Below are 54,372 nucleotides of genomic sequence, written 5' to 3' on the forward strand. Positions count from 1 at the left end.
TGGTTTTTAAGTCCAACTTTTGGGGGTCAGTTCAATTTCATGAGGTTATTTCTTTTATAAAATTTAATTTTATTTACATTTGTCTAAGTTTTTTAAGAATTATTTTTTGTTCAACACTTGCAACAAGTCTTCTAGTATATTCAACTGTATCAGGGTTAACTGACATTGAAGTTATTCCACATTCAACAAGGAATTCTGCAAGTTCTGGGTATTGACTTGGACCTTGGCCACAGATTGAGCAAGTGATTCCCTTCTTATTTGCTGCATCAATTATTGTCTTAAGAGCAATCTTAACTGCATCATTTCTTTCATCAAAGTATCCCATGTTGTTAAGGATTCCTGAGTCTCTATCAGCTCCCATTACTAATTGTGTTAGGTCGTTAGATCCAATTGAGAATCCATCAACTAGTTCTGCAAATTCTTCAGCTTGAAGAACTACTGCAGGTACTTCTGCCATTATCCAAATCTTAAAGTTCTTTGATTGAACTAGACCTTCTTCAGCCATAATTCCCTTAACAACCTTAAGTTCTTGTGGAGTTCTAACAAATGGTAGCATAACAATTACGTTAGTAAGACCGTACTCTTCTCTAACTTTCTTGATTGCTTGACATTCTAGTCTAAATCCTTTTTCGTATTCTGGAGAAATATATCTTGAAACGCCTCTCCAACCAATCATTGGGTTTGCTTCAATTGGTTCTACTTCGTCTCCACCCTTTAGACCTCTAAATTCATTTGTTCTAAAGTCGCTTGTTCTTACAACAAGATTCTTAGGATAAATTGCTTGAGCAACTTTAGAGATACCTTCAGCAAGTTTGTCTACCATTAGGTCTCCTTGACCAGTCTTTACAAGATACATTGGATGAGCACCTATCATGTTAGTGAAGATAAATTCAGTTCTCATTAGACCAATACCATCCATTGGTAGGTTTTTATATTTATCTATTAGTCCTGGTTCGCCAAGATTCATATAAATCTTAGTAGCAGTTGTTGGTGCAAACAAATTTCTAAGTTCGTCAATATTTCCAAGGCTTGGTCCTGAAGATTGACTTTCAGTTTTCTTTTCTTCTTTTTCTTTAAGAACTTCACCCTCATAAACAATACCTCTTACTGCATCAACTGTAACACTATCACCAGTCTTAAGAGATTTTGTAGCATTTTTAGCTCCAACTATACAAGGTATTTGTAATTCTCTTGAAACAATTGCTGCGTGACAAGTTCTTCCACCTTCATCAGTGACTACACCAGCGCACTTTCTCATAGCAGGTACCATATCAGGGTTTGTCATAGCAGTTACAAGAACATCACCTTCTTCAACAAGGTTGATTTCGGAAATATCTTTAATAAGTTTTACCTTACCTCTTCCAATTCCTGGAGAAGCTGGTAGACCTTTGCAAAGGGTAACTAATTTTTCTTCCTTTTCTTCTTCAAGAGTGGTTATAGGTCTTGATTGTAGGAAGTAAAATTCTTTTGTATCTGCATCAAATCCCCATTCAGTGTCTTGTACTGATCCGTAAAGTTTTTCTACCTTAAGTCCTCTTTCAATTAGAGTGTTAAGTTCTTCTGGTGCTAGAGCTTCTGCCTTTATAGCATCTTCTCCTAAAACATCTTTAACATTAACTGTCCTAGTTCCAACACCATTTTCATTTTTAATTACCATATATTCTTTTTCAGAAATATTTTTTTCAATAACTTTTTTTGTCTTTTTGTCAATAATATATTCGTCAGGAGTAACTATACCTGATACAACAGCTTCTCCAAGTCCATAAGATGCGTTAATCATCATTTCATCTTTAGAGTTATTAATTGGATTTGCTGTGAACATAACTCCAGATTTTTCTGAGTTAACCATTTTTTGAATTACAACAGAAAGAGCTACATCAAAGTGATCATAGTTTTGTTTTTCTCTGTAGTAAATTGCTCTTGATGTCCAAAGGGATGCAAAGCAATCTCTAATGTGGTTTAAAAGTTCTTCTTCGCCACTAATGTGTAAGTAAGTATCTTGTTGTCCTGCAAAGGATGCATCTGGAAGGTCTTCTGCAGTAGCAGATGATCTAACTGCAACTTCTGGGTCCTTAACTCCAATATTTTCAGAAAATTCTCTGTAAGCTCTTAGAATCTCTTCTTCAAGTTCAGGGTCAAAGTCTTTTTCTCTAATCTTAGTTTGAATTTCCTTTGAAGCATTAGTAAGGTCGTCAACATTTTCAACGTCTACAGCTTCCATTAATAATTTAACAACTTCATCAAGTTCTGCGTATTTAATAAATTTAGTGTATGCTTCTGCTGTTACACAAAATCCTGGAGGCACTGGTAGCCCAAAGCTAGTTAACTCACCAAGATTAGCTCCCTTTCCTCCAACAATTCCTACATCTTCTTTACCGATTTCATCAAACCATTTAATATAATTATACTTAGACATAATTCCTCCTTGTTTTCTAAAAATATTATAACACATATATTATATATGTCATACTATTTTTTTAAAGATTTTCTAAGTTCATCAATAGACATTGTTGAAACTTTCTCTCTAGGTATTTCTAATATATCTACTAAGTGATAAATATCTTCCATACTAGGTGCTTCTATCTCAACATATGGTTTTGGATAAGTATCCTTGTCCCAAGTATCTATGTCAATAATAAATTTTTTATAGGAATATTTTTTTCTATGCTTAAAGCCCTTGTGATATATGTCATATCCAAGGCACTTCAAAATATTAATAAGATCATCTACACTGGTAATCTCTGTTGTGTGTTCTATATTGTCCCTAACCTTAAAATCAGAAACATTTTCTTTAAAGGTAAAATATTTTTTCTCTCCATCAGAGGATTCAGAAATTCTAATTCTCAAATACCCCTTCTTTTTGTAAATCTTATGAGCTGTTGAATTTACAGTAATATTGGTTTGATTTTCTTCTTTAACAAATTTGCCACCAATCTTTTTTATTTTATCTTCAAATTCTCCTACATCAATATCAAGAAGTTTAACTTCTATTTCTCTTTCCATTAGTCCTCCTCAATTATCTTTAATTTAAAATCCAAAAAGTCACTTGCTACAAAGTGATAGTCAACTCCTGCCATGTCTCCTTCGTAAGAAAACTTGTGTCCCTTTCCGTGAAGATGTCCATAGACACATTTTTCCACTTCATAATCGCTTAAAGTTTGTGAAAATTCATTGACACTTAAGTCTTGGTTAAAGGGTGGATAATGAATCATAGCAATAATTTTTTTATTTACGCAAGAATCTAGAGAATTTTTTAATCTTTGAACTTCTCTCAAATAAATTTTTTCATCATTTTCAGAAAACTCAAAGGAATCTCTAGCAGCCCATCCCCTTGTACCACATATTGAATAACCCTTGTATTCAAAGGAGTTGTTGTGAATAAAATGTATGGTCTTGTAGCCAAGATTATTCATCTTATTAAGCGAAGACCACCAATAATCGTGGTTTCCCTTGGAAATTATTTTTATTCCTGGAAGGTCATCAATTCTTTTTAAGTCATAAGTAGCTGTCTCAAGTTTAAGAGCCCAAGAAATATCTCCTGGTAAAAGAACTAAGTCATCTTCTTTGACAACTTCTTTCCAATTCTTAATTATTTTTTCTTCATGATTTTCCCAGTTGTCTCCAAAAATATTCATAGGTTTTTCTTGTGTGTAGTCGAAGTGAAGATCCCCAATTGCGAATATCATATACACCTCAAATTGTAATTAATTTATATGTCATACTATATTTATCTAAAATTTCTTTTTCCCTATTTGTGCTTGTAAAGATTAAAACTTGTTCATTATTTTGTAAAATTTCAAGAGCTTCTTTAAGTCTGAAGTCATCATAAGAATCAAAGTGGCTGTCAAGCACTATAGGTATTTCCTTGTCACTAATAATTTTTGATATAGATAGTCTAAAAGCTAGATAAATCTGATCAATAGTACCCAGGCTTAGACTATCTAATCCAACGTAATTTTCTATGTCTCTATCATAAACCCTTATGCCTAAACTGTCATCAATTAAAATTTCATTATATTTACCAGAAGTCATTGCATCCAAATATATTGAAATTTCTTTCTTTAGAAGCGGAAGCTTATCTACTCTTCTTGCCTTTACAAAGTCTTCAAATCTTTCGATAGATATTTCTAACAATTCCTTCTTATATTCTAATTCCTTTAATTTTTCCTTTAGTTCAAAGGATCTCTCTTCTAAAACTCTTAATTTTTCTAAGGAGTCCTCAAGTGTTTTTAAGCTTCCTTCTAAGTTTAAAATATTATTTTTTTCAAAATCTATTTTTTCTTGTATTTCATCAATAGATTCTTCTCTGTAAATATTCCCTGTGAGATTTTCTTTTTCAAGTTCTTTAATCCTATACTTGTATTCACTTATCCTATTTGCATCTCTATTTTCATAAAACAGATTTTTCAAATCCTTAATATTCTCAACTTCATATTTATGGAATATATTTTGAAGTTCCCCTTCAAGATTAAAAATACTTCTCTTAGTATCATCTATTTCTAGAGAATTTTTTTCTATCCATTCTCTATTGTATTCATTTTTAGAAATATTTTTTAAGTTTTCTTCGATTCTTGAATCAAAAATTTCACTTAGTTCTTTTTTATCTCTAGCACCATATTTAATTAAAATTTCATCAATTTCTTTATCAAATTTTTTCTTTATTAAAGTTTTTTCCTGAGATTTCTTTTTATAATTTTGGTATTTATTTCTCAATCTATTTAGTAGATCCTTATTCTCTCTATATTTTGCAATCCTAAAATATGAATAAGCAAACAATATAAAAGATAGGGTAGAAATCAAATATTTTTTTAAATAAATAGAAATCAAAACTACAAGAAGTCCACCTATAAAAGATGAAAGAAATTTTAAAATATATTTAAAAACTTCTTTTTCGGTATTTTTTATATCCCATGAAATTATTTCTCTTTCTTTAGAATAATTATTTTCGTTTAACGCTTGTATCTCCCTATTTATTTCTTTAAATCTCTGATAGTCCTCTTCAAGATCAAGGTCAACATCAAAGCTTTCTCTTTCAACTGATAATAAATCATCAAGCTTACTAGAGTAGATTCCAAGACTCCTGTTTATTTCAATTGCCTTTTCAAGATCGGCAAAATTATATTTTTCATCATTTTCTGAATTACTTTCATGACATTCCCTTAGTTTTTCTTTTAAGTTCTCAAATTCAAAGAGCTTTCGTCCCCTAAGCTTCTCTTCTAAATCTCTTAAATTATCTTTAGAAGACTTGTATTTATCAATTGACTTCTCATAGGTTTCCTTAAGACTTATGAAGTTAACCTTGTCCTTTGATATCTTTTCTAATTCATCATTAATCCTTCCGATTTCTGATAATTTTCTCTTTTTTGTTCCTATATCATAGAGGTCTTCCTTCATCCTTTCTATGACCTTACTCAAATCAACATTTTCATCTTCAGAAACAGAAAAATTATTAATCCTATTTTGTAATTCTACACTGGCATCACTATCAAGCTGACTTAATCTTTGACCAATAAAAAAAGTCGATTTATAAATTTTTCTATTTAAATCAAAAAACAAAACCCCTGGTTGAGGAATCCTAGAATACATAAAAATTCTAGGGTCATCTGATAGGTCATCAGCAGTTTTGAGATTTAAAATTGAACATTCGTCCTTATCAAAGTCTCTGCTAATCCTAAAATCCTCTCCCTTGTCATTTAAAATAATGTAACCCCTATATAAATTTGAATTCCAAGGTCTCGATTTTTCAAATAAATCATCACGAACCTTCTTCACAAGGGAGTCACGACTAAAGCCATAAAAAATCCCATCTATAAAATTTACGATTGTAGATTTGCCCTTTTCATTTCTGCCGTAAATCAGGTTTATTCCTTCCTGGAGCTCAATCTTTTTATCTTCAAATTTTCCAAAATTTAAAAGTCCTAATTCTTTAATTATCATAGCCTTGCTCCAAAATAAATTTTTTTGAAAGTTCTCTTGCTTCTTGTTCCATCTTACTAGAAGCAAAACTATCTAAGAGATCAATTATATACTTGTCCCTTATCTCATATTCTTCATAAGAATCAACTAATTCATTTTGAATTTCAAAATAAAATGCTGACAAATTTTCTTTTAAGAAGTTTTCGATATCTCTTGGATGAAGGGTTTCTCCCTTGAGTATTATCCTATAAAGATTATTTTGTTCGATTTGATCTTGAATTAAATTTAGGACTTCACTATAAGTCATTTCTTTTTTTAAATTTATTTCAAGATTTACAAACTCTCTTCTTGAAAAATCTTTAAACTCAATTGTTTTTTTATCATCATCTAAAAAAATTATCCCTCTCTTGCCTCGGTCTTTAAAAGAAAGAGGAATTAAAGATCCCGAGTAATAAGTATTGTCAAAGACCTTCCCCCTCTTGTGAATATGACCTAGGGCAACATAGTTAAACTTCTCCAAGAAATCCTTACTTAATGGCAAATACCTTTCATCTTTTAAGTCAGAATGAAAGAGACCTATATTTATAAAATTTTGGTCCAATTTTATATCATTAAAATCTTTTTTAAATGCAAAAGAGTCGTAGGAAATTCCATAAATTCTCGTTTTTAATTCACTTAACTCAAAATAATCGAGTTCATTACTAAAGATATATAAATTCTCTGGCAAGTTTACCTTTAAAAATAAATTATCTTCAGAAAGATAGTCATGATTACCAAAGACAATAAAAACTTTAGCATTAAGTTTTTTCACCAAGTCTAAAAATCTATTTAAATCTCTTAAGTTAAAAAATTCTCTTTCAAATAAATCACCAGCAATTAAAATAATGTCAGCTTGGACTTCATTTGAAAATTCAAAAACTTCATAGAGAGCACGCCAAGAATCCTCTAAAAGTTTATTTGAAACCTCTAAAGGAAGTCGTCCCTTATAAAATTTTTTTAAATGTAAATCACCAGTGTGAATTATTTTCATCTTATCACCAAAATAATTATATCACAGAATTAGACTAAAAAAGAGCATCCATGTGGATGCTCTCATCTTAAGAATTTTATTAAATTATTAATTTTTGCAAAGTCTTAAATTCATCTGTTCCTGCTATACCTGCAAGGTCAAACAAAATTGTTTCTGTATTAGAAATAACTGCTCCCATTTCACGAAGGAGTTCCATTCCATTTTTGGAGTTTTCTTCACTTCTTGAACCCAAGGCATCTGCTGCAACGAAAACTTCAAACCCTGCTTCAAGTAAAGCTCTAACAGTTTGGAAGACACAAATATGAGTTTCCATTCCACAAAGAACTACTTGTTTTTTACCAAGTCTGTCAAATTCTTTTTTTATTTCTTCGTCTCCATAAGAGTTGAAAGTTAACTTAGGAAATTCCTTTTTATCTTTAAGGGGAGCCTTAACTTCTTCATTAGTAAAACCAAGTCCCTTTGGATATTGAACTGTATAAATTGCTTCGGCGCCAATTGTGCTTGCCACCTTTGCTAATACAGTTGAGTTCTTAACAATTTCATCCTTATTGTACATTGCCTTTAATAATTTGTCTTGAATATCAATAAAGGTAAAAACAACATCTTCCCTATTTAAGTGAAAATTTTTCATATTCCCTCCTATATTTATAAAATTTCTTCCACTTCAACGCTATTCATAATTCTTTTTATAGCGCTCATTTCAATTTTATCTTTTTCAACAAAATTTTCCCACACTCCACAAGAGATTGCAAGTTTTATTGAAGTTATAAAATCATAATCTCTATCAAGAGCTATAGCAAGACCTGAAAGGCAAAGACTTGTGTCAAACTTTTCTGTCAAAACTTTATTCTCTAATTTTTCCTTGTTTATATAGGCCCTATAATTTTTTTCTTCTGTTGAAATAATTGTTGCCCTTTTACTATTAACAAAAACAATTTTAGTTCCAGACTTTATAAATTTTTTGTTGAATTCAATTACTTCTCCAGTATAATTAATTTTTTTATCTTTCTCTATGTCATTTTTATCAAACATTAGTATATAGGGATTGGCCTTTTCAATTTTATCAAGCTTTATAGGATTAACAGCAACCTTAACATTTTTTTGATAGCAAATATTTACGAGTTTTTCGTAAATGTCATCATCTAAACCCTTTAAATCAATTTTGGGAATAACAACTATTTTTTTATTGTATAAGGATCTTTCAAAGGAGTTTAATATATCAGACCTGTCTTCCATAGTTATTCTTGGGTCTTCAGTCCTATAAACCTTTTTAGAATCATTGGATTTTATTAAAACTTCTTCTACATTTTCATCCTTAAGACCTGTAAAGTTCACATCAATTCCCAGTTGACTTAGGGACAATGCAATTTCTCTACCCCTTTTATTGCCCTTCAACATAAAAACTTCTGAATCTATGCCAAGTGTTTTTGTAAAAAGAGCCATATATATCCCATGACCACTTGGGTAAATCTTTGAGGACTCAATAATGTCATCTGATTCATCTTTTAAATTAAATTCTCTAACAATTTTTGGATTAAAGTCACAATAAAGAATCATTTTTTCACCTACTTGTATGAATTTTTTCCATTATCTCTTCTTTCATAATTTTTATTTTTTCTTTGGCTTCGACTTTATTATCAGATACCACATAAGCATAAATTTTTAATTTTGGTTCAGTGCCTGATGGTCTAAGAGCAAACCAAGTCTCATCATCAAAATAAAACTTCAAAAGATCTTGTGGTTTTTCTTCATCCTTTATAAAGTCTTCTTTTTTCTTTAAGTCGCCAATTTTTTCAAAGGAATCAAGCTCTCTGAAACTTTCCATAATTTTTTTCATAGTAGCATTTCCATCTTTTCCTTCGAAATAGACTGAGTCAAGATATTCTTCAAAGTAGCCATATTTTTTGTAAATTTCTTCAATATAATCTTTTATTTTGAGATTTCTTTTCTTTAGATATCCTGCCATCTCAGCAATTATCATAGAAGTTCCTACTGCATCCTTATCTCTAATATGGTTTCCAATTACATAACCAATAGATTCTTCATATCCAAAGATAAAGTTATGCTCTTTACTTTCATCCCAAATATTTGGCAAGTTACAAATATTTTTGAATCCTGTTAAGGTTTCAAAAACTTCAACATCATAATCTTTTGCAATTTTCTTAATTAGGTCAGCACTTACCACTGTCTTAACAAAGGCAGGGTTTTCTATATTCTTATGGATATTCATTTCAAGCAAGAAGTTGCCTAAGATAAATCCCATTTGATTACCGCTAATTCTTAAAATTTCATCTCCCATTTCAAGGACAGCCACCCTATCAGAATCTGGATCCGTTGCAATTATGATATCAGCATCTTCTATTTTCGCAAGTTCTATGGTCTTATCAAAAGCTCTTATATCTTCAGGATTTGGATTGGATACATTAGTAAAATCTCCATCAGGATTTTCTTGTTCAGATACAACATAAACATTTTTAAAACCCCTCTCTGATAAAACTTTCCTTACAAATTTATTTCCACAACCGCTCAGTGGTGTATAAACAATTTTAATATCCTTGTCGATATCATCTGTTAAGGATAGATTTAGAGTATCCTTATAAAAAGAATTTATTACAGCTTCTCCCAAGAATTTAATCTCTTTGTACTCACCTAATTTTTTTAAACTATTGAAATCAAAATCCAAAATATTTATTCTATTTGATTTTTCTTCCATTTCATCTGCAATATCATTTAGAATTTGTGACCCCTTTTCCCAATAGAGTTTAAACCCATTATAATTTTTTGGATTGTGAGATGCAGTAATCATTATTCCGGAAATAGTCTTTAAGTATCTTATAGAATAAGCTAAAAGTGGAGTTGGACAAATTCCTGGAAACAAATAAACTTTTATTCCCCTATCTGCTAATATTTTTGCGGTCAATATAGAAAATTCATAAGATCCATGTCTTATATCACGACCAATTACAACTCCCCTCTTCTTGGCATCTTCTCCAAGTTCATCGATTAAATCAGCAAGGGCAAGGGCAGTCTTACCTACAGTTAAATAATTCATCCTATTTGTTCCAGGTCCAAGAATTCCACGAAGACCAGCTGTACCAAATTCAAGATCTTTATAAAAACTATCTTCTATTTCCTCTTCGTTGTCTTTCATTTTTAATAGTTCATTTTTTAAGTCTTGGCTTACTTTATCACTTTTAAGCCACTCTTCATAAATATCTCTATACATACTTACTCCTTTTTTATATCAGCAAATTCTCCACCTATTAGGTCGACCAATTCCTTTGGATTTACTTTTATTTGCATCCCAACTTTTCCACCACTTACATAAAAGAAATCTAAATCTTCTGCAGAAGAATCTACAAAAGTTTTAAATTCTTTTTTCATTCCAACTGGTGAACATCCTCCATGTATATAACCAGTTAGTGGCAAGAGCTTTTTTTGTGGAATCATTTCAACTTTTTTTGATTCTGACACCTTTGCAGCTTTTTTTAAGTCAAGCTCTGATGACACAGGAACTACAAATACGAAGTGTTCTCCTGCTTTGGCTTCTGTTACAAGAGTTTTAAAAACCCTGTCTTTATCTTCTCCTAACTTTTCTGCCACGTCTACTCCACCTATTCCATCCTTAGTGGAATATTCAATTATTTCAAAATTAATTTTTTCACTTTCAAGAATTCTCATTGCATTAGTTTTTTTCATAAAATCACCTTTTCATCTGTCTTAATTTTACAACAAAAATAATTTTTCTTCATCTGTTTAAAAATTTTTGCTCATATTAACAATAAATTTTTCAAATAAAAAACTGGCTTACTGCCAGCTTAATTTAAAAACCAAATTCTTTCAAATCACTTTGAATTAATTTTGTTTCTTGGTCCTTATTAAATTTTACATCATTAATTGAGGATACATTTCTAACTCCCATAAGTGAATTAGAAATAAAAACTTCATCGTAGCTTTCCAAGTCTTTAAAACAAATTACTTCTTCCCTAATCTTGTAGTTTTCCAAAATGAAGTCCCTCATAGTTCCCTTTAAAAGTCCAGAAGAAAGAGTTGGAGTAAAAATTTCTCCTTCTCTCACACAAAAAATATTTGCAAAGGATGTTTCACAAACTTCTTCTCTTTCATTTATAAAAATAGCTGAGTCATATCCTCTATCTTGTGCCCACCTATGCTCCATAATATTTTCATAATAAGAAAGGCTCTTGTGATAGACCACTTTTGAAGTTGAGTTTCTCCTAACATCTGAAACAATTAATTTAAACTTCTTATTATCTTCTCTATAATTGTCAGGTCTACTTGTCACTATAAAGTTTTTATCAGAAACAATTAGCTTTAAGGCAAAATTTTTCTCTTCTGAAGATTTTATATACTCATAAATTTTTTCTTCATCAATATCTCTTTCAATTCCAAAGAATTCTAAAGATTTTTTTAGTCTCCTTAAATGCTTATCAAGAAAGAGAGGCTTCCCATCAACTACTTTTATGGTTTCAAAGACCCCTCTTCCAAAGGAATAACCATCATCAAATTCTATTTTCATTAAACTCCTCAAAATGTTTTACAATTCTTTTATAGATGTCATAACCTATTGCTTGAGCTGCATCACTTATAGATTGGTCTGGCTTTGGATGAACTTCAACCATAACCCCATCAAGTCCAAGAGCAAGAACTGCTTTGGCCATAGGTTCAATAAGTTCCCTCTTTCCAGTTCCATGACTTGGATCCACTATTACAGGGTAACCAGTTTTTTCTTTTATCATGTAAGCTCCTGCAAGGTCAAGAGTATTTCTCATTTCAGTTTCAAAAGTTCTAATTCCTCTTTCGCAGAAAATTATATTTTCATTTCCTTCAACTTCAATATATTTTGCTGCCAATTCCCACTCTTTTAGAGTTGCAGAAAATCCTCTCTTTAAAATTACCGGCTTGTTAGTCTTACCAATCTTTTTTAAAAGAGCATAGTTATACATATTTCTAGATCCAACTTGAAATACGTCAACATAATCTTTTATTAGTTCAACGTGGTCTTCGCTTAGAACTTCTGTTATTACTGGGACATCAGCTTCCTTTGATGCCTCATTTAAATATTCAACAGCTTCAAATCCCAAGCCTTGAAAATCAAAGGGAGATGTTCTAGGCTTAAAAGCCCCTCCTCTTACTATGTCAACGCCAAATCTTTTTAAGTCTTTGGCTTCATTTATTATGTGGTCTCGTGATTCAATGGAGCAGGGCCCTGCAATTAATATTGGCTTGCCATCTCCAAGATTTATATCTCTAATTTTTACAATTTTAGCTTTGCTTAAATTTTCTCTCATTTTAATATTTGCTTCCCTCAATATCTATTTCATCAAAATTATTGTAATAAGATTGGAGTGCAAGAAGTGAACCCTTGGCCTTTAAGACAATTTCATCAAACTCTTCTTCTTCATCTGATAAAAGGATTATGGCTCCTCCAACTCCTATTGTAGCCTTATCTTCTTCAATAAGAGCAGTCCTTATAACAATATTAAAATCCATGGTTGAATTATTTGATATATATCCAATTGTTCCTGAATAAACACCTCGAGGATAAGTTTCAAGTTCGTCAATAATCTCTAAGGTCCTCTTCTTTGGTGCGCCTGTCATAGAACCACCTGGAAAAGTTTTTTCAAGAACTTCTATTATATCAACATCTTCCTTAATTTTTCCAGAGACTGTAGTTACAAGTTGGTGTAGTGTCTTATAAGTCTCTACATCCATAAGTTTTGGTACCTCAACAGTACCAATCTCGCAGTACTTGCCAAGGTCATTTCTAAGAAGATCAACAATCATTAGGTTTTCTGACTTAGTTTTTTCTTCACTCCTAAGTTCTTCGATTAACCTCTCATCTTCTTCCTTTGACTCTCCTCTTTTTATAGTACCCTTGATAGGCTTAGTTGATACAATTTTATTTTTATCTACTCTCAAAAATCTTTCCATTGATGAAGATGCAATCTTTAACTCATCAAGGGGCAAGAAGGCACTATATTGTCCAGGACTTTTATCCCTGAGCTCCATATAATACTTCTTTCCATCAATTTTGTCAAAGATATCAAGTCTATTTGTTAAACAAACTTCATAAGTTTCTCCAGCACGAATTAAGTCTTTTATTTTTAAAATATCTTCTATGTAAGTTTTTTTATCTTTTACGAACTTTAATTTTGGAAAATCTCTTTTTACTTCTTTTTCTTTTTTACTTTCTAAATCTTTATTTAAAAGATTTTTTATTTCTTCTTTCCATTCTAAATCATCTCTGTATGAAAGTAGATATAATTTCTTTTCTAAGTGATCGTAGACAAGTGCTCTGTCACAATATTTAAAATAGGCATCTGGATAGAAATAAGAATAATTATTTGAAACATTCTCTGTGTCATTTTTTAACTCATAACCAAAATATCCAATATAACCTAGTTGATAGTCAAAAGGAAGAGCTTCGTCATAGTCCCATCTAAGTCTATTAGCCTTTAAAAAATCAAAAATATTTTCTTCATAGATTTCTTTTTTCTTTGAAGCTACAAAAGTTTTCTCCACTAATTTTTTATCAACATCATACTTAATTGTGTGTCCTCTTTTTTCTCCCTGTAAGCCAAAAATTGAGAATCTTGAAAGTCCTTCTTCCACCTTGCTGCTATCAAGCCAAATAGTCTTGTCATCATAACTATAAAGTTTCTCATAAAGCTCACCTGTATCAAAATCTTTTTCAATTATTTCATAGACAAGTTGATTTTTATTATAAAAGTCTCTAGTAATATTTATAAAATTTTTAATTAATTCCTCTCCACATTCACTTGCTATGGATTCTGGATGAAATTGGAGACCATAAATAGGTTTAGTCTTATGAGATATTCCCATTACTATACCCTCAGGAGTTCTTGCATCAATTTCAATATTATCAAGTTCTTCGTCTTGGCAAGTAAGAGAATGATATCTTGTAACAATAAAATTATTTTTTATTCCCTTAAACAAACCCTTGCCATTGTGTCTAACGAAACTTTGTCTTCCATGCATAGGTTCTTCTGCCCTTACTACTTTCCCACCATGGTAATGATAAATTCCTTGATGACCTAGACAAATCCCTAAGATTGGTTTATCTAATTTTTCGATTATTTCCTTACATACTCCAAAATCTTTTTCCTTGTCTGGACTACCTGGTCCTGGAGAAATAATTACATTATCAAAATCTAAATTTAAAATTTCATCAAATGTCATTTCATCATTTTTAATTACTATGGGCTCAAGACCTGAAACTTTTCCAATTAATTGATAGAGGTTGTAAGTGTAGGAATCGTAATTGTCAATTATAAGTGATTTCATTCTTGCTCCTTTAAATAATTTTTTAAATAAATAATAGCCTCTTTATATCCGGATATTCCTAATCCTTCAAAGGACTTTATAGCGTAGTCCCTTATAAAGTTTACTTGTCTAAAGTCTTCCCTTTCTGATACTTTTGAAATATGAACTTCAACGGTTGGAAGGCTTACTGCCTTTAAGGCATCAAGTATTGCGACACTGGTGTGAGTATATGCAGCTGGGTTTATTACAATTCCATCAAACTTCTTGTAGGCTTCTTGAATTTTATCAACAACAGCTCCCTCATGATTTGATTGAAAGTGTTCAAGTTCTATTTTTTCTTCATTAGCAGTTTTCTCTAAGCTATCTAAAAGTTTTTCATAGTTATCACTGCCATAAATATTTACTTCTCTAATCCCCAACATATTTATATTAGGTCCATTAATCACAAGAATTTTCATAATTTTCCACTTCCTTAAGAATTATGTCTAAATTTTTAATTTTATCTTCAATTACATCTACTTTTATATGAGCTAAGTCCTCATAAATTTCTTTTCTTTCTTTATAAAGATTTTTAAGATCATCTAAATTTTTTGAAAGGGGTCTGCCAGATGTTTCTAAGTTCTCTAGGTTTCTATTAAGATATATAACTAGAGAATTTTGTAGGATATAATATCTATTCTCTTCTCTTAGAGGTGTTCCTCCACCAGTAGCTATTACTAGACCATTCCTCTTACTAAGGTCTTTTAAAATTTTGCTTTCTAAATTTCTAAAATAATCTTCGCCTTTTTCTACAAAAATTTCTGGAATTGTTTTGTCTTCCTCTTCTTCTATTAACTTATCTGTGTCATAAAAGTCTCTCTTAAGTTTTTCTCCAAGCATCTTACCCATACTTGTCTTGCCAGATGATGGCATGCCAATTAAAAGGATATTTTCCATATTAAATTTTAATTTATTATAAATCTTTATAATTAAAGATTCATCTATTTTTTTATCCAAAAAAAGTTCGCATCCAAAGAAAGCTTGGGCAACTAACATCATAAGACCTGACATAGTTTTTATATTTAATTTTTCTGCATCAAGGATTAACTTAGTCTTTAGTGGATTATAAATTAAGTCTATGACAAAATCTAATTTGTTAAACTTAGCCAGATCTACTTTGGATTCCATATTATTTGGATACATGCCAAGCGGTGTTGCGTTAATTATAACTTGAAAATCAGCAAATTTTTCTATAGTTTCATAATTATCTTCAGTGGACCTGCTTATAACTACAAATTCCTTAGCTCCCTTATCCATAACTAGCTTTTGTAGCATCTTGCTAGCACCACCTGATCCTAGAATTAATACTTTTTTATCTTTTAAATCAATTCCATAAAATTTTAAACTGTAGTCAAAACCAAGGTAGTCTGTATTATATCCAATCAGCCTTCCATCTCTATTTACTATGGTATTTACAGCTCCAATTTCCTTGGCAAGTTCATCTGTCTCATCGAGATAAGACATTGAAACTTCCTTATAAGGTATAGTAACATTTATTCCTTTAAACTTTCTCAACTTAAAAAATTCATCTAATTCATTAGTTTTTATATCTCTTAAGTTATAAGGGTAGTATCCTAAAAGTTCGTGAATTTCTTTGGACTTACTGTGAGATAGGCTTTCGCCAATCAATCCATAAGAAAAATTTTCATCTTTTATTTTGGCTGAAAGCTTTTTACTTTCTTTAAAGATTGAAGAGTAAATTGGGTCTACAATATTTTTAAATTCTCCATCAATCTCATTTTCTAAATTTTTGATAATTTCTCTTTCCCTACTTTTATCTTCTGTATTTAAATTGTTATTTAACTTATAAAGACCTATATCTTTAATGATCTTCATTCTTTCTTCAAGCAGTTTTATTATTTCATTATCAATTTTATCTAGGATTTCCCTATCTTCTTTTAAATTTCTCATTTTTCACCTTCCATCACTAGGTCGAGAAGGGCTATAGCAGTAACCATTTCTATTGCAACGAGTGCTCTTGGCACAATAGATGGATCGTGCCTTCCTACAATTTTTAGCTTTGTATTACTCTTGTTCTTAAGTGAAACAGTATCCTGAAGCTTAGCTATAGAACTTGTTGGCTTTACAGCAGTCCTAAAAACAATTGGCATACCACTTGAAAGCCCACCTATCATTCCCCCATGATTATTAGTCCTAGTCTTTATTTTATTATCTTCATAATAATAAGGATCATTGTGGTTGCTTCCTAGCATTTTTGCAGCTTCAAAACCACTTCCAAATTCAATCCCCCTTATGCCAGGGACGGAAAAAACTGCATGGGAAATCACTGACTCTAGTGAATCAAAGAAGGGCTCCCCAATGCCTACAGGCATACTTAATATAAAAGTTTCAACTATGCCTCCGATGGAGTCTCCTTCTTCCTTAGCCTTTAAAATTTCCGTTTCCATTTTTTCTCTTGAAGATGGGTCTATAACAGGAAAAACTTGTTCTTTTAAGTCATAAAAATTTTCTTCGTTTATATCCTCTAAATTTATTTCACAATCCTCAGCATAACCTATGCTTTTAATCCTTGAGTAAATTTTTATTCCTCTTTTCATTAAAAGGTCTTCAGCAATTGACCCTCCTATTACAAGAGGGGCTGTCATCCTTCCAGAAAACTGGCCTCCACCTCTTATATCATTGTGAGAATCAAATTTCACATAGGCTGGATAGTCTGCATGAGATGGTCTAGGCACATCTCTTAGATTTTCATAATCCTTGGATCTTTGGTCCTTGTTCTTTATAATTGCACAAAGAGGTGCACCACATGTTATGTCATCTACTTCTCCGCTTACAATTTCATAAGAATCCTCTTCTTTTCTAGGAGTTGAAAATTCATTTTTCCCAGGTCTTCTTCTATTTAAGTTTTTTGCAATAAGGTCTCTGTTAATTTTATATCCGGCTTCAATCCCGTCAATGACAAGACCAATTTCACTTGAATGGGACTGCCCAAATAGGGTTACTTTAAAATTTTTTCCAAAACTATAGGACATGATTTTCACCTCCTAGTGAAGCTAAGTCCTTATAAAATTCTTTGTAGGATTTTTCTACACATTCGCTATCAATTATCTCTATAGGGCCCTTGGCAAAACCTGCAGCAAATGACGCAGACATAGCTATCCTGTGATCATTAAAGGAATTTATCTTACATGAATTATAAATTTCAACTCCTCTAAAGGAAAAGGAGTTTTCTTTTAGACAGACTTCTACCCCAAGTCTTTCTAGCATTTCAATTGTTGATTTTACCCTGTCGCTTTCCTTTAGTTTGAGTCTTTCAATGTTTATGATTTCTACTTTTTTTCCATAAACTCCACAAAGAACTGATAGGATTGGAATTGTATCAGGAATGTTTTTTGCATCTATTATAATTTTTTCCTTAGCATCTTTTTTCTTTATAAATTTATAGCCAATATCTGAAATATTTTCAAGTCCAAGTTCATTAAAATACCTTAATGCTTCTTTGTCTCCTTGAATTGAAGACTTATTTAAATCTCTAACTTCTACTCCAGCTGCTAGAAAGAATAGGGCATTAGACCAGTCTTTTTCAACAATATAATCTTGTCCTACAAATCTTCCCCTGCTTGAATAAGTATTTTTATCTTCTAGGACCTTTACTCCAAATTTATCCATTACATCTATTGTCATATCAATATAGGGCTTTGATTCTCTTTCACTTGTCAGTTTAATAGTGCAGTCCTGACCTGATCCACCTGCCAACAATAAACCACTAATAAACTGAGAGGAAATATTTCCTGGCACTTCAAAATTATAATTTGTTAATTTTCCACTGATTAAAATTTTTTCTCCAACTTCTTTTATAGAAACCCTATGTTTTGGAAATAAGTCAAAGTAAACGGAGTTTGTCCTTGTTACCAGGCTCCCCCTTCTTATAACTTCTGCTTCAATTCCAAGTGCTCCCAAAATTGGCAAAATAAATCTAAGGGTGCTTCCACTTTCTCCTACATCAATAAGTGTTTTTTTATTAAACTCTTCTGGAGCTTCAATGTGAAATTTACTTCCTTCTCTTGAAACTCTTACTCCTAAAGACTCTACAGCATTTAGGGATGCTTCTATATCCTTTGACAAGTTGTCGATTTCTAAAATAGATTCACCTCTTGCCAAAGCGGCACAAAAGATTGCCCTATGAGCATAGGATTTTGAAGTTATTCCTGAAATTTTTCCATATAATTTTTTATTTTCAATGAGTCTATTAACCATTTTTTCCAAGTTCTATTATTTCCCTTAATTCATCAAAATCAATTCTTTTACTTACAACTTCACCAATTTTTGTTGGAATAATTATGTTTATTTTATTATTTTTTATCTTCTTATCATGATGTAAAACTTCTAAAATTTCATCTGAGTCAAAATCATAAAATATTGGCAAATTATGATTTTTAAAAGCATCAATTAGGTCTTTATAAAAGTCATCTTCTGCAAGACCCAATTTATAAGCTGCCCTTGCCATATAAATAGTTCCTATTCCAATACTTTCACCATGGTTAAGTTGGTAGTTTGATAGAGACTCAATACCATGACCTATTGTGTGGCCAAGATTTAATTGTTGTCTTTTACCCTTATCTCTTTCATCATCTCTAACAAAGTCTAGTTTTATATTTAGAGATTTATAAATAATCCTTTCATAATCCAATTCATCAGCTGACTTTAAATATTCAAAAAGTTCCCTGTCCTTTAAAACCGAATACTTGAAAATTTCTGCCAGTCCGTTATTAATATTTCTCTCATCAAGAGTTTCTAAAAAACTGTAATCAATATGCACATACTTTGGAAAATAGAAAGACCCAATCTGATTTTTTAAATTCATAAAATTTATTCCATTTTTTCCGCCAACCGAAGAGTCAATCATTGATAGTAAAGTTGTAGGAACAGCAACAAAATCAATACCTCTAAGATAACTTGCGGAAACATAGCCACCAAGGTCTCCAACTACTCCTCCACCAAAGGCTATTATTGCATCACCCCTGTTAAAATTTTTTTCTACAAGGAACTTATTTATATCAACAAAGTTTTCAATGGATTTTGATTCTTCCCCTGGAGTAATCTTATAAATATAATAATCCAAGCCCTTCATTATATTTTTCATTCTTTCCTTGTATAAAGAAAAGACATTTTCGTCAGTAATTATCAAAAATTTTGCTTTGCTAATATCATTTAAAAATTCTATTAACTTGTCGTCACTTTTATAATCAATATCTATTTTATAATTATTTTCTTTTACTTGTATTTCCATAAAACACCTCTATGTATTCACTCTCTCTATCATAAATCATAGGCACTCATAAATAAAGAAGAGGACTCTAATTTTTTATAATTTTAATTAAAAAAATACTGGAGAAAAAGTTTCTTCTCTCCAGTTAAAATTAATTTATTTATTTTCTTTTTATTATTAGTAAAATTGTTAAAAATAAAACTCCAATTAATACGATGGCACCACCTGGTTTTAAACCCAAGTAGAAGGATGATACAAGTCCAAGCATGGTAAATATAAAACCAAAGCATGAAGCAAGAATAGTGGTCTTTAAATATCCAAACTTAAACTGCATAGCGCAAGCCACTGGCACTACCATTAGGGATGAAATAATTAGAATCCCAACAGTCCTTGCCGATACAGAAATCGTAACAGCTATTAGAATCATGAAAATCAAATTTATTCTATCCACGTTGACTCCAGAAAGTCTTGCTGAAGACTCGTCAAAGGAAATGTACATTAGGTCCACAAATAAATATGAGAATAAAAAGAATACTACAACTGAAACTCCAAGGATTAAATAAAAATCCAATTGTGGTATGGCAATTATGGAGCCAAATAAATATTCTTCAAAATTTGCACTTGTCTTAACAAAGCCTGAAAAAAGTGATGCAAGACCTATCCCTGTGCTCATTAATATAGCAGAAGAAATTTCTTGATAGCCTGGAAATTTCGTCCTAACATACTCCAAAAATATAGAGCCAACAACACAGAGTATTAGAGCTCCAATAACAGGAGAAGTTGAAGTAATGAGACCAAGCATTACACCAGCAAGGGATACGTGGGATAGGGCATCCCCAATTACAGATATTTTTTTATTTACAACCACAACACCCATGCAAGGGATTATTACAGATAAAAAAGCTCCAACTATTAAAGCCTTTATCATATATGAATACTGAAAAATTTCCATTATTTCACTTCCCTTATCTTCTTATCTTTTATCTCATAAACCTTGTTAACATTCTCTTCTATTTCTTCAAGGTTGTGAGTTATCATAAGAATTGTTATATTGTGTTGGTGATTTATGTGACTTAAAAGGTGAAATAAAGATTCCTTAGACTCCTTATCTACGCCAGTCATGGGTTCATCAAGAATTAAAAATTCTGGAGTTGCAACCAAGGTCTTGGCAATTAAAATTCTCTGCCTTTGTCCACCTGACAATTCTGTGTAAAGTCTCTCCCTGTAATTATTCATGCCAACTAAATTTAAGGCATTGGTTATTTTTTCTTTATGGTAAGTTTTTAATTTTCTAAACCCCTTATTCCTTGGATAAAGAGCTAGCGACAAGAGTTCTGAAACTGTAATTGGAAACTCAAGGCTTGATGGTACAGAAAGTTGTGGAACGTAACCAATGTTTTCTATTCCATTTTCTGTATAAAAAGAAATAGTGCCCTCTAGCGGCTTAAGTTGATTTAAAATAAGTTTAACCAAAGTCGACTTTCCAGCACCATTAGATCCTATAAGGGCGATGTAGTCGCCCCTATAGACATCAAAATTTATATCATCTAAAACTAAATCATCATTGTATTTAAATTTTAGATTTTTAATTTCTAACAATTTTTCCTTCACTATTTTAAAGCACCTACTAAATTTTCTAGATTTTCTTCCATGATGCTAAAATAATCTTCCTTATTATCTATTTGTTCTTGGCTCAAACCTTCAATTGGTGAAAGAACCTTAACTTGGCAGCCTGTTTCACTTGCAATAATGTTTGAAACTTTTGGATCTATTAATTCTTCTGTGAAAATAGTTTTAATATTATTTTCTTTTATATAAGAAATAATTTCTGCCATCTTCTTAGCATCTGGTTCAGTTTCTGCATTTACTCCCTTAACACCAACTTGAGTTAAGCCGTAGTCCTTGCATAGATATCCATAAGCTTCGTGGCCTACAACAATTTCTTTCTTTGGAAGATTTGCTAATTTTTCTTTATATTTTGCATCAAGTTCATCTAACATTTTAGCATATTTTTCATAATTTGACTCATAATAATCTGCATTGTCTTTGTCAAGTTCCACTAGGGCATTTTTAATATTTTCCATTTCGATTTTTGCATTCTTTGGTGACATCCATACATGTGGATCCATTGGTCCATGGTGGTGTCCTTCGTGGTCATGTTCTTCACGATTGTGGTTGTTTTCTGCTGCTTCATGATTGTGATTGTGATTTTCTTCAGCTTCATGATTGTGATTATGGTTGTGGTTGTCAGCTTCGTGTTCGTGGTCATGATCTTCATCTTCGTCGTCATGGCTATGAGTTGACTTAATTAGTTCTACACCTTTTGATGCTTCAACAACTTTTAGGTCTTTATTTGATAGTGAACCAATAACCTTATCTGTCCAAGATTCAAGACCAGCTCCATTGTATATAAGCATATCAGCATTTTCTAGATTTTTAATTGCGTCAGAATCTGGTTCCCATCCATGAGGCTCAGTTCCTTGTGGCATAACCATTTCAACATCTAACTTATCACCAGCAATTTTTTTTGTAAAATCATAAATAGGATATACAGAAGCGTAAACCTTTAGCTTGTTGTCTTTATTGCTAGCTTCACTAGAGTTCTTAACTTCTCCTCCTTTAGAACATCCTGATAATAAAATAATTCCTGCTAATAAAAATATAAATTTTTTAATATTTTTCATTTTTTCCTCCTAAACAATAATGATTTGCATTAGTAATTATAACAGAAAAAAATAATAATAAAAGGTGTTTTTTAAATTAACTTAAATTTTGTTATAATTATCTTATTAAAGGTGGTGAGGTTATGAAAATATTTGATGATATTTTAAGAAAACATAATTTGAAGGTTACTAAGGGTCGTCTTGCACTTTTAGAAGAATTAAATAAATCCAAAGTTCCCATGAATACAGAAGAAATTTTTGAATCTGCCGACAAGGATTCTATTCCCAGTCTTACTTCCCTCTATAGGATGTTAAATGAGCTATCAGAAAAAGGCATAATAAGAAAAAATTTATACTCTAATGGTCTCTTCTATTATGAGTTTGCTGAATCTGAACATAGACATTATATAGTTTGCTCTAAGTGTGGCAAGGTGTCTCCAATAAAAGAATGTCCTATTTCGGATTTTGAAAAAATTGCTGAAGAAGAAACTGGTTTTAAAGTTATAGGTCACCTTGTTGAGCTAAAGGGTCTTTGTCCAGAATGTCAAAAGAATTAATTTCATATTATGGAATAGACTTCGTATGGCAAAATTTTTCTTTACTTTTTCTTGTTTAGGGTTATAATTATATTAGTGAAATAATATTTGAATTATTTTACTATCCTTTACTTATATTTTGAAAATGAAAGAGACTTACTGTACACCCCGCAGTAAGTCTCTTTTATTTTTATATTAATGTTGTGACAAATCCACCTAATACAATTAGTGGTAATCCAAAGAATATAATCTGTGGAATGCAAGTATCCTTTATATGATCATGTTGACCATCCACTGAAAGACCAGATGTTGGTCCAAGAGTTGTATCTGATGCAGGTGATCCTGCATCACCACAAGCTGCTGCAATTGTAACAAGTAGAATAGTCGCCTTAAGAGAGTATCCTAAACTCATTGCTATTGGAACATAAATTGCAGAAATAATTGGAACTGTACCAAAGGAAGTTCCTATTCCAAGAGTAATCATAAGTCCTAGCAAAATCATTACATAGGAAGCTACAAGTTTTGATCCACCAAGTAGGTTTTGGGCAACTTGAACTAAGTCATCTATTGCACCTGACTTTATTACTACATTTGCATAACCAGCAGCAATTAACATAACAAAGGCTATGAAGCCCATCATGCTAATGCCACCATCAAGCATCTTTTGCATATCAGACCACTTTATTACGCCTGTTATAACTACAAATATAAGTCCCACTAAGGCTCCCAGAGGAAGAGACTCTGTTAATATTTGTACCACAACTGTAATGAGTCCAGAAAGTAAAACTAGAATGTGTTTCTTTTCTAATTTATCTCCTACTTCAACAATTTCACCTTTTACATCCTTAGTGTCATATTCCCTATCTCTTATAAAGAATAATAAACCAGCACATAGACCTAAAAACATAATAGCTGCAACTATCCAGTTAGTTCCTGTTACATCTTTATCTGTTATATTAAGTCCTGACCTTCCAAAGGAATCAATTATTAAGCCATGAAAAATTGCACCATAACCTAGAGGTATCGCAATATAGGGTGCCTTAAGTCCAAAACCAAAGGAAACAGAAAGCATCTTTCTATTCATTTTCATCTTATTAGTAAGTGAAAGAAGAGGTGGAATCAAAATTGGAATAAAGGCTATGTGGATTGGTATAATTGTTTCTGCCATTATGGCTATTACGATTATTATCCCACAAAGTAAAATCTTATTTCCCTTAACTAAGGATCCAATTTTTTTTGCCATTATCGCTGCTGCACCAGTTTCTTCCATGCAATAAGCTAAAGAGCCTAGCAATATATAACTCAAGGCTGTTTCAGCGTTACCTCCCATGCCACCTATTAGGGTGCTCATTGTTTCAGCAATACCCATACCTGAGATAAGTCCTGCAGAAATTGCTGAGATCATTAAAGCAAAAAATACAGGAATTTTTACTAAACATAAAGCTGCCAAAATAATTACCGACAGCACTACTGCGTTTGAAAATATCATTTCTTCTCCTTTTCTATTAAATTATATGCTTACAATATATATTCTATGATAAAATATACCCAAAAAAAAAGACTTTTCACTAAATTAGAAAAGTCTTTTACCTTTATTTGATATTAATTAATTCCACATCAATATTTAAATCTTTTTTAAATAATTATTAATGACTTAATTTATTGAAGATTCATTTTTATCTTCTTCAATTGTTTCATTCTTATCTTCTTGAGAAAGTTCTTCCTCTTCTTCATATCTTTTTAAGATATCCATAAACTCTTCACCAGTAATAGTTTCTTGACGAAGTAGATATTCTGAAATAGCATGAAGGGCTTTTATATTTTCTCTTAAAATTTTTCTTGCTTCATTATGAGCATCGTCAATAATTTTTTGAACAGCTGCGTCAATTTCATATTGAGTTTGTGGTGAACATTGTAGAGAAGTATCTCCACCAAGATAAGCATTAGTCATAGATTCAAGTGCTACGAAACCAAATTCATCTGTCATACCAAATCTTGTCACCATGGCCTTGGCAATCTTTGTTGCCTTTTCAATATCATTTGAAGCGCCACTTGTCCTTATGTTAAAGATTAATTCTTCTGCTGATCGTCCCCCAGTTAAGGTTACGATGTTGTTGATTGCATCTTCCTTAGTCATTAAGAATTTTTCTTCTTCATCGACCTGCATAGTGTAACCAAGAGCTCCTGAAGTCCTAGGAATAATTGTTATCTTATGAACTGGTGCAGAACCCTTTTGCTTTGCAGCTACAAGAGCATGACCCACTTCGTGATAAGCTATAATCCTCTTTTCACGAGGAGATATAACAGCATTTTTCTTTTCATAACCAGCTAATACAACTTCAACAGATTCTTCAAGGTCTCTTTCACTCATTTTGTCCCTACCTTGACGAACTGCACGAAGGGCCGCTTCGTTTACCATATTGGCAAGGTCTGCCCCACTTGCACCTGCAGTTGCTCTACCAATTTTTTCATAATCAATGTTCTCTTCTTTTTTAATATCCTTGACATGAACCTTTAAAATTTCAACCCTACCCTTTAAGTCAGGTAATTCAACTGGAATTCTCCTATCAAACCTTCCCGGTCTTAAAAGTGCTGGGTCTAAGGAGTCTGGCCTATTAGTTGCAGCTAAAATTACTACTCCAACCTTTGCATCGAAGCCATCCATTTCTGAAAGAAGTTGATTTAGAGTTTGTTCTCTTTCATCATTGCCAGAAAAACCTGATCCATCTCTCTTCTTTCCAATAGTGTCAATTTCATCAATAAATATAATACAAGGTGCCTTTTCAACTGCTTGCTTAAATAAGTCTCTCACCTTAGCTGCACCAAGCCCAACAAACATTTCTACAAAGGCAGAACCTGATATAGAGAAGAAAGGTACTTCTGCTTCACTAGCAACAGCCTTAGCTAATAGGGTCTTACCTGTCCCTGGAGGTCCAACGAGTAGAGCTCCCTTTGGAAGTTTTGCCCCAATTTCTGTGTATTTCTTTGGATTGTGTAAAAAGTCTACAAGTTCTGATAGAGCCTCCTTAGCTTCATCTTGACCTGCAACATTATCAAATTTAATGCCATCAGTTGATTCCACATAAATTTTTGCCCCACTTTTGCCAAAATTCATTGGACCAACGTCCCCTATTTTTTTGAAAATAAATTTGGAAAGTAAGAGCCAAAAAGCAATAAATATCGCAAAGGTTGCAACAGTTGAGATAATAAAGGATAGAACTGGATTCATCTCGGGTTTATAAACTTGGGCTGACTTTACATTTTTATTTACTAATCTATCGACTAAATTAGGATCATACATCCTATTAGTTTCATATTTAATTTTCTTTCCGTCTTTTTCAACTTCAAAGGCAATAGTTCTATCTCTTACCTCTGCCTTTTTTACCTGATTCCCATTTACCATATTTACAAAGGAAACATAATCAATTTCTTTTATTTCTGAATCCTTATTAAGTCTTGGTAAGACTACTATGGCAACTGTGTAAAAAATTACAATTGCCAAGATTACGTAAATTATTGTGGGAATATATTTTTTATAATCATTATTTTTATTTGACAAATTTTTCCCCCTCTTAAAGGTGAATAAAGAAAAAATTTGGGACCAAGTCCCAAAATTAGTCTAGTCTCCTTCTATTTTCCATTGCCGTTTGAATTGTTATCTCATCATAATACTCAAGGTCGCCGCCAACTGGAAGTCCGTAGCCAATTCTTGAGACAATAATGTCGTAATCTTCTAGGATATTTTTAATATACCTTGCTGTCGCATCTCCATCTACAGTTGGATTAGTTGCAACTATTACTTCCTTTATGTCTCCCTCTTCAATTCTTTTTATTAATTCTTTAATAGTAACATCTTCAGGAGTCTTGCCTTTAAGGGGTGAAATAACTCCGTGAAGTACATGATACTTGCCACGAAAACTTAAAGACCTTTCCATTGCGTCAACATCTTTTGGACTTTCTACAACACAAATTATTGAATCGTCCCTATTTTTGTTGGAGCAAATTTCGCAAGGATCACTGTCGGCATAGTTCATACAAATTGAACATTCAACAGTGTTGTTTTTAGCAGAAATTAAAGCCTCTGCTAAGTCCCTAACTTCATTTTCTTCAAGTCCAATTATATAATAGGCTAGTCTTTGAGCAGTCTTAGAACCAATTCCCGGTAGACGATTTAATCTCTTGATTAAGTCTTCAATAGGTCCTATTTCTTTTGTCATATTATAGCCCCGGTATGTTTAATCCACCTGTGAATTTACCCATTTGAGAGCTCATCTTGCTATCAGCATTTCTCAATGCCTCATTAACTGCGGCAACAATTAGGTCTTCAAGCATTTCAACATCGTCAGGATCTACTGCATCCTTATCTAGCTTAATAGAAATAAGTTCCTTGTTTCCATTCACAGTAGCAGAAACTGCTCCACCACCTGCAGTAGCAGTAATTTCTTCATTTGCTAAATTTTCCTGCATCTCTTCCATTTGTTTTTGAAGCTTTTCGATTTGCTTCATCATATTATTTCTTCCGCCTCCACCGGGGAAGCCGTTAAATCCACCTCTAGCCATTTTTCCTCCTAAATATCTTCTATATTATTTTTACCAAAAATTTCTTCTAGCTTATCTATACCAGGCTTTTGTAATTTCATCCTGACATCAATATTTGTTCCATAAATATTGTTAATTAATTCAGGTAAAATAGTTTTATGTTCTGGCATTACGCAGTAATCATAAAATAAGCTGTCTTTTTCTTCAAATACTAACTCTAAAATATTATCATGAAGACCTTCTGCTTTAGCATGACAGACAAAACCAGCAAAACCCTTATTGCCCCTAGATACAAGTTCACTTATTATCTTGTCCCAGTCTGATTTTATCTTATCAAGGCTTATATCTTTAATAGCATTATCTTCTTTACTAATATTTATTTTCTCGTCATTTTCAATTATAGCAGATTGCCCTTTTTTTTCAATTGTCGGACTGCTAGCTTCTTTTATATTTTCAATTGGATTTTCTTCATTGGCACTAGTAAAATTTTTTTCTGTAGGACTTACTTCTGCCTTATAAAAATCTCCAGGATTATAGTAATTATCATCGAAATTATTGTAGCTATCTTCTATCTTATTGTCAGAATTATTAATCTGATTATTTAAAGAATTACTAAGGTTACTGCTTCCCAAATTATTAATTCTATCTTCTAATAATTTAATTCTTCCCTCTAAATCCTTCTTGCTAGACCTGTTGCAAATTTTAATTGCATTCATTTCAAATACAACTCTCTTGTTATCTGCATATTTAATCTCAAGAGCCAATTCTTTTAAGACCTCAATAATATCTAAGATGTCTTCAAGTTCAAGGCTTCCAGCAAGATTTTGAAATTCTTTCAAATAAGTTGTATAAACTATCTTTTTTGGATCACTTAGAGTTTTTACTAATAAGATGTCCCTAAAGTGACTTAATATTTGCGAGGACAGTGTATTAAAGTCCACACCCTCCCTATAAATTTCATCAATAACATTAAGAGAAGAATTTATATCTCTTTTAATCATTGCACTTGAAAGTGAAAATAATAAGTCAGAAGATGATATGCCTAAGACTTCCATAGCATCTTCTAGTTTTATGTGGTCCTTGTTCTTAGTAAGAAGTTGGTCTAAAACTGATAGGGCATCTCTCATGGCACCGTCAGCTGTCTTTGCTATTAATGTAAAGACTTCGTCATCGCAAGACTTTCCTTCAAGCTCAGTTATTCTCTTTAAATTATTTTCAATATCTTCTACAGATATTCTTTTGAAATTAAATTTCTGAGATCTTGATAAGATTGTGGCAGGAATTTTTTCAATTTCTGTTGTCGCCAAGATAAAAATCAAATGTCTCGGTGGCTCTTCTAGTATCTTAAGTAAAGCATTAAAGGCCCCTTTTGATAACATGTGAACCTCGTCAATAATGTAGACTTTGTACTTTAGAGCTTGAGGAGGATATATTACCTTGTCCTTTAAATCTCTAATATCATCTACACCATTGTTACTCGCTGCATCCATCTCAACAACATCTAGGACTGATTCATTTAAAATCCTCTTACAGTTTTCACATTCATTACAAGGGTTGCCATCCAAGGGGTGAAGACAGTTTACTGCACGAGATAAAATTTTTGCAGCAGATGTCTTGCCTGTTCCCCTAGTTCCTTGAAAAATATATGCATGACTTATTTCATTATTTTTAACTTGATTTTTTAATGAAGCTACTACAGCTTCTTGACCGTAAAGTTCATCAAAGGTCTTTGACCTATACTTTCTATATAAAGCTTTATACATTCTCTCACCTTGTAATAATTATACATTAAAAACTTTTATAATAAATTAATTTATTCCATTTATGACTAATTTATTAAAATCTCTTCGAAAAGATTTAACATCATCTTCACATAATTTTCACAAGGCAAGTATAAGATATAGACAAATCAAAGAAACAATATGTTTCAATTTAGGAGGATTTATTAAAATGAAAAATTTAAAGAAATTAGCAAGCGTTGGAATGATTTCAGTATTAATGCTAGGTATGGTAGCATGCCAAGGCGCTGACAAAAAAGCTAACGAAGCTGCTAACGCTAAAAATGCTGCAGTAGAAGAACAAGCTAACGCTAACAAAGCAAAAGTTGAAGCTAACGCTAAAGAAGCAGAAGCTAACGCAAAAGCTGACGAAGAACAAGCTAAAGAAGGAAACAACGCTAAAGCAAACAATGCTAAAGAAAACAACGCTAAAGCTGACAACGCTAAAGCTGATAACGCTAAAGAAGAAAAAGCAAAATAATTTAGCTTAACTTTCAAAGAAGCCTTTCGAGGCTTCTTTTTTTTACATAAAATTTTCTTAAAATCTTTTAGTAATCTTCTAATTTAGCATATAAAAGATTAATCTAAATAAAAAAATATGATATAATTACTTCAATAGAATTTATGAAAGAAGGTGTTACATTGTTTTGTCCAAAATGCGGAAACCAAGTTTCTAAAAATGATAACTTTTGTGCTTCATGTGGTCACAACTTAAAAGACGTAAAAATAAATATTACATCAAAAAACAATCAAAGCTTTGGAGACACCAACAAGGTGGAAAAAGTTAGTCAAAACACAAGAGTCTTTAATCCAAAATCTCTAGATGCAATTGACACTACTGATGAACTAAAAAATATTATTGCTGAAGTTGATAGGACTATTTCTAAAAATATAAAAGATTATGAAAATAATAATCTTCAGACAAAAGCTTCTGAAAAAGAAAAGAAATCAAAAGCAAAGCCTGAGGAAGCTTCAGAAAAAAATAAAAATAAAAAAGAAAAAAAGAATAAAGATAAGTCAAAAAGTATTGATTCAAATAAGTTTGATGAAAATATCTTAGATGAATTTAAAGATCCTGATTCTTCTAACAAAATGAGCCAAAAAGAATTGGTTCGTAGGGTTCAAGAAGAACTAAAAAAATCAAGCTTTGATGAAAAGGATATAAATAAGACTTCATCTGAAACTCCCAAGTCTTCTAACGATGAAACTGACCACCCTATAGAAGTTTTTGAAGAAGAAAAGACTAAAGAGCCTCAAAAAAAATTCTCTTTAAAAGAAAAATGGAATAATTTTATAAAAGAGGATGACGATGAATATTCAATCTTTGGGGACCTAAGAGACGATACTAAGAAAAAAGAGGATACTAGAAACTTAGAAATAAGTAAATCTGTTGAAGATACTGACAGGTCCTTTGAAAACACACTTAGCACACCTAAGATTGACATTGAAAATGCTATCAAAGAAGCTGAAGAAGAGAAATCTAAGGTCAAAAAAGAAAAAGTAAATAAAACTCCAGAAAATAATTCAAAAAAAGAAAAGATAGAAGTTAAAGAAGCTCCTAAAAATTCTGAAGTTAAAGAGAAATCTAAAAAGAAAAGAAATCTTAAAGACTTATTCAGCTTTGCTGATAAGGGAGAAAAACCTGTTAAGGATATAGAAGAAGTTTCTTCTGAATTTGAAAAATCCATAGAACATAATATTTCAGAAAAGGTAATGGAGGTAACTAATAAGTCTGACAAAGAAATAGATAAGCTTCTTGATTACCTAGATAAGCTAACAGGAAAATTATCTGATTATATTGGTGACTTTGGTTCTAAGGAAAGTAAAAAAATAATTGGACTTGGTATATTATTAAATCTAATTATGCTCCTTATTGGAAGTGGAACTTTTAAATTAATTTTAATTCCATTTTTAATTTTAAAAATAGCTTTTGATTATTTGGAGTTTTATATCCCACTAAATATTGCAACTGGCAGAGATTATATTGATACATCTCCTTCAGAAGTCAAAAAATTTGCCTTAATAAACTGGATAATTTGTAAGGCTGTATTATTTGTTGGATTTTTAATTTCACCTTTTGGCGGTTTTTTCAAATTCAACATGCTCCAAGCCTTAACCCCTATGCCTTTTGCAACATTAATTATAATTGGACTTTCACTTCTAATAGGATTAAACCTATATAAGGAAAATTTCTTTGCTCGATCAAAGATAAACTTTGTAGGCTGGTATGCAATATCCTTTACACTTTTTGAACTCCTATTTAAGATGATATGGTTCATTATTAATTTTATATTCGTAACACTTTTTTAAGAAAGCCGAGTTTATCTCGGTTTTTTATTTTGCAAAATTTTTATAAAAAATGGTCAGAAAACTTCTGACCAAGATTTAAAATTATGAAATTTCTACTTCTCTAAAAAGGATATAACCATCCTCATCCACTGCAAGACCAAAGTAGCTATCTTCGAAAGCTTTTTTAAGTTCATCAGTTTTACTTGAGTGAATAATCCTCTCCTTACCTGTCATCTTTATATCTAAATCATCAGACTTCAATAGGATAAATCTATCATAACCATCTTCTGAAAACTCATCTGGATATTTTTTCTTTAATGATACTAGCATATATCCAGAATCTAAAGTATTCTTATAAGATCTATAGTTCTTAGGAGAAATAGTAGACATCTTATTTGTAAATTTTGAATTTTTATATCTTTCTTCAAGCTTTTCTCTAGTTATATTTTGTAAATTTCTTCCCCTATATTCTTTTAAAACTACAACTGTATCATTGACAATTACAGACTCAGGTTCAATATAGAAGTCTACATCGTGGGCAAGGTTGTCTTTATGACTTGGCACCTTTATGCTCCTATAGGCTACAAGCTTTCTCCCATCAAATACACCGACAAAGGAGCCTCCCCCATCTATTAAAGCTTCCAATTCTTCTTTAGAGTCCTGAGAAAAAATTTCTTTGTTCTCTATGCCTTCATAGACTTCACAAGTCAAATCATAAATATCGTCAATATCTTCTTTTTCTAAAAACTTAAAAACTAATTCTTCCATACCCACCTCTTTTATTTAAATATTCAAAAAGAAATCAACTATTAAATCCTATTAAGATTTTATAATATAATTTAAGAATAATCTAGATAGATACTTAGATAATACTTATAATATAAAAATTCCACAAATTTAAAAGGACCAAGTTAAATTACTCGGTCCTCTTGGATTGAAATATGGTATAGAGTTTTATTATTAATATTAGTTAGGTAATTTTCAAATTAATAAAGGCTTTGTAAAATATTTTTCATTTCAATAACCTTTACTTCATCAAACCTTTTAAAGGCTTCAAGGGAAGATTTTTCATTATTAAAGCACTTCCAATAACCTGTGCACTTGCATATCTTTTTGTCCCTATGTTTGAAGTCTATTACATCTTTTAGGGGGTAACCTAAAAACACTCCGATTTCATCTGGACAAGTTTCAGCAAATCTAACCCTCAATAAATTTAAGTAGTCGCCTGTGGTAAGACAAGATTCATAACCATGAGAATTTAAAAAGTCCTTAATCTTAACTTGAGAAAGTTTCTTTTCAAGTCTATCATTTTTAAAAAAATAAACTAAGACAAAGTCCTCTCCCTCTTTTAACTCATAAAAATCAAGTCCCAAGGCATCTTTTAATATAAATTTGTTCTTCATCCAATAATCCTTTAAGGGCCTTTTGGCATTTCTTAGATTCATCATGGTTCCAAGCTTCAAGTTGTTATTAGTTGGTGCAACTGTAGACTTAATAAGAGCCAAGATATAATCAAAGTCCTTAAAGTTATTGATGTAAGATAAAAATTCGATTAGAACTTTATCATACATTATGACCTCGCAAGATCCCTTCCTAAAGCTTCACATTCTTCTAAAGCATCTTGATCAGGGTCGTCATAAGCTGCGAAACCATCAGCAAGTAATTTTGCACCAGTTCCTTCAACTTCTTCTTGCCAAAGTCTCATCCATTCTCCATCTGCCCATTCGTAAGATCCGAATAAAACTACATTTTTGCCAGATAGAAGAGGATTAACCTTATCCATGAAAGGTCTCATTTCAGTTTCTTCTAATTCTTCAGATCCCATTGCAGGACATCCAAAGGCTAGTCTATCAACATCTTTTACATCATCTTCAGTAGCAGATCCAACTTGAATTAGTTTAACATCAGCACCTTCGCCTTCAGCACCCCTAACTAGAGCTTCTGCCATTCTTTCTGTGTTACCTGTTCCTGACCAGTATATTACATTTACTTTTTTCATTTTTATTCCCTCCAAAATTATTTTTGATATCTCTTATCAATTGACTTCATTCTAATATATTTTTAAAGGAAATTTTTATATAAATTATTATAATTTTTTGTAAATATATGTATTTAATTAATAACTTTATAAAAGTTACTATTTTTGCAGCTTTGTATTGGTTATTTTTAAAAATACAATTCTAAACAATACCAAATAATTCTATTTATTTTTAAGGAAATTTGAAGGGGGAAATTTTTAAAAGTAATATCTGCTAAATTATTCTCATCATCAAGAGGGTCAATTTATAATTAATTTACAAAATTAATTTTTATAAGACACTACTTAATAAATATTAGAATTTCAAGAAGTGTTATTTAAGGAGTTTATCTTATTATTTTAACTAAGTAATAGGCTATATAAAAAACCAGGCTTATAAATTAGCCTGGCCTTGAATCTTTTTCAATTCGTTAATTCTTCATACTTTCTTTATTTTTTCCAGGTACCTTATTAAAAATACCTGTTACCATTAATACAACTGCTCCATCAGATGTTACGTTGCAAGCAGTACCAAAGCTATCTTGCAATGCAAATATAGAAAGCATAAGTGCTGTTCCTGTGTCGTTAAATCCTAGGACTGATGTTATTAAACCGAGAGATGCTACAACTGTTCCTCCAGGCACTCCTGGAGCTGCTATGGCAAAGATTCCTAGTAAAAGTATGAAAACTATCATATTAGCTGTCTCCGGAAGCTGACCTGTTAAAATTTTAGAAACTGTCATTACAAAGAATACTTCTGTCAAAACTGATCCACAAAGGTGGGTGTTGGAACATAGTGGAATCCCAAAGTCCCTTATCTTTGGATCAAGTATAGAAGATTTTCTAGCACATTCAATTGCAACTGGAAGAGTTGCGGCAGATGACATAGTTCCTACTGCTGTTAAGTAAGCTGGTAAGTAGTGTTTGAAAACCTCTTTAGGATTTGTTTTTGAAATTAAACCTGCAAGAGAATACATAACAGTCATCCAGATAAAGTGACCCACAATTACAATTATGATTATCTTCAAGAATACAGGCAACTCAGAAATAATTACACCCTCGTAAGATAAAACTGCAAAAGTAGTTGCTATATAAACTGGTAGAATTCTTATAACAACATTGTTTACTATTGATAGGACAATCTTATTTAATTCAATAAGCATTTTCTCCCATGTTTCAGAATTTGTAACAATAACTGCTATCCCAAATAGTATTGAAGTCACAAGAGCTGTCATAACAGGCATAATAGGATCAATAGATAGTTTAAATATGGATTCTGGTATAGCATTACCCGCATCTACATTTGAAGCTATATTAAGCTTTGGTATAATTGCTCTTCCTGCCAAGAATGACATTGTGGCAGCTCCAACAGTAGACAAGTAACAAATTATAAGTGTAACGCTTAGAATTTTACCTGCACTTTCCTTTAAGGAAACTATAGCTGGAGTAATAAATCCTAAAATAATTAGGGGTACTATGTAGCCTATTAAATCACCGATAACTCTTTTAACTGAATCAATGGCAACAATCGCTCCTTCGTTGGAAATTCTACCAACAAATATTCCTATAATAATTCCTAATATTAGTTTAAAAACCAAAGAATTAAAAAAATTATTTTTTTTCATTTCTCCTCCTTATAAAATTTGTTTTAACAATATTACTCTTAACATTTTACCATTGAATTCTAATAAATATAGTAAAATTTTGCTTTAATTATTTATGAAAAATAAATTTGTTTTGATTATAATTTATTTGTGAATTTGGCTTCAAGTATTTATTGCCACAAAGGTATCCATAAAACAAAGTCTTCTTTTCCAAAAATCCATATAAAAAAAAGAGCCGATAGGCTCTTAATTTAAAATTTAATTATAATATACGTGTTGCGTTTACATATCTGTCTTGGTAGTATGCCTCAGATAAAGAAGAAGTCATAACTTTTCCTTGTCCTGATGAAGCGTGGATGAATTTTCCATCGCCAACATAAATACCAACGTGACTAACGCCATTACCTGTTGTGTTAAAGAATACTAAATCTCCTTCTTGTAAGTCTGATTTATCAACTTGTTTTCCAAAAGTTGATTGTGATCTAGAAGATCTTGGAATTGAAATACCAAGCTCGTCATTATAAATTGAATAAACAAGACCTGAACAGTCAAATCCTGCCTTACCAGTATCTCCATATACATATGTAGATCCAAGTTTGCTTTCTGCAGAAGAGATAACCTTATTTGCTATTGATGCATTTGGTCCTGCAACTTTCTTTGCAGCGAAGTTAACTTTTATAGCTTCTTTATTTTTTATAACTTCTTGAATTTCTTTTTCGTCATTAGATACAATGGTTGCTTCATTATTGTCTAAAGATCTATCTATCTTATTGCCAGAAGCAATATTAAGATCCTTAGCTGGAACATTGTAGTTAGATCCGTTGTCTTCAATAATGAAGAAGCCTTCTACAAAGTCAACAACATTTACAACTTGTTTCTTATTTAGATTTAATTTCTTTCCATTTTGATTTGTAGCTACTGTTTTATTTCTAACTTCAACATTAGTTACATTATTTCTTTTATCAGCAATCTTTTTAAGTGCTTTTACATCTACATTACCAACAGTTCCATCGTTACATTTAACCTTAACTTTGTCGTTACTAGCTGAAACTCCAATTACATATTCATCGATAAATAAGCTTCTTATAATTTTGCCATTATCGTCTAAGATTGGACTAGCCTTTATAACCTTATATGTTGGAACTTTAACTTCTGTAAGTAATAATTTATCTTGTGGAATAGTAACCTTAGCCTTGCCCTTTTGAACAAAGTAGTCATTACCCTTCCTTTCAAGAACTTCAACTTTTTCTCCAATAGAAAAGTCTATTTCATTGCCACTGTATGTCTTCTGTACATGTTCGTTAATAAATACCCCTGTATCTTTCATGCCCACTATTGAAACTGCACATAGTGCAAATAGTCCTAGTGGCAATTTATTTTTTAAGGAAACCAATACTAACAACTCCTATACTTTGTATTTTTATAATAATTATATTCGTACTATTTTGGTTACTGTTTAAGTATAACAAAGTAATTACAGAAAAACAACAAAAAGTTACAAAATTGTTAAAATAATTTTAACTTTTTTGTAACTTTTGTTTAAATTTGTATTTATTTGTATGTAGTAAGCAAATCTATAAGCCGCGTTCTGTTTTGTCAACTATCAATCTTGAATTATAGTTACCTATAATTTCTAGCAACCTACCTACCGGCAGATGCGAGCAACATCTGTTATTCCTATTTGGTTTTGCTCCGAATGGGGTTTACATAGCATCATTATCACTAATGACCTGGTGAGCTCTTACCTCGCCTTTCCAACCTTACCCTAGGGCGGTATATTTCTGTTGCACTAGCCTTGGGGTCACCCCCACTGGCCGTTAGCCAGCATCCCTGCTCTGTGGAGCGCGGACTTTCCTCACATATGTGCAGTTGACCAATTTACTTACCAGATAATCTTACCACTTAAGTCCTTAAATATCAAGCTCAAAGCTTGATGTCTCTTGGATATAAAAACTTAGATCTTTAAAATTTTCTTCAAGCTTCTTCTTAATCTTTGGAAGAATTATTCTTTCAGAAAAAAAATGTCCCACATCTATTAAAATTAAATCGTCTTCATAGGCTCTTTGTCCGTCATGGTACTTGATATCAGAAGTAATGTAGGCATCTACTCCTGCCTCCTTAGCCTGACTAATAAAGTCTGATCCACTTCCTCCAAGGATTGCAACTTTTTTAATACTTTTTTCTTCTCTTCCATAATATTTAATTTTACTAACTTGTAGTTTATCTTTTAAGAACTTGTCTAAATCTTTAAGCGGCAATTCTGTTTCAAATTCACCAATAAGACCCATCGGTTTGTCTTCTTCATAAGTTAATACAGACTTATTCTTTAAATATAATTTCTCAAATAAAGTATCATTAACTCCATCCTCAGCTATATCCATTGAAGTGTGATAAGAAAAAACAGAAATATTATTTTTTATGAGTCTTATTATCTTGTCGCCAAGATAAGTTCCTTCAACGATATTTTTTGAGCCAGTGAAAAACATTGGGTGGTGGCTTATAATTAATTTTGCATCCATCTCTAGAGCCTTGTCTACAACTTTATCTGTTACATCCATAGCGAGAACTACTGCTCCAGTTTCTTCTTTAAGTTCAATTTGACTACCAGAGTTGTCCCAAGAAAGTTGGTATTCATTTTTTGCCCAAGCTTCCATAAAATTTTTTATTTCCTCAACTGGATATTTCATCAATTGCCTCCTCCACTTTTTTTAGTAAACTATTTAATTCTTGATTCCTCTTCTTTGACCTTTGGCTATTTGGATCAAAGCTTTTTATAATAAACCTTAAATAATCTTTTTTCTCCTTAAGATATTCAAGATAAGTCTTATCTTTCTTTTCAATTAATTTTTTTGAAAAATAAAAGTCCTCTTCTTTTAAGTCCTCATTTTTATAGTTTAAAAATTTAGCAAGTATTATCTCAAAGTATCTTTCATCTTCATAGATAATTTCTTCATCAAAAATTTCAAAACCCATATTATTTAATTCACGACGCAAGATGTTAGTCTTTTGCATGGGCTGCAAAATTAATTTTTTTGAAGACTTTGCAATGTCAATGGACCTAGCGATTATCTCAGCAATTTGAATTCCACCAAGACCTGCAATAATTATATTGTCCCTCTCTTCATTTACAATTCCATTTGCCAAAATGTTTCTAATTTCTTTCTCGTTCCCTAATTCTCTTGTGAGTTCTATAGATTTTTCCAGAGAATTTTTTGAAATATCTGTTGCAATAACGTCCCTTGAGATTTTATTTTCGCATAAAAAATTGGGCACATATCCATGATCTGTGCCCACATCAATTACCGAAGCTCCAAAATCAACAAGTTCTGCAATTTTATTAAGCCTCTTTGATAATTTTATCATTCTAAATAATCCTTTAATTTCTTTGACCTTGATGGATGACGAAGCTTTCTAAGAGCCTTCGCCTCAATCTGTCTAATTCTTTCACGAGTAACATCAAACTCTTTTCCAACTTCTTCAAGTGTCCTAGCTCTACCATCATCAAGTCCAAACCTAAGTGTTAGAACTTTCTTTTCCCTATCAGTTAAAGTTTCTAACACCGTGTTAAGTTGTTCTTTTAAAAGAGTAAAGGTAGCAGCATCTTGTGGAGAAAGAATTTCATCATCTGGTATAAAGTCTCCCAAGTGGGAGTCTTCTTCTTCGCCAATTGGAGTTTCTAGTGAAACTGGTTCTTGAGCAATCTTTTGAATTTCACGAACTCTTTCAACATCTAAATTCATTTCAGCTGCAATTTCTTCTGGAAGAGGATCACGTCCCAGATCTTGCACTAATTGTCTTTGAACTCTTACAAGCTTATTTATAGTTTCTACCATGTGAACTGGTATCCTAATAGTTCTTGCTTGATCTGCAATGGCTCTTGTAATAGCTTGTCTAATCCACCAAGTAGCATATGTTGAAAACTTAAAACCCTTTGTGTAGTCAAACTTATCTACCGCCTTCATAAGTCCAAGGTTACCTTCTTGAATTAAATCCAAGAAGCTCATACCCCTACCAACATATCTCTTAGCAATAGAAACTACAAGTCTTAAATTGGCTTCTGCAAGTTCCTTCTTAGCCAATTCGTCGCCTTCTTCCATTCTTTTTGCTATTTCAACTTCTTCTTCAGCAGTTAGAAGAGAAATTTTTCCGATTTCTTTAAGATACATTCTTACAGGGTCGTCTACTGTAACACCCTTAGGAACAGATAAATCCTCTTTAGTAACATCTACCTCATCGTCATCATCTTTTGAATCTTTTTTATCAACTAAATTAATGCCTTCTTTTTCAAAGACCTTGTATAGTTCATCTATATCATCAGAATCAATTTCATATTTTTCGAAGGCATCACCTATTTCTTCATAGGTAAGTTTACCATCCTTTTTACCATCCTTTAAGAGCTGGTCCTTTATTTCCTCTATTGATTCATTGTTTTTTACATTTTCACTCATACTTGCCCTCCTCTTTCAACTCGTTTAGCTTCAAATTAATTTCTTGCAATTCTTTTAAAGCCTCGAGTAGAAGATTTTTATTCTCTTCGCCTTGAAGTTTTTCGATATTTTCGAGAATTTTGTTTTTTCGATCTCGGAGATAATTTCCCTCAATAGTTCTTATTAATTCATCAACTATCTTGTCATCAACATGAATTTCACTAATAATACTAAGTATATTCCCAACAAATTCTATATCTACAAGTCTGTTGGACTCTAAAAGTGATAGAAAGTCCTTAACTTCCATCTCTTCTTTATAAAGCCTAGGTATCTCTTCGAATACTGCCCTTGTCATTGCATTTGTAAAATAAAAAACCTCAATTTTATTCTTGATATACTTGTAAATGTCATTGTCTAGTAAAGAATAAGATAATAATTCCTCTTGTGCTCTAGCCTTGTTAGATTTCACAACATTTGTATTTTTCTTTACCTTCAATTTTTCTCTTTTCGTTTCCTTTAGCTTATTTCTATTTAAATAATTAATATAATTTTCAATTGCTGCAAAGGAAATATTATACTTTCTCGAAAAGTCTTTTACAAAAATATCTCTTTCAATAGGATTGATGATACTTGAAAGAATCTTAGCTGATTCAATAGTAAAATTGCTAAGCCCTTCACTATCTTCTAAATTAAAATTTTCTTTGAGCTTTTTTATTTTAAATTCAATATAAGAAATGGCAGACTTTATTTTATTTTCAAAGCCTTCCATTCCATATTTTTTAATAAAATCATCGGGATCAAGACCGCCCTCAAGTTCTATTATTTTTGGTTTTACAGAGGCTTCTAAAAATATATCTATAGCTCTTGAAGTCGCATTAATACCTGCATTGTCACTGTCATAACAAATGTAAATATCCTTTGCCATTTTCTTTATAATATTGGCCTGGTCTATAGTGAGTGACGTACCAAGACTTGCTACACTATAATTTATACCACTATTATAAAGAGAAATAACATCCATGTAGCCCTCTACCAAGATTATTCTTTCTCTAGTGGATTCTCTTGAAATAATATTCATATTAAAAACATTATTTCCCTTGTGAAATATTGGAGTTTCTCTTGAGTTTAAGTACTTTGGTTTTTCATCTCCAAAAGCCCTTGCTCCAAAACCTATTATCCTATTATTCCTATTGATTATTGGAAACATAACTCTATCTCGAAATCTATCTATATAGTTGCCATTTTTACTTTTTGAAATTAGATTAAGTTCTAAAAGCTCATCTTCATTGTAACCCAATTTTGTCAAGTGATCGTAGAGATCTGTCCATGAATCTTTTGAGTATCCAATTCCATAAGACCTTATAGTCTTATCATTCAACATCCTATTTTTTAAATATAATTGCGTTTTTTGTGATGCCTGATAATTTTTTAAAAAGTGAAGTCCAGCTTCCCTATTAATTTCATATAATCTATCTCTTTTGTCGCGGGCTTCTTTATTTTCATCTTTATAAACTTCTAGTCTAACACTATACTTGTCTGCTAAAAATTCTACAGCCTCAGGGAAACTAAGATTTTCTCTCTTCATTACAAAGGTAATTACATCTCCACCTACTCCACATCCAAAGCATTTAAAAATTCCTTTGGAAGGCGAAACAGAAAAAGAGGGCGTTTTTTCAGAATGAAAAGGGCAGAGTCCCATATAATTGGATCCTGACCTTTTAAGGTCAACATACTCTCCAATTAAATCAACAATATCTGCCCTATCTCTAATCTCATCAAGAACATTGTCATTTATTACATACAATTAAATGCTCCATCCCTTCGGTATAAAAATATTTTTTAGCTGTTTTTTAGCATAAGTGTCAGTCATACCTGCAATATAATCTGACACAATATCTTCATTATTGTGAGTTCTATCATCATAAAGACTTAAGTGGTTTTCTGGAATCCTGCTTAAATCTTCCATATAAAAATTATAAAGTTCTGTTAATAACCTCTTAATTTTTATTTCTTCACTCTTTACTACAGAATCCATATAAACATTCTTAAACATATACTGTCTAAGTTCCATTGTAGCTTCATAAACTTCCTCTTCCATTTCAACAATTGCTTTGCCATAAGAGTTTTCCACTAAGGCATTAATCATTTTGTTAATTCTTTGCGAAGAAGTATTGCCAAGGACTTTTGTCAACTCCTTAGGTAATGAAGCTTCAGAAATAATACCTGCCCTAATGGCATCGTCAATATCGTGATTTATATAGGCAATCCTATCTGCAAACTTAATAATTTTTCCTTCAAGGGTTTTTGCATTTCCACTGCCTGAATGATTTACTATACCATCACGAACTTCATCTGTTAAATTCAATCCAATTCTTTTATCAGATCTTTCCAAAAAGTCTACTACCTTTAAAGACTGCTCTCCATGAATAAAACCAGATGACTTTAATTCATTTAAAACAGCTTCACCTGAATGCCCAAAAGGGGTGTGACCAAGATCATGACCAAGAGCAATAGCCTCTACTAGGTCTTCATTCAACCTCAAAGCTCTTGCTATTGTCCTGCCTATTTGACTAACTTCTAGAGTGTGAGTGAGTCTCGTCCTAAAATGATCTCCTTCAGGAGAAATAAAGACTTGAGTCTTATGTTTTAGCCTTCTAAAACTCTTTGAGTGAATTATCCTATCCCTATCTCTTTGAAAGTCAGTCCTAAGATTACATTTTTCTTCTTCCGTTTTTCTCCCCAAAGTTGAATCTGCAAAAGTGGCATATTCAAATAACATTTTATGTTCAAGTTTTTCTCTCTCAACTCGAAGATTCATCTAATCACTTCCTGGATTCCATGTGGTTAATAATAATTTCTGCTGTTTCTTCTATTGCCTTGTCAGATACATCTATAACAAAACATCCAAGCTCTTCCATAACTTGTTTTGAATAATTTAATTCTTCTCTTATCCTATCGTAATTTGCATACTTCGCACCAGAAGTTAGCCCAAGAGACTTTAACCTTTGTTCTCTAACAGAAATAATCTTTTCTGGATTAGCTGTAAGACCAATTATCTTGTCTACATCTTTTTCATATACTTCTCTTGGCACAGGAACTTCTGGAACTAGAGGAATATTTGCCACTTTATATAATTTATTTGCAAGATACATAGAGAGAGGTGTCTTTGAAGTTCTCGAAATTCCAACTAGACAGATGTCGGCTTTTTTTGCACCACGAGGATCTTTACCGTCATCGTATTTAACTGCAAACTCAACACACTCAACTTTCTTGAAATAATTTTCGTCAAGCCTTCTTATAAGACCAGGTTCTCTTAGAGGTTCATAGCCTAAAATATCTTGTATTTGAAGTAGTGGCTCACCCATAACATCGACTGTGTGAAGCTTTAACTCATGAGTTTTTTCTTCAATAAAATCTCTAGTTTCTTTAACAACATTTGTATAAACAATAAGACTATTTTTGATTTCAGATGCCTTTTCCAGCACTGGTTTTATTTGTTCAATACTATTGTGGTAAGGATATCTAATAATCTCATAATTCTCTTTTTCAAATTGTCTTGCAGATGATTTTGCAATTAACTCTCCAGTTTCTCCAATTGAATCAGAAATTACAAAAATAGTGAGTTGATTATCGTCTTTATTCATTTCTCCTCCTATACGATCTCTTGGTCGCATACATCTACAAAAAGCCTTGTAACATTGGTCTTTGTAAATCTACCTACAACCTCAAGATCCTTTTCATTTTTTACTTTAACAACAGGAAGGGAGTCAATACCCTTTGTCACAATTAAATTGGCAGCCTTATAGACACTATCTTCAATGTTCACATAAAAAACATTAGGCATCCTTGTCATAATTACACTGACAGGAGTCTTTTTTATATCAGCATCCCCTATCATAAACCTAATTAAATCTTTTCTAGATACGATTCCAGCAAGATAACCACCTTCCGTAATAAACATAGAAGATAGGTCTTCCATAAAAAGGTCTACTACTACATCATACACAGAAGTCTTTTGATCACAAGAAAAAGGAAGTGACATATAGTCTTTAACATTTAAACTTTTAAGATCTTTTGACAATTGAGAAAAAATAGATTTACCTGTATAAAAATATCCAAATTTTGGTCGTGCCCCTAATATATTAATCATAGTGAGAACAGAAAGGTCTGATCTTATTGTAGCCCTTGATAGCCCAAGAATTTCTGCAATATCATCGCCAGTAATAGGTCCCTTTTCTTTTACAATTTCAATTATTTCAGTCTGCCTATCGCTGAATTTCATTTACTCACCGACCTATTCTACAATATTTTCGATTTTTAATATATTTTGAATATTTTCCTCAATCCTATTGATTAGTCCAAGTCTATTTTCTCTAATCTTATCGTCATCAACCATTACCATAACATTATCAAAGAATTTATCAATTGATGGTACAAGGTCATTTAATAAGTCCATAGCATCCATGTAATTTTCTTCTGCTAGGGCTTCCTTAAAGCTACCATCAATTTCTACAAATTTTTTGTATAAATCTTTTTCTGCTTCTTCCTCAAATAAATCTTCATTTACTTCAAGTAAATCAACATTCTTAGTCAAGTTATTAATTCTATTATAGGCATCAACAAACTTGCTTCTATCTTCCTTAAACCATTCATTTAATTCTTTAGCTTTATCAAAGATATTATGGATTTCACTTTCAGGAATTAAAACAGAATCAATAATATCGTATCTTATACCTTCATCTTGAAGCATAGTCTTAATTCTTCCAAAGAAGAAATCTCTTACATTAGAAATAACTTCCTCATGGTTAAATGTTAGACCAAGATCATTAATATATTCATATAAACTTGTTTCCACAGCTTCGTCTAAATCAAACTTCCAAGAATTATTTCTAATAATATTTATTATACCTATGGCAGACCTTCTAAGTGCAAATGGGTCTGCTGAACCAGTAGGAATTTCTCCAATAGCAAAAAGTCCAGCAATAGTATCAATTTTATCTGCAAGAGAGAATATTGAACCAACACTTGATTCTGGAAGTTTATCCCCTGCAAACTTAGGTAAATATTGTTCTCTTATTGCAGTTGCAACAATTTCTTTTTCTCCAGACTTTAAAGCGTAAATTTCACCAATTACACCTTGCAGTTCTGTAAACTCAATTACCATTTTTGTGGTTAAGTCTGCTTTTGAGAGGTGGGCTACCCTTTTTATTGCATCAATAGCTTCATCTGCAAAGGAAAGAGATTCTGCTATCTTATTTGCAACTACACCATCCCTTTTTTCTTTTTCAAGCATTGTTCCTAACTTATCGTGGAAAAGAACTCCATTTAGATTTTCAACATAATCTTCAAGAGGTTTTGAAATATCATCATCATAGAAGAATTTAGCATCTTCTAGTCTTGCTCCAAGAACTTTTTCATTTCCTGCAATAACTATATCTTCGTAATCCCTTGTACCATTCCTTACAGTAATAAAGTATGGTAAAAGTCCTCCATCTTGAGCATAAATTGGTGTAAATCTCAAGTGATCAATCATAGTTGTTGTTACAACTTCCTTTGGAAGGCTTAAGTATTTTTCCTTGATGCTTCCCTTAATTGGGGTAGGATACTCAACAATGTAAGTAAGTTCTTCTAGTAAATCTTCATTATCATGAATTTCTCCACCTAATGATTTTGCAATCTTAGTAGATTCATATTTAATAATTTCACGTCTCTTATTTTGATCTAGTATTACATAGTTGTCTTTAAGCAATTTTTCGTAATTTTCTACCTTGTCAATTTTTATTTCTGATGAACCTAAAAACCTGTGGCCCTTTGTTATGTTGCTAACTTGAATTCCTTCAAAATCAAATTCAACAATCTTATCATTTAAAAGTGAAACAACCCATCTTATTGGTCTGGCAAATCTAATATTTTTTCCTCCCCAACGCATATTCTTAGGAAAATTTATATCTTTAATAAGACCAGGAATTATTTCTTTTAAAATTTCTGCAGAGTCTCTACCTATTGATGAAATGTGAGCAAATACATAGTCAGTACCCTTAACTTCTTTAATGACAATATCTTCTTCAGTGATTTTTTGTGAATTCATAAAGCCTAAAAGAGGTTTTGTAGGATTTTTTTCATCATCATAAGCGATTTTAAGGGCAGGTCCCTTTACTTCCTTCGTAATATCCCTTTGCTTTTCATCTAGTCCTTCAATAATAAGACTAAGCCTTCTTGGAGTTGCATAAACTTTCACATCTTCAAATCCAAGTTCATTTTCATCTAATAACTTTTGTGATTTTTCTTTGAGTTGTTCTATTGCCATGTTGACAAATCTTGATGGTAACTCTTCAACTCCAATTTCAAGTAAGTAATTATTCATTTATTTCACCTCTATTTAGAAGGGGATAATTCATTTCTTCCCTGTGTTTTAAATGAGTTTTTGCTACAATTCTAGCAAGGTTTCTAACCCTTTGAATGTAACTTGTCCTTTCAGAAACAGAAAGAGCTCCTCTAGCGTCTAATAAGTTAAAGGCATGCGAACACTTAAGAGTGTAGTCATAGGCATCTATAACAATATCTTCATCTATAGTTCTTTGTGCTTCAGCTTCATACATATCAAAAAGTTTTCTCAACATATCAATATCAGCTGTTTCAAAGGCATATTTAGAGTGTTCATATTCATTTCTCTTAAATACTTCTCCGTAAGTTATATTTTCATTGTATTGAATGTCATATACTGACTCAACATTTTGAAGATACATAGCAATTCTTTCAAGTCCATAAGTAAGCTCTGCACTTTCAAGATCAAGGTTTACTCCACCTACTTGTTGGAAATAAGTGAATTGTGTTACTTCCATTCCATCAAGCCAGACTTCCCAACCAAGACCCCACGCGCCAAGTGTAGGAGACTCCCAATTGTCTTCAACAAATCTAATATCGTGTTTTTTTGGATCGATTCCAATTGCAAAAAGAGAATCTAGATAAAGTTGTTGAACATCTTCTGGAGATGGTTTTAAAATAACTTGCAATTGGTGATGTTGGTAAAGCCTATTTGGATTTTCACCATATCTACCATCTGCTGGTCTTCTTGAAGGTTCAACGTAAACTACCTTCCATTCTTCAGGTCCAAGAGACCTTAGGAATGTATTAGGATTCATTGTTCCCGCACCTTTTTCAATGTCGTAAGGTTGCATAATTATTGCTCCCTTTTCCTTCCAATAATTTTCCAATGTCATTATTAAATCTTGGAAATACATTTTTTCCTCCTTAATTAAACAGCTTGTCAGACTTAAAACTGCTTATATCTAAATTGTATTTTATATACTTTATTATAATATTATGCAGGTATTTTTTTCTGCTTTTTTCAAAATCTTCTATGTTTTCTAATTCTTCAAGCTTGCCATAAAGAATTGAATTTAAAAAATGCAAATCTCTTCTTGTTAGTGAAAAAGAATAAGGATCTTGAAAATCAATTATTCCTTCCCTAATAGAAAAGTAAGATTTTTCATTAATATCAAGTTTTGGTCTATAACCTATAAAGCTAAGATATTTTAATTCAAAGGCAAGAGCAAGTCCTATGGGATCTGTGGTAAAATTAAAAAATTTTAAGGTTTTTCTTAAGAGATCAAAGGCTTTTTTGTTAGCCTCACCACTTATAGATGATTTATCTATAATCTCTAATAATAGGGATGCATAAATTAGATTATCGTAATTTTCCCTAATTTTAAAGTTTGACTCTAAGATTTTTGAATCACTAATATAGAAAAAACTTTGTCCCTTTTTTAAGAGATATTCATTTAGACCAAATATTTGTGAAACACTTAAATTTCTGGACTTAGGGCTCATAGCTCCCTTTACCATAATGGAAATCTTCCCATACTCCTTGGTGAAAACCTTAATTATCTTAGAAGATTCACCAAATTCCATTTCATTTATAACTATGCCTAGAGTGTAATTATTTGTCGTAACCAAATCTCTTTACCAAATTATCTCTGTCTCTCCAGTTTTTCTCAACCTTAACCCAAATTTGAAGATTTACCTTGGCATCTAAAAGTCTCTCAGCGTCTTCTCTTGCTTCGGTCCCAATTCTCTTTAGCATAGAACCATTTTTTCCAATAAGAATTCCCTTGTGAGTATCCCTTTCAACATAGATGTTTGCATCAATATCATACATATTTTTATCTTCTCTTTTTTTGAATTTTTCAATTGAGATTGCAAGACCATGGGGAACTTCTTCATTTAAGTACATAAGTCCTTTTTCTCTTATGATTTCTGCGACAATAAATCTCTCATTTTTGTCAGTAATCATGTCTTCTGGATAGTACATCGGTCCTGCTTTTAAATACTTTTTAAGACTTACTAAGTAAATATCTACTCCATTATTTTTCATAGCAGAAATAGGAATTATTTCGTCAAAAATTTCTTCTTCTGCGTACATTGAAATAATTTCTAAGAGTTCATCTTTTCTTATTGTATCAACCTTATTTATTAAAAGTATAATAGGTAGCTTCCCCTTGTATTCTTTTAAGATATCTATAATTGATCTTTCAGCTCTACCAATTTTTTTTGAAGTGTCAACTATATAGGTAATCACATCTGAATCTTCTATACCCTCTTTTGATTCAGTTAGCATAAACTCTCCCAACTTATTTTTTGGTTTTTGTATTCCAGGTGTATCTAAAAATATTATTTGTGCATCTTCATCTGTATGGATAAAGGTAATATTTTGCCTGGTTGTTTGGGGTTTTGAAGAAATAGCTGAAATTTTCTCTCCAATTATTGCATTTAATAAGGTAGACTTTCCAACATTGGGCCTCCCTATTACTGATACATAGCCCGATTTAAAAATTTTATCTATCATTTTCATCTCCATCTAGGTCTTCTGGACCAAAGGAATGAGGCAAAATTTCCTCCATTCCAAATATTTTATAGTCTTCAGTAGAATTTGCTATTATTATTTCTGGATTTTTTGAAAATTCACGAATAACCTGTCTACAAACTCCACAAGGGAATGTATAATCACTGTCCCCAACTATAGCTATCTTTTTAATTTCTCTCTTACCTTCAGATACTGCTTTAAATATTGCAGTTCTCTCTGCACAATTAGTTGGAGAATAAGAAGCTATTTCAATGTTGCCGCCAGCATAAACTGATCCATCTTCCATCTCAACTGCACACCCCACATTAAAGTGTGAGTAAGGCGTATATGTCATATTATCTCTTGCATCAAGTGCAAGTTCAATCAATTTTTTATATTCCATTTTAACCAACTACCTTAAATACAAATATTGCAACGCAAACTCCCAAGATTGCTCCAACGACAACTTCAGAAACCTTATGAATTTTTCCTTCAACACGACTTTCTGCAACGAGAAAGGCCAGTCCGAAGGAGCAAAGTGTAACAAGAGAGTTTTCTGCTATCATAGTTATAATTGTCGCTGCACAAAAAGAAATTGCAGAGTGTCCACTTAGGCCTCCTCCTTGAAAATAAGTGCCTCCACTTTTCTTAGCCATTATAAGCTTGGCTCCAACTGTTGCTATGATAATTATTAGCAAGGATACAAAGGCCAAGTGATTTGGCATATTTTTTATCTTAAATAAAAGCAAGTCTCCAAAGGATGCAAACTTGTCATAAAATACTAAATAAGCTACAACGGCAGCATTTAACGCCGTAATTAAAACTGCTCCAGCCGATATGTCCTTTATATACTTTGCAATAGGGTTATATTCCTGTACTACTAAATCTACAGTTCTCTCTATTGCAGTGTTAATCATTTCTGCAAATACAACTAGTGTAATGGCAAATAACATTAATAGAAATTCTGTAGATGATATATCAAAGAAAAGTGATAAAATTATAACTCCGAGAGCAGCAAGATAATGAAACTTCATATTTCTCTCAGTCTTTAAAACAGAAATAATTCCCTGGACTGCGTAATTAAATGATGAAATAAAGCGTCCTTTTTTCATAAAATCACCTATAAATTTCAAGTTCCTTCATGGCTAACTTTTCTCTTTCTCTCATTTCTCTTTTGTCTTCTTCTTCCATGTGGTCGTATCCTAAAAGATGGAGAATACTGTGTACTGTTAAATAAGAAAGTTCTCTCTCATGAGAATGACCAAGCTCCTCTGCTTGCTCCATTACTCTTCTTGTATTTATTATAACATCTCCAAGAATCCTCTTGTCTATAATAAATTCATCATCCATAGGAAAAGATAAAACATCTGTAGATTTATCTACTCCCCTGTAATCCCTGTTTAAATTTTTAATTTCTTCATCTCCAACAAAGGAAACAGATACTTCAACTTCATCATCAAGACCTTCAACTTTTAAAACAGAAGCAATAGATTTTTCAACTAAAGATTTTATTTCATCAGTTATTTCTATATCATCTTGTCTGTCATCGTAATAAACTTCCATTACTTTCTCCAGTTCTTTGACTTCTTAGCCTCAATTACCTTTTTGGCCTTATCATTTGTCTTTTCGTATTTTTCATAAGCATCTATTATCCTTTGAACAAGGGCATGACGAACAATATCATTTTTATTGAGATAAGTTATCCCAATTCCCTTTACTCCATCAAGAATTTTCAACACAGTTTTTAATCCAGATTGTTTCCCTCTTGGTAGGTCTATTTGTGTAACATCGCCAGTGACAATAGCCTTAGACCCATATCCAAGTCTTGTTAAAAACATCTTCATTTGCTCATTAGTTGTATTTTGTGCCTCATCCAGGATAACAAAGGCTGAATCAAGAGTTCTACCCCTCATATAAGCAAGTGGTGCAACCTCAATAAGTCCCTTTTCAAATAAATTGTTATAGGTGTCGTGTCCAAGTATCTCGAACAATGCATCATAAAGGGGCCTTAAATAAGGATCTACTTTATTTTGTAAATCTCCAGGAAGGAAACCCAAGTTTTCTCCAGCTTCTACAGCAGGCCTTGTCAAAATAATTCTGTTAACTTCCTTTGCCTTAAGGGCACGAACTGCCGCTGCCATAGCAAGGTATGTTTTTCCAGTACCAGCTGGTCCGATTCCAAAAACAATGTCATTATTATTTATATTATCAATATATCTCTTTTGACCAAGAGTCTTAGCTCTTATAGGCTTGCCCATAGATGTATAAACCAAGGTATCCTTTAAGAGCTCTGCTACTGGTCTCTTCTCATTATTTTTAATAAGTGAAATCGCATATCTTACATCTGATAGGCTTAAAGAATTTTGTTGCCTAGCAGTTTCAACTAAGTTTGTTAAAAGAACTGCCCCATCTTCAACTACATCTTCTTCCCCACTTATAAAAATCTTGTCTGCTTTGGATTTAATACTAAGCCCAAGTTCTTTTTCTATAAGAGCAATATTTTCATCTAGCTTGCCAAATAAAATTGACATTAAGTTTATATCATTAATTTCAATGGATTTTTCCATTTTAGTCAAAAAATATACCCCCTTAAACGTGACTTTAATAATACCATAAAAAGGCTTACTTTTCCATAGATTATGGAAAGCAAGCCTTGATTTATCTTAGACTTAAAGGTTTATCAAAAATTTCTTTATAAATTTGAATTTTAGGTAAGTCTTCTTCATTAAAGTTTAAAAAAGCATCAATAAAGTTTTCGTCCTCTTCATCTTCATAAATTACCCTGTCTGATTCACATTCTTTTATGAATTCACTTTCAAAAATCTTTTCGGGAATCTTTTCTAGATTAATGGATCCTTCCAAAACCTCTTTGTTATTCTCATCTTTTGATTTTCCTGAGTCCTTATCAAGTGAAGGTTTCTTTTCCAAAGAATTTTTCTTAAGTTCTTTTTGAGTGTGGATAGGATCTTTATTGATTAGTTTTCTATCACTTTTTTCTTTAACTTTATTTTTAGATTTATCCTTTTCTTCTTTAAAGATTTCTTTAAAACTTTTGCCTAAAGTTTCCTTTTTATCTTTTTCTTTTTCTTTTTCTTTTTCTTCTTTGATTATTTTTTTGATTTCATCGATTAAACTTTCTGAATCTGATTTCACATCACCATGAATATTTTTAGAATTTGAATTATTTCTCTCAGCTTCATAAAAATCCTCAGTCATTTTCTTTTTGCCCCTGTCAAGAATAGTTAAAAGGACTTTAAAAATTACAATGAATATTATGGCTGGCATAAGAGATATAATTGCAATTACTAAACTAAAAATAGATCCCATTATTTATTTTCCTTTTTGTGATTTTTTTCAGGGATTTTTGAAATTGACTTTCTCATATCAGTATCAGAGTTTATATTTTGCATCTTATAATAATCAAATACTCCAAGATTTCCACTTTTTAAAGCTTCTGCCATTGCTATTGGTACTTGAGATTCTGCTTCTACTACCTTTGCCCTCATAGCTTCTACTTCAGCCTTCATTTCTTGTTCACGAGCAAGAGCCATGGCGCGTCTTTCTGATGCCTTAGCTTCAGAAATTCTCTTATCAGCCTCTGCTTGATCAGTTTGCAATCTTGCACCAATATTTCTTGCAACGTCCACATCTGCTATATCAATTGATAAAATTTCGTAGGCCGTACCTGAGTCAAGTCCCTTATCTAATACAACTCTTGAAATTGAATCAGGATTTTCTAGTACTGACTTGTAACTTTTTGATGAACCTACTGTTGTTACAATACCTTCTCCAACTCTTGCAATAATAGTTTGTTCTCCTGCACCACCAACAAGTCTTTCTATGTTGGCTCTAACAGTTACCTTTGCCTTAACTATGACTTCAATACCGTCTTGGGCAACAGCAGAAATATTTGGTGTTTCAATTACCTTAGGGTTTACTGAAACTTGAACTGCTTCAAGCACATCTCTACCTGCTAGATCAATGGCAGCTGCCCTTTCAAATTGTAGGGGTATATTTGCTCTTTGTGCTGCTATTAGCGCATCTACAAGTGTATTTACATTACCACCTGCAAGGTAGTGGGCTTCAAGACTAGATATTTCAAGATTAAGTCCAGCCTTAGTTGCCTTTATAGCTGGTCTAACAATTCTTGAAGGTTTTACTCTTCTAAGTTTCATTCCAATAAGCTCTGATATTTTGATTTTAACACCAGAGAAAAATGCAGTTACCCATAGTCCAACAGGCACGAAGGACAAGAACATGGAAACTACGATGATGATTACTGCAATTATAAAAATACTTCCAATTGGATAATATGACATAAATCCTCCTATATATTTTCGACGTAAACTCTTGCGCCGCTAATTTTAACAACAACTACTGATTCATCTTTTCCTATAAATCCAGTATTTGAAACTACTTCTATCTTCCTATCTCCTAATATAGCATAACCTGTTGGCTTTAGGGGAGTTTTTGTTATTAATACATCTCCTGGAGAAACTTCTGCTGCTTTAACACTTACATAACCCTTGTCGCTAGAACTTTCTTTAAAAAGTCTAAGCCTATTAATTGCTTCAGATTTAATTCCTCTTTTCACTAACCCGTATCCAAGAACTAATGCAATAACTAGGGCAAGCGCTAGAGAAAATAGGGCAAAATATATGTCCCTCATAGATAGGACTAAACCAGCAGAAACTGCGATGATGCCACTAACTCCAGCAACTCCAAAGCCTGGTATCATTATTTCAAATCCTAATAAGAGTAAGCCTATAACAAATAGAGAGATTTCAAAAATATTGGTATTTCCCATTTTTATAGCTCCCCAGAAAAAGGCAGAAAAGCTGGCTATTGAAATAATCCCAAATATACCAAAGCCTGGTGTTAATACTTCAAAAACGGCTGTTACAATTGCCGCAATAAGTAAAATAGAAAAGACATAATCCTTAGAAAAAATACTTTCTAAAGATCCTGTCTCCTCAGCTTTTGCATAAACAAAATTTATTAAAAACATAAAAAGTGGGAGACTGTAAAATAAATTTTTATGTTTCTTCAATTTAACCTCCTTTGCACTTATTACTATTTTACCCCAAAGATTTTATGAATAATCTAAATCTTTTTTAAGATTAGGTATTGACATTATTAAAATTTTTTAAGATTCCATAGCTTCTTTAAAGCAATTGTAGTGTCGTGATTCTAACTTTTCATTAAAGACTGTTCGTTCTATAATATTTTTTATTAAAAGATCTAGCTCTTTGTTTTCTCTATAGTCTGCAGGAGCAAAATATTTAATTCTGTTGTCCTTGATCATCTTATAAACCTTGTCTTTAGTTTGCGCTGGATTGTAAACTCCAACAGAAAATCCCCCATAAGTGTTCACTAATTTCATACATGGGATGTCAGTATCACTATCTCCAATATAAACAATATTTCTGAAGGGAACCCTTATCTCATCAGGTGGAAAATAATCATTAATACCTGGGTCGTTAATATCTAAAGTTCCCTTCTGAATTCTAAAAAGAAACTGAGTTTTGTTAGTGTAATTAACAACTTGTGCTGGCCATCTTGCTATACCCTTGTCATCAAAATAAAAGGAACTTGCATAAATTTTTTCAAACTCACCCTTTTTAGCAATCTCTGTGCCTTCAATCATTTCTTTGATTCCAGAGGAAATTATATAATGTTCTACAAGAACTCCCCTCTCTAATCCATACTCTCTTATACGTCTAAACCAATCATCAACACCTAAAAACAATTTTACTTCAGCTCCATAAGCCTCTAAAGTTTTTCTATCTAACTTATGATGATCCTTAAACTCATTTACCATCATATACATATAAGACAAGTTCTCATCCATATCATTATCTTCTGCTATTCCATTTGATTTATTCCAAAATTCATTGGCTTCATAACCCAAAGATTGAATGTAGCCTTGTGCCTGCATCTCATTTGGTGTCAGTGTCTTATCAAAATCATAACAAATAGCAATCACAGGAAGCCTTTCCTTATGTTTTCTTAAATAATTCCTCTCACTCATATAAGTCTCCTTATTAATGAAATATAAAAAATTAATACTTTAAGTTTTATATCTAAAACTTGCAAGATAAAAAATTTAAAAAAAACCCAGGGAAATGAACTGACCCCCAAAAGTTGGACTAACAAA

The 54,372-nt window shown here is 31.8% G+C and carries 52 protein-coding genes and 1 other RNA gene; 3 read left to right on the forward strand and 50 right to left on the reverse strand.

From position 1 onward, the window contains the following. Window positions 1-73: 73 nt before the first annotated feature. From ppsA to HMPREF1864_RS03845, 20 genes are all read right to left on the reverse strand, one after another. A complete protein-coding gene (gene ppsA, locus HMPREF1864_RS03750) occupies window positions 74-2,416 on the reverse strand; it encodes a phosphoenolpyruvate synthase (RefSeq protein ID WP_062571511.1) in 2,343 nt (780 codons plus the stop codon). A gap of 53 nt (window positions 2,417-2,469) precedes the next feature. Next, window positions 2,470-3,003, reverse strand: coding sequence for a class IV adenylate cyclase (locus HMPREF1864_RS03755; protein WP_062571512.1), 534 nt, complete (start codon window positions 3,001-3,003; stop codon window positions 2,470-2,472). Further along, window positions 3,003-3,686, reverse strand: coding sequence for a metallophosphoesterase (locus tag HMPREF1864_RS03760; protein WP_062571513.1), 684 nt, complete (start codon window positions 3,684-3,686; stop codon window positions 3,003-3,005). The genes HMPREF1864_RS03755 and HMPREF1864_RS03760 overlap by 1 nt, the downstream gene beginning before the upstream one ends. A 7-nt stretch (window positions 3,687-3,693) precedes the next feature. After that, the gene (locus tag HMPREF1864_RS03765) at window positions 3,694-5,937 is read right to left on the reverse strand and encodes an ATP-binding protein (protein WP_062571514.1); all 2,244 of its coding nucleotides are present in this window, start codon (window positions 5,935-5,937) and stop codon (window positions 3,694-3,696) included. Then, on the reverse strand, window positions 5,927-6,946 hold the full coding sequence (locus tag HMPREF1864_RS03770) for a metallophosphoesterase family protein (RefSeq protein ID WP_062571515.1): 1,020 nt from the start codon (window positions 6,944-6,946) through the stop codon (window positions 5,927-5,929). Before HMPREF1864_RS03770 ends, HMPREF1864_RS03765 begins: the two co-directional genes overlap by 11 nt. A gap of 79 nt (window positions 6,947-7,025) precedes the next feature. Further along, window positions 7,026-7,577, reverse strand: coding sequence for an isochorismatase family protein (locus tag HMPREF1864_RS03775; protein WP_062571516.1), 552 nt, complete (start codon window positions 7,575-7,577; stop codon window positions 7,026-7,028). Window positions 7,578-7,591: 14 nt separating this feature from the next. Next, entirely contained in the window at window positions 7,592-8,503 is a 912-nt protein-coding gene (locus HMPREF1864_RS03780; protein ID WP_062571517.1) for a 1-phosphofructokinase family hexose kinase, read from the reverse strand. Between the two features lie 4 nt (window positions 8,504-8,507). After that, window positions 8,508-10,172 (reverse strand): phospho-sugar mutase, encoded by a 1,665-nt coding sequence (locus HMPREF1864_RS03785; RefSeq protein ID WP_062571518.1) that lies wholly within the window; start codon window positions 10,170-10,172, stop codon window positions 8,508-8,510. Between the two features lie 2 nt (window positions 10,173-10,174). After that, complete coding sequence (gene ybaK, locus HMPREF1864_RS03790) at window positions 10,175-10,645, reverse strand: Cys-tRNA(Pro) deacylase (protein ID WP_062571519.1); 471 nt, start codon at window positions 10,643-10,645, stop codon at window positions 10,175-10,177. A gap of 124 nt (window positions 10,646-10,769) precedes the next feature. Continuing rightward, window positions 10,770-11,483 (reverse strand): aminotransferase class IV, encoded by a 714-nt coding sequence (locus tag HMPREF1864_RS03795; RefSeq protein ID WP_062571520.1) that lies wholly within the window; start codon window positions 11,481-11,483, stop codon window positions 10,770-10,772. Further along, window positions 11,467-12,255 carry a 3-deoxy-7-phosphoheptulonate synthase gene (gene aroF, locus HMPREF1864_RS03800; protein ID WP_062571559.1) on the reverse strand — a complete coding sequence of 263 codons (789 nt, stop codon included), beginning with the start codon at window positions 12,253-12,255 and terminating at the stop codon, window positions 11,467-11,469. The genes HMPREF1864_RS03795 and aroF overlap by 17 nt, the downstream gene beginning before the upstream one ends. 1 nt (window position 12,256) lies before the next feature. Beyond that, complete coding sequence (gene pabB, locus HMPREF1864_RS03805) at window positions 12,257-14,272, reverse strand: aminodeoxychorismate synthase component I (protein ID WP_062571521.1); 2,016 nt, start codon at window positions 14,270-14,272, stop codon at window positions 12,257-12,259. Beyond that, window positions 14,269-14,709, reverse strand: a complete 441-nt coding sequence (gene aroQ / locus HMPREF1864_RS03810) for a type II 3-dehydroquinate dehydratase (protein ID WP_062571522.1) — start codon at window positions 14,707-14,709, stop codon at window positions 14,269-14,271. The genes pabB and aroQ overlap by 4 nt, the downstream gene beginning before the upstream one ends. Continuing rightward, on the reverse strand, window positions 14,690-16,201 hold the full coding sequence (locus HMPREF1864_RS03815; protein WP_062571523.1) for a shikimate kinase: 1,512 nt from the start codon (window positions 16,199-16,201) through the stop codon (window positions 14,690-14,692). Before HMPREF1864_RS03815 ends, aroQ begins: the two co-directional genes overlap by 20 nt. Next, entirely contained in the window at window positions 16,198-17,283 is a 1,086-nt protein-coding gene (gene aroC / locus HMPREF1864_RS03820) for a chorismate synthase (protein ID WP_062571524.1), read from the reverse strand. Before aroC ends, HMPREF1864_RS03815 begins: the two co-directional genes overlap by 4 nt. Further along, on the reverse strand, window positions 17,273-18,508 hold the full coding sequence (locus HMPREF1864_RS03825) for a 3-phosphoshikimate 1-carboxyvinyltransferase (protein WP_062571560.1): 1,236 nt from the start codon (window positions 18,506-18,508) through the stop codon (window positions 17,273-17,275). Before HMPREF1864_RS03825 ends, aroC begins: the two co-directional genes overlap by 11 nt. After that, a complete protein-coding gene (gene aroB / locus HMPREF1864_RS03830) occupies window positions 18,501-19,541 on the reverse strand; it encodes a 3-dehydroquinate synthase (protein ID WP_062571525.1) in 1,041 nt (346 codons plus the stop codon). The genes HMPREF1864_RS03825 and aroB overlap by 8 nt, the downstream gene beginning before the upstream one ends. Window positions 19,542-19,680: 139 nt before the next feature. Then, window positions 19,681-20,472, reverse strand: a complete 792-nt coding sequence (locus HMPREF1864_RS03835) for a metal ABC transporter permease (RefSeq protein WP_062571526.1) — start codon at window positions 20,470-20,472, stop codon at window positions 19,681-19,683. Further along, window positions 20,472-21,131, reverse strand: coding sequence for a metal ABC transporter ATP-binding protein (locus tag HMPREF1864_RS03840; RefSeq protein ID WP_062571527.1), 660 nt, complete (start codon window positions 21,129-21,131; stop codon window positions 20,472-20,474). The genes HMPREF1864_RS03835 and HMPREF1864_RS03840 overlap by 1 nt, the downstream gene beginning before the upstream one ends. Further along, window positions 21,131-22,204 (reverse strand): metal ABC transporter substrate-binding protein, encoded by a 1,074-nt coding sequence (locus HMPREF1864_RS03845; RefSeq protein ID WP_062571528.1) that lies wholly within the window; start codon window positions 22,202-22,204, stop codon window positions 21,131-21,133. Before HMPREF1864_RS03845 ends, HMPREF1864_RS03840 begins: the two co-directional genes overlap by 1 nt. Before the next feature lie 122 nt (window positions 22,205-22,326). Between HMPREF1864_RS03845 and HMPREF1864_RS03850 the strand changes: the two genes are divergently transcribed. Then, entirely contained in the window at window positions 22,327-22,740 is a 414-nt protein-coding gene (locus tag HMPREF1864_RS03850) for a Fur family transcriptional regulator (protein ID WP_062571529.1), read from the forward strand. Between the two features lie 169 nt (window positions 22,741-22,909). On the opposite strand, the gene HMPREF1864_RS03855 is transcribed toward HMPREF1864_RS03850, so the two are convergent. The 5 genes from HMPREF1864_RS03855 to dnaX form a co-directional block, all read right to left on the reverse strand. Next, on the reverse strand, window positions 22,910-24,208 hold the full coding sequence (locus tag HMPREF1864_RS03855; protein ID WP_062571530.1) for a Na+/H+ antiporter NhaC family protein: 1,299 nt from the start codon (window positions 24,206-24,208) through the stop codon (window positions 22,910-22,912). A gap of 165 nt (window positions 24,209-24,373) precedes the next feature. After that, window positions 24,374-26,278, reverse strand: coding sequence for an ATP-dependent zinc metalloprotease FtsH (ftsH, locus tag HMPREF1864_RS03860; protein WP_082718909.1), 1,905 nt, complete (start codon window positions 26,276-26,278; stop codon window positions 24,374-24,376). Window positions 26,279-26,333: 55 nt separating this feature from the next. Continuing rightward, window positions 26,334-26,936: a recombination mediator RecR gene (gene recR, locus HMPREF1864_RS03865; protein ID WP_062571532.1), complete on the reverse strand. Its 603-nt coding sequence runs from the start codon at window positions 26,934-26,936 to the stop codon at window positions 26,334-26,336. A gap of 1 nt (window position 26,937) precedes the next feature. Then, a complete protein-coding gene (locus HMPREF1864_RS03870; protein ID WP_062571533.1) occupies window positions 26,938-27,279 on the reverse strand; it encodes a YbaB/EbfC family nucleoid-associated protein in 342 nt (113 codons plus the stop codon). Between the two features lie 8 nt (window positions 27,280-27,287). Continuing rightward, a complete protein-coding gene (gene dnaX, locus HMPREF1864_RS03875; protein ID WP_062571534.1) occupies window positions 27,288-29,021 on the reverse strand; it encodes a DNA polymerase III subunit gamma/tau in 1,734 nt (577 codons plus the stop codon). A gap of 220 nt (window positions 29,022-29,241) precedes the next feature. Between dnaX and HMPREF1864_RS03880 the strand changes: the two genes are divergently transcribed. Then, window positions 29,242-29,517, forward strand: coding sequence for a hypothetical protein (locus HMPREF1864_RS03880; RefSeq protein ID WP_231723499.1), 276 nt, complete (start codon window positions 29,242-29,244; stop codon window positions 29,515-29,517). A gap of 161 nt (window positions 29,518-29,678) precedes the next feature. Continuing rightward, the gene (locus HMPREF1864_RS03885) at window positions 29,679-31,346 is read left to right on the forward strand and encodes a zinc ribbon domain-containing protein (RefSeq protein ID WP_062571536.1); all 1,668 of its coding nucleotides are present in this window, start codon (window positions 29,679-29,681) and stop codon (window positions 31,344-31,346) included. An 81-nt stretch (window positions 31,347-31,427) separates the two neighbouring features. Here the strand turns inward: HMPREF1864_RS03885 and HMPREF1864_RS03890 are convergent, their stop codons facing one another. The 25 genes from HMPREF1864_RS03890 to HMPREF1864_RS04010 all read right to left on the reverse strand — a co-directional run bounded on the left by HMPREF1864_RS03890 (window position 31,428) and on the right by HMPREF1864_RS04010 (window position 54,246). Then, window positions 31,428-32,093 carry a hypothetical protein gene (locus HMPREF1864_RS03890; RefSeq protein WP_062571537.1) on the reverse strand — a complete coding sequence of 222 codons (666 nt, stop codon included), beginning with the start codon at window positions 32,091-32,093 and terminating at the stop codon, window positions 31,428-31,430. Window positions 32,094-32,311: 218 nt separating this feature from the next. Further along, window positions 32,312-32,896 carry a DUF3793 family protein gene (locus HMPREF1864_RS03895; RefSeq protein WP_062571538.1) on the reverse strand — a complete coding sequence of 195 codons (585 nt, stop codon included), beginning with the start codon at window positions 32,894-32,896 and terminating at the stop codon, window positions 32,312-32,314. After that, a complete protein-coding gene (locus HMPREF1864_RS03900) occupies window positions 32,896-33,324 on the reverse strand; it encodes a flavodoxin (protein WP_062571539.1) in 429 nt (142 codons plus the stop codon). The genes HMPREF1864_RS03895 and HMPREF1864_RS03900 overlap by 1 nt, the downstream gene beginning before the upstream one ends. Before the next feature lie 449 nt (window positions 33,325-33,773). After that, window positions 33,774-34,967 carry a dicarboxylate/amino acid:cation symporter gene (locus tag HMPREF1864_RS03905; protein WP_062571540.1) on the reverse strand — a complete coding sequence of 398 codons (1,194 nt, stop codon included), beginning with the start codon at window positions 34,965-34,967 and terminating at the stop codon, window positions 33,774-33,776. A 241-nt stretch (window positions 34,968-35,208) separates the two neighbouring features. Then, complete coding sequence (locus HMPREF1864_RS03910) at window positions 35,209-36,339, reverse strand: C40 family peptidase (protein WP_062571541.1); 1,131 nt, start codon at window positions 36,337-36,339, stop codon at window positions 35,209-35,211. Between the two features lie 168 nt (window positions 36,340-36,507). Further along, an RNA gene (rnpB, locus tag HMPREF1864_RS03915) (RNase P RNA component class A) lies at window positions 36,508-36,831 on the reverse strand. 25 nt (window positions 36,832-36,856) lie between these two features. Continuing rightward, the gene (locus HMPREF1864_RS03920; protein ID WP_062571542.1) at window positions 36,857-37,633 is read right to left on the reverse strand and encodes a Nif3-like dinuclear metal center hexameric protein; all 777 of its coding nucleotides are present in this window, start codon (window positions 37,631-37,633) and stop codon (window positions 36,857-36,859) included. Next, complete coding sequence (locus HMPREF1864_RS03925; protein WP_062571543.1) at window positions 37,617-38,309, reverse strand: tRNA (adenine(22)-N(1))-methyltransferase; 693 nt, start codon at window positions 38,307-38,309, stop codon at window positions 37,617-37,619. Before HMPREF1864_RS03925 ends, HMPREF1864_RS03920 begins: the two co-directional genes overlap by 17 nt. Continuing rightward, window positions 38,306-39,394, reverse strand: coding sequence for an RNA polymerase sigma factor RpoD (rpoD, locus tag HMPREF1864_RS03930; RefSeq protein ID WP_062571544.1), 1,089 nt, complete (start codon window positions 39,392-39,394; stop codon window positions 38,306-38,308). The genes HMPREF1864_RS03925 and rpoD overlap by 4 nt, the downstream gene beginning before the upstream one ends. Beyond that, on the reverse strand, window positions 39,387-41,177 hold the full coding sequence (gene dnaG / locus HMPREF1864_RS03935; protein ID WP_062571545.1) for a DNA primase: 1,791 nt from the start codon (window positions 41,175-41,177) through the stop codon (window positions 39,387-39,389). The genes rpoD and dnaG overlap by 8 nt, the downstream gene beginning before the upstream one ends. Further along, window positions 41,178-42,191 carry a deoxyguanosinetriphosphate triphosphohydrolase gene (locus tag HMPREF1864_RS03940; protein WP_062571546.1) on the reverse strand — a complete coding sequence of 338 codons (1,014 nt, stop codon included), beginning with the start codon at window positions 42,189-42,191 and terminating at the stop codon, window positions 41,178-41,180. A 4-nt stretch (window positions 42,192-42,195) separates the two neighbouring features. Beyond that, on the reverse strand, window positions 42,196-43,017 hold the full coding sequence (locus HMPREF1864_RS03945) for a pyruvate, water dikinase regulatory protein (RefSeq protein WP_005957583.1): 822 nt from the start codon (window positions 43,015-43,017) through the stop codon (window positions 42,196-42,198). A gap of 8 nt (window positions 43,018-43,025) precedes the next feature. Next, window positions 43,026-43,655, reverse strand: a complete 630-nt coding sequence (locus tag HMPREF1864_RS03950; RefSeq protein WP_062571547.1) for a CBS domain-containing protein — start codon at window positions 43,653-43,655, stop codon at window positions 43,026-43,028. 12 nt (window positions 43,656-43,667) lie between these two features. Then, a complete protein-coding gene (gene glyS, locus HMPREF1864_RS03955) occupies window positions 43,668-45,737 on the reverse strand; it encodes a glycine--tRNA ligase subunit beta (protein WP_062571548.1) in 2,070 nt (689 codons plus the stop codon). Continuing rightward, complete coding sequence (locus HMPREF1864_RS03960) at window positions 45,730-46,614, reverse strand: glycine--tRNA ligase subunit alpha (protein ID WP_062571549.1); 885 nt, start codon at window positions 46,612-46,614, stop codon at window positions 45,730-45,732. The genes glyS and HMPREF1864_RS03960 overlap by 8 nt, the downstream gene beginning before the upstream one ends. A 10-nt stretch (window positions 46,615-46,624) precedes the next feature. After that, complete coding sequence (recO, locus tag HMPREF1864_RS03965) at window positions 46,625-47,329, reverse strand: DNA repair protein RecO (protein ID WP_062571550.1); 705 nt, start codon at window positions 47,327-47,329, stop codon at window positions 46,625-46,627. Continuing rightward, window positions 47,313-48,218 (reverse strand): GTPase Era, encoded by a 906-nt coding sequence (era, locus tag HMPREF1864_RS03970; protein WP_062571551.1) that lies wholly within the window; start codon window positions 48,216-48,218, stop codon window positions 47,313-47,315. The genes recO and era overlap by 17 nt, the downstream gene beginning before the upstream one ends. Then, window positions 48,208-48,618 (reverse strand): cytidine deaminase, encoded by a 411-nt coding sequence (locus HMPREF1864_RS03975; protein WP_062571552.1) that lies wholly within the window; start codon window positions 48,616-48,618, stop codon window positions 48,208-48,210. The genes era and HMPREF1864_RS03975 overlap by 11 nt, the downstream gene beginning before the upstream one ends. Window position 48,619: 1 nt before the next feature. Next, the gene (locus HMPREF1864_RS03980) at window positions 48,620-49,327 is read right to left on the reverse strand and encodes a diacylglycerol kinase (RefSeq protein ID WP_062571553.1); all 708 of its coding nucleotides are present in this window, start codon (window positions 49,325-49,327) and stop codon (window positions 48,620-48,622) included. Window positions 49,328-49,331: 4 nt separating this feature from the next. Continuing rightward, window positions 49,332-49,778, reverse strand: a complete 447-nt coding sequence (gene ybeY, locus HMPREF1864_RS03985) for an rRNA maturation RNase YbeY (RefSeq protein ID WP_062571554.1) — start codon at window positions 49,776-49,778, stop codon at window positions 49,332-49,334. Continuing rightward, window positions 49,778-50,791 carry a PhoH family protein gene (locus tag HMPREF1864_RS03990; RefSeq protein WP_156435952.1) on the reverse strand — a complete coding sequence of 338 codons (1,014 nt, stop codon included), beginning with the start codon at window positions 50,789-50,791 and terminating at the stop codon, window positions 49,778-49,780. The genes ybeY and HMPREF1864_RS03990 overlap by 1 nt, the downstream gene beginning before the upstream one ends. 82 nt (window positions 50,792-50,873) lie before the next feature. Next, window positions 50,874-51,542 (reverse strand): hypothetical protein, encoded by a 669-nt coding sequence (locus tag HMPREF1864_RS03995; protein WP_062571555.1) that lies wholly within the window; start codon window positions 51,540-51,542, stop codon window positions 50,874-50,876. After that, window positions 51,542-52,534 carry a flotillin-like protein FloA gene (floA, locus tag HMPREF1864_RS04000; protein WP_062571556.1) on the reverse strand — a complete coding sequence of 331 codons (993 nt, stop codon included), beginning with the start codon at window positions 52,532-52,534 and terminating at the stop codon, window positions 51,542-51,544. The genes HMPREF1864_RS03995 and floA overlap by 1 nt, the downstream gene beginning before the upstream one ends. Before the next feature lie 8 nt (window positions 52,535-52,542). Then, window positions 52,543-53,265, reverse strand: a complete 723-nt coding sequence (locus HMPREF1864_RS04005; protein WP_062571557.1) for an NfeD family protein — start codon at window positions 53,263-53,265, stop codon at window positions 52,543-52,545. A 96-nt stretch (window positions 53,266-53,361) separates the two neighbouring features. Next, window positions 53,362-54,246 carry an HAD family hydrolase gene (locus tag HMPREF1864_RS04010; RefSeq protein WP_062571558.1) on the reverse strand — a complete coding sequence of 295 codons (885 nt, stop codon included), beginning with the start codon at window positions 54,244-54,246 and terminating at the stop codon, window positions 53,362-53,364. Window positions 54,247-54,372: the final 126 nt, after the last annotated feature.

The organism is Peptoniphilus sp. DNF00840, from assembly GCF_001553125.1.
Classification (GTDB): Bacteria; Bacillota; Clostridia; order Tissierellales; family Peptoniphilaceae; genus Peptoniphilus_A; species Peptoniphilus_A vaginalis.

Coding starts and splice junctions, on each gene's coding strand:
- floA (WP_062571556.1), bottom strand. CDS start 52,534: ATGTCATATTATCCAATTGGAAGTATTTTTATAATTGCAGTAATCATC.
- HMPREF1864_RS03905 (WP_062571540.1), bottom strand. CDS start 34,967: ATGAAAAAAAATAATTTTTTTAATTCTTTGGTTTTTAAACTAATATTA.
- aroB (WP_062571525.1), bottom strand. CDS start 19,541: ATGGAAATACAAGTAAAAGAAAATAATTATAAAATAGATATTGATTAT.
- HMPREF1864_RS03825 (WP_062571560.1), bottom strand. CDS start 18,508: ATGGTTAATAGACTCATTGAAAATAAAAAATTATATGGAAAAATTTCA.
- HMPREF1864_RS03845 (WP_062571528.1), bottom strand. CDS start 22,204: ATGAAAAATATTAAAAAATTTATATTTTTATTAGCAGGAATTATTTTA.
- HMPREF1864_RS03890 (WP_062571537.1), bottom strand. CDS start 32,093: ATGGAAGAATTAGTTTTTAAGTTTTTAGAAAAAGAAGATATTGACGAT.
- HMPREF1864_RS03945 (WP_005957583.1), bottom strand. CDS start 43,017: ATGAATAAAGACGATAATCAACTCACTATTTTTGTAATTTCTGATTCA.
- HMPREF1864_RS03855 (WP_062571530.1), bottom strand. CDS start 24,208: ATGATATTTTCAAACGCAGTAGTGCTGTCGGTAATTATTTTGGCAGCT.
- HMPREF1864_RS03975 (WP_062571552.1), bottom strand. CDS start 48,618: ATGGAATATAAAAAATTGATTGAACTTGCACTTGATGCAAGAGATAAT.
- pabB (WP_062571521.1), bottom strand. CDS start 14,272: ATGAAATCACTTATAATTGACAATTACGATTCCTACACTTACAACCTC.
- HMPREF1864_RS03835 (WP_062571526.1), bottom strand. CDS start 20,472: ATGGAAATTTTTCAGTATTCATATATGATAAAGGCTTTAATAGTTGGA.
- HMPREF1864_RS03960 (WP_062571549.1), bottom strand. CDS start 46,614: ATGTATTTCCAAGATTTAATAATGACATTGGAAAATTATTGGAAGGAA.
- HMPREF1864_RS03765 (WP_062571514.1), bottom strand. CDS start 5,937: ATGATAATTAAAGAATTAGGACTTTTAAATTTTGGAAAATTTGAAGAT.
- rpoD (WP_062571544.1), bottom strand. CDS start 39,394: ATGAGTGAAAATGTAAAAAACAATGAATCAATAGAGGAAATAAAGGAC.
- HMPREF1864_RS03880 (WP_231723499.1), top strand. CDS start 29,242: ATGATTTCAGTATTAATGCTAGGTATGGTAGCATGCCAAGGCGCTGAC.
- HMPREF1864_RS03785 (WP_062571518.1), bottom strand. CDS start 10,172: ATGTATAGAGATATTTATGAAGAGTGGCTTAAAAGTGATAAAGTAAGC.
- aroQ (WP_062571522.1), bottom strand. CDS start 14,709: ATGAAAATTCTTGTGATTAATGGACCTAATATAAATATGTTGGGGATT.
- aroF (WP_062571559.1), bottom strand. CDS start 12,255: ATGAGAGAAAATTTAAGCAAAGCTAAAATTGTAAAAATTAGAGATATA.
- HMPREF1864_RS03900 (WP_062571539.1), bottom strand. CDS start 33,324: ATGAAAAAAGTAAATGTAATATACTGGTCAGGAACAGGTAACACAGAA.
- HMPREF1864_RS03895 (WP_062571538.1), bottom strand. CDS start 32,896: ATGTATGATAAAGTTCTAATCGAATTTTTATCTTACATCAATAACTTT.
- HMPREF1864_RS03950 (WP_062571547.1), bottom strand. CDS start 43,655: ATGAAATTCAGCGATAGGCAGACTGAAATAATTGAAATTGTAAAAGAA.
- HMPREF1864_RS03925 (WP_062571543.1), bottom strand. CDS start 38,309: ATGATAAAATTATCAAAGAGGCTTAATAAAATTGCAGAACTTGTTGAT.
- HMPREF1864_RS03850 (WP_062571529.1), top strand. CDS start 22,327: ATGAAAATATTTGATGATATTTTAAGAAAACATAATTTGAAGGTTACT.
- HMPREF1864_RS03770 (WP_062571515.1), bottom strand. CDS start 6,946: ATGAAAATAATTCACACTGGTGATTTACATTTAAAAAAATTTTATAAG.
- ybaK (WP_062571519.1), bottom strand. CDS start 10,645: ATGAAAAAAACTAATGCAATGAGAATTCTTGAAAGTGAAAAAATTAAT.
- HMPREF1864_RS03980 (WP_062571553.1), bottom strand. CDS start 49,327: ATGAAAAAAGGACGCTTTATTTCATCATTTAATTACGCAGTCCAGGGA.
- HMPREF1864_RS03760 (WP_062571513.1), bottom strand. CDS start 3,686: ATGATATTCGCAATTGGGGATCTTCACTTCGACTACACACAAGAAAAA.
- HMPREF1864_RS03795 (WP_062571520.1), bottom strand. CDS start 11,483: ATGAAAATAGAATTTGATGATGGTTATTCCTTTGGAAGAGGGGTCTTT.
- ybeY (WP_062571554.1), bottom strand. CDS start 49,778: ATGGAAGTTTATTACGATGACAGACAAGATGATATAGAAATAACTGAT.
- ppsA (WP_062571511.1), bottom strand. CDS start 2,416: ATGTCTAAGTATAATTATATTAAATGGTTTGATGAAATCGGTAAAGAA.
- recR (WP_062571532.1), bottom strand. CDS start 26,936: ATGACAAAAGAAATAGGACCTATTGAAGACTTAATCAAGAGATTAAAT.
- era (WP_062571551.1), bottom strand. CDS start 48,218: ATGATAGATAAAATTTTTAAATCGGGCTATGTATCAGTAATAGGGAGG.
- HMPREF1864_RS03815 (WP_062571523.1), bottom strand. CDS start 16,201: ATGAGAAATTTAAAAGAAGATAGGGAAATCCTAGATAAAATTGATAAT.
- HMPREF1864_RS03995 (WP_062571555.1), bottom strand. CDS start 51,542: ATGGGATCTATTTTTAGTTTAGTAATTGCAATTATATCTCTTATGCCA.
- HMPREF1864_RS03780 (WP_062571517.1), bottom strand. CDS start 8,503: ATGATTCTTTATTGTGACTTTAATCCAAAAATTGTTAGAGAATTTAAT.
- glyS (WP_062571548.1), bottom strand. CDS start 45,737: ATGAATAATTACTTACTTGAAATTGGAGTTGAAGAGTTACCATCAAGA.
- HMPREF1864_RS03920 (WP_062571542.1), bottom strand. CDS start 37,633: ATGAAATATCCAGTTGAGGAAATAAAAAATTTTATGGAAGCTTGGGCA.
- HMPREF1864_RS03870 (WP_062571533.1), bottom strand. CDS start 27,279: ATGGCTAGAGGTGGATTTAACGGCTTCCCCGGTGGAGGCGGAAGAAAT.
- HMPREF1864_RS03755 (WP_062571512.1), bottom strand. CDS start 3,003: ATGGAAAGAGAAATAGAAGTTAAACTTCTTGATATTGATGTAGGAGAA.
- HMPREF1864_RS03775 (WP_062571516.1), bottom strand. CDS start 7,577: ATGAAAAATTTTCACTTAAATAGGGAAGATGTTGTTTTTACCTTTATT.
- HMPREF1864_RS04010 (WP_062571558.1), bottom strand. CDS start 54,246: ATGAGTGAGAGGAATTATTTAAGAAAACATAAGGAAAGGCTTCCTGTG.
- dnaX (WP_062571534.1), bottom strand. CDS start 29,021: ATGTATAAAGCTTTATATAGAAAGTATAGGTCAAAGACCTTTGATGAA.
- aroC (WP_062571524.1), bottom strand. CDS start 17,283: ATGTCCTATAGTTTTGGAAAAAATTTTAAAGTAACCCTATTTGGGCAG.
- HMPREF1864_RS03940 (WP_062571546.1), bottom strand. CDS start 42,191: ATGAATCTTCGAGTTGAGAGAGAAAAACTTGAACATAAAATGTTATTT.